At 60.3% G+C, this 56,325-nt stretch carries 55 protein-coding genes and 1 pseudogene (2 of these 56 only partly in view); 22 read left to right on the top strand and 34 right to left on the bottom strand.

Going from position 1 to position 56,325, the window contains the following annotated elements; all coding sequences use genetic code 11:
- Positions 1-646: the 3' end of an exopolyphosphatase gene (gene ppx / locus BLV61_RS16445; RefSeq protein ID WP_047539137.1), read on the top strand. 857 nt of this gene lie to the left of the window's left edge; 646 of the gene's 1,503 nt are visible here — the last part of the coding sequence; its start codon lies beyond the left edge, outside the window; its stop codon occupies positions 644-646.
- 136 nt (positions 647-782) lie between these two features.
- Here ppx and ppk1 read toward each other — a convergent pair whose 3' ends face one another.
- Positions 783-3,005: a polyphosphate kinase 1 gene (gene ppk1, locus BLV61_RS16440; RefSeq protein WP_047534872.1), complete on the bottom strand. Its 2,223-nt coding sequence runs from the start codon at positions 3,003-3,005 to the stop codon at positions 783-785.
- An 18-nt stretch (positions 3,006-3,023) separates the two neighbouring features.
- Positions 3,024-4,037, bottom strand: coding sequence for a porphobilinogen synthase (gene hemB, locus BLV61_RS16435; RefSeq protein ID WP_090466431.1), 1,014 nt, complete (start codon positions 4,035-4,037; stop codon positions 3,024-3,026).
- Positions 4,038-4,242: 205 nt separating this feature from the next.
- Between hemB and BLV61_RS16430 the strand changes: the two genes are divergently transcribed.
- Positions 4,243-4,875, top strand: coding sequence for a DedA family protein (locus tag BLV61_RS16430; RefSeq protein WP_047534876.1), 633 nt, complete (start codon positions 4,243-4,245; stop codon positions 4,873-4,875).
- On the opposite strand, the gene BLV61_RS16425 is transcribed toward BLV61_RS16430, so the two are convergent.
- Entirely contained in the window at positions 4,856-6,091 is a 1,236-nt protein-coding gene (locus BLV61_RS16425; RefSeq protein WP_090466429.1) for a sterol desaturase family protein, read from the bottom strand. The two genes, BLV61_RS16430 and BLV61_RS16425, sit on opposite strands and share 20 nt — an antisense overlap.
- 115 nt (positions 6,092-6,206) lie before the next feature.
- On the opposite strand from BLV61_RS16425, the gene elbB reads away from it, so the two are divergent.
- The gene (gene elbB, locus BLV61_RS16420) at positions 6,207-6,875 is read left to right on the top strand and encodes an isoprenoid biosynthesis glyoxalase ElbB (protein ID WP_090466427.1); all 669 of its coding nucleotides are present in this window, start codon (positions 6,207-6,209) and stop codon (positions 6,873-6,875) included.
- A 65-nt stretch (positions 6,876-6,940) separates the two neighbouring features.
- On the opposite strand, the gene BLV61_RS16415 is transcribed toward elbB, so the two are convergent.
- The 5 genes from BLV61_RS16415 to BLV61_RS16395 all read right to left on the bottom strand — a co-directional run bounded on the left by BLV61_RS16415 (position 6,941) and on the right by BLV61_RS16395 (position 12,870).
- Positions 6,941-7,396: a YaiI/YqxD family protein gene (locus tag BLV61_RS16415; RefSeq protein WP_047534885.1), complete on the bottom strand. Its 456-nt coding sequence runs from the start codon at positions 7,394-7,396 to the stop codon at positions 6,941-6,943.
- 106 nt (positions 7,397-7,502) lie between these two features.
- Positions 7,503-9,401, bottom strand: a complete 1,899-nt coding sequence (locus tag BLV61_RS16410) for an FTR1 family protein (protein ID WP_090466425.1) — start codon at positions 9,399-9,401, stop codon at positions 7,503-7,505.
- Positions 9,402-9,630: 229 nt separating this feature from the next.
- Entirely contained in the window at positions 9,631-10,263 is a 633-nt protein-coding gene (gene rhtB / locus BLV61_RS16405; protein ID WP_047534889.1) for a homoserine/homoserine lactone efflux protein, read from the bottom strand.
- A gap of 115 nt (positions 10,264-10,378) precedes the next feature.
- Entirely contained in the window at positions 10,379-10,960 is a 582-nt protein-coding gene (locus BLV61_RS16400; RefSeq protein WP_047534892.1) for a mechanosensitive ion channel family protein, read from the bottom strand.
- Complete coding sequence (locus BLV61_RS16395) at positions 10,960-12,870, bottom strand: ATP-binding cassette domain-containing protein (RefSeq protein ID WP_090466423.1); 1,911 nt, start codon at positions 12,868-12,870, stop codon at positions 10,960-10,962. Before BLV61_RS16395 ends, BLV61_RS16400 begins: the two co-directional genes overlap by 1 nt.
- A 50-nt stretch (positions 12,871-12,920) precedes the next feature.
- Here BLV61_RS16395 and BLV61_RS16390 point away from each other — a divergent pair, with 50 nt between their 5' ends.
- Positions 12,921-13,385, top strand: coding sequence for a TIGR02444 family protein (locus tag BLV61_RS16390; RefSeq protein ID WP_047534897.1), 465 nt, complete (start codon positions 12,921-12,923; stop codon positions 13,383-13,385).
- Here the strand turns inward: BLV61_RS16390 and BLV61_RS16385 are convergent.
- The gene (locus tag BLV61_RS16385) at positions 13,382-14,488 is read right to left on the bottom strand and encodes an AlgP family protein (RefSeq protein ID WP_090466421.1); all 1,107 of its coding nucleotides are present in this window, start codon (positions 14,486-14,488) and stop codon (positions 13,382-13,384) included. The two genes, BLV61_RS16390 and BLV61_RS16385, sit on opposite strands and share 4 nt — an antisense overlap.
- A 192-nt stretch (positions 14,489-14,680) precedes the next feature.
- On the opposite strand from BLV61_RS16385, the gene BLV61_RS16380 reads away from it, so the two are divergent.
- Complete coding sequence (locus tag BLV61_RS16380; RefSeq protein ID WP_047534901.1) at positions 14,681-15,346, top strand: FKBP-type peptidyl-prolyl cis-trans isomerase; 666 nt, start codon at positions 14,681-14,683, stop codon at positions 15,344-15,346.
- 60 nt (positions 15,347-15,406) lie between these two features.
- Here BLV61_RS16380 and BLV61_RS16375 read toward each other — a convergent pair whose 3' ends face one another.
- The 8 genes and pseudogenes from BLV61_RS16375 to BLV61_RS32140 form a co-directional block, all read right to left on the bottom strand.
- Entirely contained in the window at positions 15,407-15,865 is a 459-nt protein-coding gene (locus tag BLV61_RS16375) for an Rsd/AlgQ family anti-sigma factor (RefSeq protein WP_047534903.1), read from the bottom strand.
- Positions 15,866-16,042: 177 nt separating this feature from the next.
- Positions 16,043-16,594: a disulfide bond formation protein B gene (locus BLV61_RS16370; RefSeq protein ID WP_047534906.1), complete on the bottom strand. Its 552-nt coding sequence runs from the start codon at positions 16,592-16,594 to the stop codon at positions 16,043-16,045.
- A 227-nt stretch (positions 16,595-16,821) separates the two neighbouring features.
- A complete protein-coding gene (locus BLV61_RS16365) occupies positions 16,822-18,060 on the bottom strand; it encodes a heme biosynthesis protein HemY (protein WP_047534908.1) in 1,239 nt (412 codons plus the stop codon).
- Positions 18,057-19,199, bottom strand: a complete 1,143-nt coding sequence (locus BLV61_RS16360; protein WP_090466419.1) for a uroporphyrinogen-III C-methyltransferase — start codon at positions 19,197-19,199, stop codon at positions 18,057-18,059. The genes BLV61_RS16365 and BLV61_RS16360 overlap by 4 nt, the downstream gene beginning before the upstream one ends.
- Positions 19,200-19,215: 16 nt before the next feature.
- Positions 19,216-19,983, bottom strand: a complete 768-nt coding sequence (locus BLV61_RS16355; RefSeq protein ID WP_090466416.1) for a uroporphyrinogen-III synthase — start codon at positions 19,981-19,983, stop codon at positions 19,216-19,218.
- Complete coding sequence (gene hemC / locus BLV61_RS16350) at positions 19,980-20,921, bottom strand: hydroxymethylbilane synthase (RefSeq protein WP_047534915.1); 942 nt, start codon at positions 20,919-20,921, stop codon at positions 19,980-19,982. The genes BLV61_RS16355 and hemC overlap by 4 nt, the downstream gene beginning before the upstream one ends.
- Before the next feature lie 139 nt (positions 20,922-21,060).
- Positions 21,061-21,807 carry a LytR/AlgR family response regulator transcription factor gene (locus tag BLV61_RS16345; protein WP_047534918.1) on the bottom strand — a complete coding sequence of 249 codons (747 nt, stop codon included), beginning with the start codon at positions 21,805-21,807 and terminating at the stop codon, positions 21,061-21,063.
- Positions 21,804-21,920, bottom strand: a pseudogene (locus BLV61_RS32140) (sensor histidine kinase); the annotation flags it as partial. The pseudogene BLV61_RS32140 and the gene BLV61_RS16345, both read right to left, overlap by 4 nt.
- A gap of 343 nt (positions 21,921-22,263) precedes the next feature.
- Here BLV61_RS32140 and argH point away from each other — a divergent pair.
- Positions 22,264-23,658: an argininosuccinate lyase gene (gene argH / locus BLV61_RS16340; RefSeq protein ID WP_047534921.1), complete on the top strand. Its 1,395-nt coding sequence runs from the start codon at positions 22,264-22,266 to the stop codon at positions 23,656-23,658.
- A gap of 127 nt (positions 23,659-23,785) precedes the next feature.
- Here argH and BLV61_RS16335 read toward each other — a convergent pair whose 3' ends face one another.
- Positions 23,786-24,445 (bottom strand): glutathione S-transferase family protein, encoded by a 660-nt coding sequence (locus BLV61_RS16335; protein WP_090466413.1) that lies wholly within the window; start codon positions 24,443-24,445, stop codon positions 23,786-23,788.
- A 124-nt stretch (positions 24,446-24,569) separates the two neighbouring features.
- Between BLV61_RS16335 and BLV61_RS16330 the strand changes: the two genes are divergently transcribed.
- The 3 genes from BLV61_RS16330 (at position 24,570) to BLV61_RS16320 (ending at position 28,382) form a co-directional block, all read left to right on the top strand.
- On the top strand, positions 24,570-24,854 hold the full coding sequence (locus tag BLV61_RS16330) for a hypothetical protein (protein ID WP_047534926.1): 285 nt from the start codon (positions 24,570-24,572) through the stop codon (positions 24,852-24,854).
- A 244-nt stretch (positions 24,855-25,098) separates the two neighbouring features.
- The gene (locus tag BLV61_RS16325; RefSeq protein WP_090466410.1) at positions 25,099-25,344 is read left to right on the top strand and encodes a TIGR02647 family protein; all 246 of its coding nucleotides are present in this window, start codon (positions 25,099-25,101) and stop codon (positions 25,342-25,344) included.
- A gap of 191 nt (positions 25,345-25,535) precedes the next feature.
- Positions 25,536-28,382, top strand: coding sequence for a class I adenylate cyclase (locus BLV61_RS16320; protein WP_090466407.1), 2,847 nt, complete (start codon positions 25,536-25,538; stop codon positions 28,380-28,382).
- 7 nt (positions 28,383-28,389) lie between these two features.
- On the opposite strand, the gene rnk is transcribed toward BLV61_RS16320, so the two are convergent.
- The 3 genes from rnk to cyaY form a co-directional block, all read right to left on the bottom strand.
- Positions 28,390-28,800 carry a nucleoside diphosphate kinase regulator gene (gene rnk, locus BLV61_RS16315; RefSeq protein WP_047534936.1) on the bottom strand — a complete coding sequence of 137 codons (411 nt, stop codon included), beginning with the start codon at positions 28,798-28,800 and terminating at the stop codon, positions 28,390-28,392.
- Positions 28,801-29,016: 216 nt separating this feature from the next.
- Complete coding sequence (locus BLV61_RS16310) at positions 29,017-29,232, bottom strand: DUF1289 domain-containing protein (RefSeq protein WP_081997964.1); 216 nt, start codon at positions 29,230-29,232, stop codon at positions 29,017-29,019.
- A gap of 4 nt (positions 29,233-29,236) precedes the next feature.
- A complete protein-coding gene (cyaY, locus tag BLV61_RS16305; protein ID WP_090466405.1) occupies positions 29,237-29,569 on the bottom strand; it encodes an iron donor protein CyaY in 333 nt (110 codons plus the stop codon).
- A gap of 301 nt (positions 29,570-29,870) precedes the next feature.
- Here cyaY and lptM point away from each other — a divergent pair, with 301 nt between their 5' ends.
- Genes lptM through BLV61_RS16275 form a run of 6 tightly spaced genes read left to right on the top strand, consistent with a single transcriptional unit; the run spans position 29,871 to position 34,481 of the window.
- Positions 29,871-30,044, top strand: coding sequence for an LPS translocon maturation chaperone LptM (gene lptM / locus BLV61_RS16300; RefSeq protein WP_047534942.1), 174 nt, complete (start codon positions 29,871-29,873; stop codon positions 30,042-30,044).
- 9 nt (positions 30,045-30,053) lie between these two features.
- Entirely contained in the window at positions 30,054-31,301 is a 1,248-nt protein-coding gene (gene lysA, locus BLV61_RS16295) for a diaminopimelate decarboxylase (protein ID WP_090466403.1), read from the top strand.
- A gap of 4 nt (positions 31,302-31,305) precedes the next feature.
- On the top strand, positions 31,306-32,136 hold the full coding sequence (gene dapF / locus BLV61_RS16290) for a diaminopimelate epimerase (RefSeq protein WP_047534948.1): 831 nt from the start codon (positions 31,306-31,308) through the stop codon (positions 32,134-32,136).
- A gap of 13 nt (positions 32,137-32,149) precedes the next feature.
- Positions 32,150-32,875 (top strand): DUF484 family protein, encoded by a 726-nt coding sequence (locus BLV61_RS16285; protein ID WP_090466401.1) that lies wholly within the window; start codon positions 32,150-32,152, stop codon positions 32,873-32,875.
- Between the two features lie 2 nt (positions 32,876-32,877).
- Positions 32,878-33,777, top strand: coding sequence for a tyrosine recombinase XerC (gene xerC / locus BLV61_RS16280; protein ID WP_047534953.1), 900 nt, complete (start codon positions 32,878-32,880; stop codon positions 33,775-33,777).
- Positions 33,774-34,481 carry an HAD family hydrolase gene (locus BLV61_RS16275; RefSeq protein ID WP_090466398.1) on the top strand — a complete coding sequence of 236 codons (708 nt, stop codon included), beginning with the start codon at positions 33,774-33,776 and terminating at the stop codon, positions 34,479-34,481. The genes xerC and BLV61_RS16275 overlap by 4 nt, the downstream gene beginning before the upstream one ends.
- A gap of 179 nt (positions 34,482-34,660) precedes the next feature.
- On the opposite strand, the gene sutA is transcribed toward BLV61_RS16275, so the two are convergent.
- The 4 genes from sutA to glnK all read right to left on the bottom strand — a co-directional run bounded on the left by sutA (position 34,661) and on the right by glnK (position 37,438).
- The gene (gene sutA, locus BLV61_RS16270) at positions 34,661-34,984 is read right to left on the bottom strand and encodes a transcriptional regulator SutA (protein WP_007980816.1); all 324 of its coding nucleotides are present in this window, start codon (positions 34,982-34,984) and stop codon (positions 34,661-34,663) included.
- Positions 34,985-35,085: 101 nt separating this feature from the next.
- On the bottom strand, positions 35,086-35,511 hold the full coding sequence (locus BLV61_RS16265) for a secondary thiamine-phosphate synthase enzyme YjbQ (protein ID WP_047534955.1): 426 nt from the start codon (positions 35,509-35,511) through the stop codon (positions 35,086-35,088).
- Positions 35,512-35,726: 215 nt separating this feature from the next.
- Entirely contained in the window at positions 35,727-37,064 is a 1,338-nt protein-coding gene (locus BLV61_RS16260; protein ID WP_047534956.1) for an ammonium transporter, read from the bottom strand.
- A 35-nt stretch (positions 37,065-37,099) separates the two neighbouring features.
- A complete protein-coding gene (gene glnK, locus BLV61_RS16255) occupies positions 37,100-37,438 on the bottom strand; it encodes a P-II family nitrogen regulator (protein ID WP_002555808.1) in 339 nt (112 codons plus the stop codon).
- Between the two features lie 418 nt (positions 37,439-37,856).
- On the opposite strand from glnK, the gene BLV61_RS16250 reads away from it, so the two are divergent.
- The 4 genes from BLV61_RS16250 to BLV61_RS16235 all read left to right on the top strand — a co-directional run bounded on the left by BLV61_RS16250 (position 37,857) and on the right by BLV61_RS16235 (position 41,564).
- Positions 37,857-38,117 (top strand): accessory factor UbiK family protein, encoded by a 261-nt coding sequence (locus BLV61_RS16250; RefSeq protein ID WP_090466396.1) that lies wholly within the window; start codon positions 37,857-37,859, stop codon positions 38,115-38,117.
- Between the two features lie 314 nt (positions 38,118-38,431).
- Positions 38,432-38,878, top strand: coding sequence for a hypothetical protein (locus tag BLV61_RS16245; RefSeq protein ID WP_090466394.1), 447 nt, complete (start codon positions 38,432-38,434; stop codon positions 38,876-38,878).
- Positions 38,879-38,971: 93 nt separating this feature from the next.
- Entirely contained in the window at positions 38,972-39,784 is an 813-nt protein-coding gene (locus BLV61_RS16240) for a hypothetical protein (protein ID WP_244159890.1), read from the top strand.
- Between the two features lie 286 nt (positions 39,785-40,070).
- The gene (locus tag BLV61_RS16235; protein ID WP_090466391.1) at positions 40,071-41,564 is read left to right on the top strand and encodes a YifB family Mg chelatase-like AAA ATPase; all 1,494 of its coding nucleotides are present in this window, start codon (positions 40,071-40,073) and stop codon (positions 41,562-41,564) included.
- A 34-nt stretch (positions 41,565-41,598) separates the two neighbouring features.
- Here BLV61_RS16235 and BLV61_RS16230 read toward each other — a convergent pair whose 3' ends face one another.
- Both BLV61_RS16230 and BLV61_RS16220 read right to left on the bottom strand, forming a co-directional pair.
- Positions 41,599-43,575, bottom strand: a complete 1,977-nt coding sequence (locus BLV61_RS16230; protein WP_090466388.1) for a methyl-accepting chemotaxis protein — start codon at positions 43,573-43,575, stop codon at positions 41,599-41,601.
- A gap of 185 nt (positions 43,576-43,760) precedes the next feature.
- On the bottom strand, positions 43,761-44,681 hold the full coding sequence (locus BLV61_RS16220) for a LysR substrate-binding domain-containing protein (RefSeq protein WP_090466386.1): 921 nt from the start codon (positions 44,679-44,681) through the stop codon (positions 43,761-43,763).
- Positions 44,682-44,839: 158 nt separating this feature from the next.
- On the opposite strand from BLV61_RS16220, the gene BLV61_RS16215 reads away from it, so the two are divergent.
- Complete coding sequence (locus BLV61_RS16215; protein WP_090469908.1) at positions 44,840-46,237, top strand: NorM family multidrug efflux MATE transporter; 1,398 nt, start codon at positions 44,840-44,842, stop codon at positions 46,235-46,237.
- Positions 46,238-46,372: 135 nt separating this feature from the next.
- Here BLV61_RS16215 and BLV61_RS16210 read toward each other — a convergent pair whose 3' ends face one another.
- The gene (locus tag BLV61_RS16210; protein ID WP_047535048.1) at positions 46,373-48,046 is read right to left on the bottom strand and encodes a putative bifunctional diguanylate cyclase/phosphodiesterase; all 1,674 of its coding nucleotides are present in this window, start codon (positions 48,044-48,046) and stop codon (positions 46,373-46,375) included.
- Positions 48,047-48,324: 278 nt separating this feature from the next.
- Between BLV61_RS16210 and rep the strand changes: the two genes are divergently transcribed.
- The gene (gene rep, locus BLV61_RS16205) at positions 48,325-50,334 is read left to right on the top strand and encodes a DNA helicase Rep (protein WP_047535049.1); all 2,010 of its coding nucleotides are present in this window, start codon (positions 48,325-48,327) and stop codon (positions 50,332-50,334) included.
- Between the two features lie 56 nt (positions 50,335-50,390).
- Positions 50,391-50,963, top strand: coding sequence for a xanthine phosphoribosyltransferase (locus BLV61_RS16200; protein ID WP_090466384.1), 573 nt, complete (start codon positions 50,391-50,393; stop codon positions 50,961-50,963).
- A 128-nt stretch (positions 50,964-51,091) separates the two neighbouring features.
- Here the strand turns inward: BLV61_RS16200 and BLV61_RS16195 are convergent, their stop codons facing one another.
- The 6 genes from BLV61_RS16195 to dadA form a co-directional block, all read right to left on the bottom strand.
- On the bottom strand, positions 51,092-53,014 hold the full coding sequence (locus tag BLV61_RS16195) for an acetyl-CoA hydrolase/transferase C-terminal domain-containing protein (protein WP_090466382.1): 1,923 nt from the start codon (positions 53,012-53,014) through the stop codon (positions 51,092-51,094).
- A 162-nt stretch (positions 53,015-53,176) separates the two neighbouring features.
- On the bottom strand, positions 53,177-53,593 hold the full coding sequence (locus tag BLV61_RS16190; RefSeq protein WP_047535053.1) for a c-type cytochrome: 417 nt from the start codon (positions 53,591-53,593) through the stop codon (positions 53,177-53,179).
- 182 nt (positions 53,594-53,775) lie between these two features.
- Positions 53,776-54,324: a cupin domain-containing protein gene (locus BLV61_RS16185; RefSeq protein WP_090326586.1), complete on the bottom strand. Its 549-nt coding sequence runs from the start codon at positions 54,322-54,324 to the stop codon at positions 53,776-53,778.
- A gap of 128 nt (positions 54,325-54,452) precedes the next feature.
- Positions 54,453-55,526: an alanine racemase gene (gene alr, locus BLV61_RS16180; protein WP_047535055.1), complete on the bottom strand. Its 1,074-nt coding sequence runs from the start codon at positions 55,524-55,526 to the stop codon at positions 54,453-54,455.
- 97 nt (positions 55,527-55,623) lie between these two features.
- Positions 55,624-55,977 (bottom strand): RidA family protein, encoded by a 354-nt coding sequence (locus BLV61_RS16175; protein ID WP_047535056.1) that lies wholly within the window; start codon positions 55,975-55,977, stop codon positions 55,624-55,626.
- Positions 55,949-56,325: the 3' portion of a D-amino acid dehydrogenase gene (gene dadA / locus BLV61_RS16170; protein WP_047539144.1), read on the bottom strand. Its footprint extends 928 nt past the window's final position; only the last 377 of its 1,305 coding nucleotides appear in the window; the start codon falls outside the window, past its right edge; it ends in the stop codon at positions 55,949-55,951. The genes BLV61_RS16175 and dadA overlap by 29 nt, the downstream gene beginning before the upstream one ends.

Below are 56,325 nucleotides of genomic sequence, written 5' to 3'. Positions count from 1 at the left end.
ACTGCAACGCATGGACCATTGTGAAGGCGCGCTGCGTGAAGGCGTGCTCTACGACCTGCTGGGTCGCCATCATCACGAAGACGTGCGCGAGCGCACCCTTACCTCGCTGATGGAGCGCTACCACGTCGATCTGGAACAAGCGGTGCGGGTCGAGCGCAAGGCCCTGCATGCGTTCGATCAGGTGGCCAAGGATTGGGATCTGGAAGACGGTGTCTGGCGCGAACTCCTCGGCTGGGCCGCCAAGGTCCATGAAGTGGGTCTGGACATCGCCCACTACCAGTACCACAAGCATGGCGCCTACCTGATCGAACACTCGGACCTGGCCGGCTTCTCCCGCGAAGACCAATTGATGCTCGCGCTACTGGTGCGCGGCCACCGACGCAACATTCCCAAGGACAAGTTTGCCGATTTCGGCGATGACGGCATCAAGCTGATTCGCCTGTGCGTGCTGCTGCGCTTCGCGATCCTGTTCCATCACATCCGCGGCACCCAGCAAATGCCTCAGGTGGAACTGAATGCCAATGGCAACAGCCTGGAAGTGGTGTTCCCGGAAAACTGGCTGGACGAAAACCAACTGACCCAGGCCGATTTCGCCATCGAAGCGGAATGGCTGACCCGGGTCGACATCGTCCTCAGCGTCCGCTAGAGCCCTGTAGGAGCGAGCTTGCTCGCGAAAAACCTGAGGGCAACACGTTTATCCAGGCAGCACGCATAATCGTTCACAGTGCACATGAAAAAGGGCGATCCAGTTGGATCGCCCTTTTTTGTCCACCTGATCCGCGTTAACGGACGGCCAGGATCGGGCTGCCCAAACGCTCCAGCAACGTCGCCTGGGCGCTACGCGGGTTCTGGTTGCCGGTTGGCGTGTTACGGATGTAACGACCGTCCGACTGCAGGCTCCAGCTGTGGGTGTTATCGGTGAGATAAAGCTCCAGCTCTTTCTTGACCCGCATGATCAGCTTCTTGCCTTCTACCGGGAAGCAAGTCTCGACGCGCTTGTCGAGGTTGCGCTCCATCCAGTCGGCACTGGAGAGGAACATTTGCTCTTCACCGCCGTTGAGGAAATAGAAGACCCGCGTGTGTTCCAGGAAACGGCCGATGATCGAGCGCACGTGAATGTTGTGCGAAACCCCGGCGATGCCCGGCCGCAGGCAGCACATGCCACGCACCACCAGATCGATGCGCACGCCTGACTGACTGGCCTTGTACAACGCGCGGATGATCTTCGGATCGGTCAGCGAGTTGAACTTGGCGATGATGTGCGCCGGTTTGCCGTCGAGGGCGAACTGGGTTTCGCGGGCAATCATGTCGAGCATGCCCTTCTTCAGGGTGAACGGCGCATGCAGCAGCTTCTTCATGCGCAACGTCTTACCCATACCGATCAACTGGCTGAACAGCTTGCCGACGTCTTCACACAAGGCATCGTCGGAGGTCAGCAGGCTGTAGTCGGTGTACAGGCGGGCGTTACCGGCGTGGTAGTTACCCGTGCCCAAGTGCGCGTAACGCACGATTTCACCGGCCTCGCGACGCAGGATCAGCATCATCTTGGCGTGGGTCTTGAAGCCGACCACGCCGTAGATCACCACCGCGCCCGCCGCTTGCAGACGGCTGGCCAGCTGCAGGTTGGACTCTTCGTCGAACCGCGCGCGCAATTCGATGACGGCGGTGACTTCCTTGCCGTTACGCGCGGCATCCACCAGCGCGTCGACGATTTCCGAGTTGGCGCCAGAGCGGTACAGGGTCTGGCGTACGGCCAGAACGTGCGGGTCTTTTGCCGCCTGACGCAGCAGGTCGACCACCGGGGTGAACGACTCGAATGGGTGCAGTAACAGAATGTCCTGCTTGCTGATCACGCTGAAGATGTTTTCGCTGTTCTGCAGCAGTTTCGGGATCTGCGGCGTGAACGGCAGGTATTGCAGCTCGCGCTGGCTGTCCAGGCCGGTGATGCTGAACAGTCGCGTCAGGTTCACCGGGCCATTGACCTGGTACAGCTCGGTCTCGCTCAGGTTGAACTGCTTGAGCAGGTAGTCGGACAGGTGTTTCGGGCAGGTATCGGCCACTTCCAGACGCACCGCATCACCGTAGCGACGGGAGAACAGTTCGCCACGCAGGGCACGGGCCAAGTCCTCGACATCCTCGGAGTCCAGCGCCAGGTCGGCGTTACGGGTCAGGCGGAACTGATAGCAGCCCTTGACCTTCATGCCCTGGAACAGGTCATCGGCGTGAGCGTGGATCATCGACGACAGGAACACATAGTTGTCGCCGGAGCCGCCGACTTCTTCCGGCACCTTGATGATCCGTGGCAGCAGGCGCGGGGCCGGGATGATCGCCAGGCCGGAATCGCGACCGAAGGCGTCGACGCCTTCGAGCTCGACAATGAAGTTCAGGCTCTTGTTGACCAGTAACGGGAACGGGTGCGTCGGGTCGAGGCCGATCGGGGTGATGATCGGGGCGATCTCGTCGCGGAAATAGCGGCGAACCCAGGTCTTGAGCTTGGTCGTCCAGTGCCGGCGACGAATGAAGCGGACCTGATGCTTTTCCAGTTCCGGCAACAGAATGTCGTTGAGGATCGCGTACTGACGGTCAACGTGACCGTGCACCAACTCACTGATGCGGGCCAGGGCCTGATGCGGTTGCAGACCGTCGGCACCGGCCTGTTCACGGGCGAAGGTGATCTGCTTCTTCAGGCCGGCCACGCGAATTTCGAAGAACTCGTCCAGGTTGCTGGAGAAGATCAGCAGAAACTTCAACCGCTCCAGCAACGGGTAGGACTCATCCAGCGCCTGTTCCAGCACGCGGATGTTGAATTGCAGTTGCGACAGCTCGCGGTGGATGTACAGGCTGCTGTCATCCAGGCCTGGAATGACAATCGCTGGCGCTGCCACAACGGTTTCGGCGACCACCACAGGCGGAGCAGGCTCCAATTCCGGAGGGGTTTCGGCGATTTGCTCCACCACGGGTTGAGCGTCTTTTACGGCAACTTCAGTCAGTCCTTCGGTATTCATCACATGTTCCTGGGAGGGCTATTTTTGCTCTCGTAACAATTGAGCTGCGCGAACGGCAAAGTACGTCAGGATGCCATCAGCGCCGGCACGTTTAAAGGCGGTCAGGGATTCGAGGATCACCCCTTCGCTCAACCAGCCATTCTGGATCGCTGCCATGTGCATGGCGTACTCGCCGCTGACTTGATAAACAAAAGTCGGCACTTTGAATTCTTCCTTGACCCGGCAGAGGATGTCCAGATAGGGCATGCCAGGCTTGACCATGACCATGTCTGCGCCTTCTGACAAGTCAGCCGCCACTTCGTGCAGGGCTTCGTTGCTGTTGGCCGGGTCCATCTGATAGGAGGCTTTGTTGGCCTTGCCCAGGTTCAGCGCCGACCCGACGGCATCGCGGAACGGTCCGTAATAGGCACTGGCGTACTTCGCCGAGTAGGCCATGATCCGCACATTGACATGATCGGCCAGTTCCAGAGCCTCGCGAATGGCCTGGATGCGGCCGTCCATCATGTCCGACGGGGCCACCACCTGAGCGCCGGCTTCGGCATGGGACAGGGCTTGCTTGACCAGTGCGTCGACGGTGATGTCGTTCTGTACATATCCTTCTTCGTCGAGAATGCCGTCCTGGCCATGGGTGGTGAACGGGTCCAGTGCGACGTCGGTGATCACGCCCAGCTCAGGAAACTGCGCTCGCAAGGCGCGGGTGGCACGCTGGGCGATACCGTTGGGGTTCCAGGCTTCGGCGGCGTCCAGCGACTTGAGTTCCGGCGGCGTCACCGGGAACAGCGCCAGCGCCGGAATCCCCAGCTCGACCCATTTGGCCGCCTCTTCCAGCAACAGATCGATGGTCAGGCGTTCGACGCCCGGCATCGAGGCGACCGCTTCGCGACGGTTTTCACCGTCCAGCACAAATACCGGCAGAATCAGATCATCGACGGACAACACGTTTTCACGAACCAGACGACGCGAAAATTCATCACGGCGGTTGCGGCGCAGGCGGGTTGCAGGGAACAAACGGTTGGCGGGGGTAAAGCTCACGGCAGACTCCTGAGCCCGCTGGCGTGCGAGCGTGACAGTTATAAGCGGCCATTATGACGATCGCGTGACAGTTATGTGCACACTGCGACATGTAGCCGCATTCCATTGTCCTTGTAGGAAATGTTCACGTCGAGACACATTTCGACACTTTCCTGAATGTGTACGAAGGGTTAGGCTGCGCGTTCATTTCGCCAGCACCCAGACAATGCTCCAACAATTTCTGCATGACTTTGGCTATTTTGCCTTGTTTCTCGGCACGTTCTTCGAAGGCGAAACCATTCTGGTGCTCGCAGGCTTCCTCGCGTTCCGTGGATACATGGATATCAACCTGGTGGTGGTCGTGGCGTTCTTCGGCAGTTATGCCGGCGATCAGCTGTGGTACTTCATGGGGCGAAAGCATGGCCGCAAGTTGCTTGCGCGCAAACCTCGCTGGCAACTGATGGGTGACCGGGCGCTGGAACACATCCGCAAACACCCGGACATTTGGGTGCTGAGCTTCCGCTTCGTCTATGGGTTGCGCACGGTCATGCCCGTGGCCATCGGTCTTTCGGGCTATCCACCGGGGCGATACCTGCTGCTCAACGGCATAGGCGCGGCGGTCTGGGCGGCCGCACTGGCCGCTGCCGCGTATCACTTCGGCGCGGTGCTCGAAGGCATGCTCGGCAGCATCAAGAAGTACGAGCTATGGGTCCTCGGCGCCCTGCTGGTGCTGGGCCTGGTCTTGTGGCTGCGCCGACGCTTCAAGAATGCCCGCCTGGCCCGGCAGATTTATGCCGACGAGCAAGCCTTGAAGGCTGAGCAGGCCAAAATCGAAAACGCTAAGACGCCAACCGAGTGAAGCGGTTTCTGCAGCAGTAGAGAGCGATACCGCTGAGCAGGCTGTAACTGGCCAGGCCGACCCAGCCCACCGCGCTGGCCGGCCACAGCCCCACCAGTGGCGCCAGCCATACCAGCGGCACATTCGACGCCAGTCGCAACAACTCCAGCTTCAACGCCCACGGGCGATTCTCCAGGGCCACCCCCAGCACAAACAGCCCCAACGCCACTGCACTCCAGCCCAGGATCAGGGCAGCGGTCGGCAGGCTCGGCTCCAGATTCATCAAGTAGCTGCCCAACGCGATGTACACGCAGAACTGCAGCAAGACGTAGAGTTGCTGACGTCCGTCCAGCGGCACCTCGAATTTGCGGAACTGGCTCAGGTCCGGTTTGTTCATCGGGTATTTGGCCGCCACATCCGCCGGCCGCCAACCGGTGCGCATGAACCAGATCCGCAATTTGTCCCAGGTGCTTTCGGCGCGCCGCGCATCCGCCCACAACTGCGCATAGAACTGCACGTTCGCCCAGATCGGATTCCAGCTCGCCAGCGGCGTGGTCACGCCGAAAATCACCGGTTCGTTGTCGTCCTCCTCCTGGAACGAGCCGAACAGACGGTCCCAAATAATGAACACCCCGCCATAGTTGCGATCCATGTAGAGAGCGTTCTGTGCATGGTGAGCCCGATGATTGGACGGCGTGACAAAGAACCACTCGAACCAGCCGAGCTTGGGAATGTGCCGGGTATGCACCCAGAACTGGTACAGCAGGTTCAGCGCGGCGACGCTGACGAATACCAACAGCGGCACGCCAACCACCGCCATGGGCAGGTAGAAGATCCAGCTCAGCAGGAACCCGGTGCTGGTCTGACGCAGGGCGGTGGAGAGGTTGTAGTCCTCGCTCTGGTGATGCACCGAATGCGCGGCCCAGAGGATGTTGCGTTCATGGCCCATTCGATGCAGCCAGTAGTAGCAGAAGTCGTAAAGGACGAAGGCAAAAACCCAGACCCAAACGCTGTCGGCCGAAAGCTCGAACAGCGCCAGATGCTTGAGGGCAAACGCATAGGTGACCAGTCCCACGCCCTTGGTCAGCAGGCCGGTGGTGGTCGACAGCACGCCGGTGCTGATGCTGTTGATCGCGTCCGCCACCCGATAGTTGCTCACCCCGCGCCAACGGTCGGCCAACAGCTCGACGGCAATCAGCACAAAGAAAAATGGCACCGCATACAGAATGAAGTCCATGACGCGCCCTGATTGGAATCCTGGGGACAGATCCTATGTGTAGCCGCGATTTAACCCTATGGCAACGAGTGACAAATTAGTGGACATTTAACGCCATGAATCTGGAGAAAAGCTTATGAGCAAAAAAGTTGCAGTGATCCTTTCCGGTTGTGGCGTGTACGACGGCGCAGAGATCTACGAAAGCGTGATTACCTTGCTGCGCCTGGACCAGCGTGGCGCGCAAGTGCAGTGCTTTGCCCCGGACATCGCGCAGCTGCATGTGATCAACCACCTGACCGGCGAAGAAATGCCCGAGTCGCGCAACGTGCTGGTGGAGTCGGCGCGCATCGCCCGTGGCGAGGTCAAGGACATCCGCGAAGCCAACGCCGAAGACTTCGATGCCTTGATCGTTCCCGGCGGTTTCGGTTCGGCCAAGAATCTCTCCAACTTTGCCATCGAAGGCACCGGCTGCACCGTGCAACCGGACGTACTGGCCCTGACCGAAGCCTTTGCCGAGGCCGGCAAACCGGTCGGTCTGATCTGCATCTCGCCGGCCCTGGCGGCGAAAATCTACGGGCCGGGCGTGATATGCACCATCGGCAACGACGCCGACACCGCTGCCGCCCTGAACAAGATGGGCGCGACCCACAAAGACTGCGCGGTCAGCGAAATCGTCGAAGACAAGGCACGCAAACTGGTGACTACCCCGGCGTACATGCTGGCGCAATCGATCAGCGAAGCGGCCTCCGGCATCAACAAACTGGTCGACCGCGTACTTGAGCTGACCCACGAAAACGAGGCCTGACGCATCACGGCGACTGCCTCCTGTGGCGAGCGAGCTTGCTCCCTCGCCACAAGGACGGCATCGGCTCAGGCGTTGCGTGATAACCGGGTCAATATCCGATCCAGCGCATTGGCAAACGCCTGCTTTTCCCGCTCGCCAAACGGTGCCGGGCCGCCGCTCATCTGCCCCTGCTCTCGCAGATCGGTGAACAGGTTACGCACCGCCAGCCGGTCACCCATGTTCTGCGCATCGAACTCCTTGCCTCGCGGGTCCAGCGCCGAAACGCCTTTCTTCACCAGGCGGTCGGCCAGCGGCACATCGCTGCAGATCACCAGCTCCCCAGGCACGGCGTGTTCTACCAGGTAATCATCGGCCGCATCCGGACCGCTCGGCACCACGATCAGCTTTACCAGCGTCAGGCCCGGCTTGATCTGCGGCTGCCCGGCCACCAGCACCACTTCGAACCGGCGCTTCAGGGCGAACTTCACCACCAGGTCCTTGGCCGCCCGAGGGCAAGCGTCGGCATCGATCCAGACACGCATCAGTTTTTCCTCTTCCGAAAAGCATCGCGAGCAGGCTCGCTCCCACAAGGTTAGCGCTAATCCTGTGGGAGCGAGCCTGCTCGCGAATGTGAGCGAAGCGAATGCTTTAAGAAACAGTTACCCGGCGCTTCTCAGCCAGCCAGCTTCGACCATACAACACGGTGATCGCAACAATCGCCACCGCCTGAGCACTCAGCGAATACGCATCGGCATGAATCCCCAGCCAGTCGAATTCAAAGAACGGGACCGGCCGTGTACCGAAAATCCCGGCTTCCTGCAGCGCCTTAACGCCATGCCCGGCGAACACCACTGACAGCGCGCACAGCAGAGCGGCGTTGATGCTGAAGAACAGCGCCAGCGGCAGTTTCGCTGAACCACGCAGGATGACCCATGCCAGGCCGACCAACAGCACCAGCGCCGTCGCCCCACCGGCCAGCACGGCGTCGTGACCGGCCGGGCCAGCCTGCAGCCACAGGGTTTCGTAGAACAGGATCACTTCGAACAATTCGCGATACACCGAGAAAAACGCCAGGATCGCAAAGCCGAATCGCCCGCCACCGCCCACCAGGCTGCTCTTGATGTAATCCTGCCAGGCCGCGGCATGACGACGGTCGTGCATCCACACGCCGAGCCACAGCACCATGACACTGGCAAACAGCGCCGTCGCGCCTTCCAGCAGTTCGCGCTGGGAGCCGCTGACATCGATCACATACGCCGCCAGCGCCCATGTCCCCAGACCGGCCAGCAACGCCAGGCCCCAACCGACGTTGACGCTGCGCACCGCCGACTGCTGGCCGGTATTACGCAAGAAGGCGAGGATCGCCGCCAGTACCAGAATGGCTTCCAGACCTTCGCGCAGCAGAATCAACAGGCCGGAAATAAAGCTCAGGGACCAACTCAAACCATCGCCGCCCAACAAGCCGGCGGACACTTTCAACTTGGCCTTGGCGGCTTCCAGGCGCTGCTCGACCTGTTCGACCGGCAAGCCATCCTGCAACGACTGACGGTAAGCCATCAGCGATTTCTCAGTGTCTTTGCGCACGTTGGCGTCGACGTTATCCAGCGAGCTTTCGACCAGCTCGAAACCTTCCAGATACGCCGCCACCGACAAGTCATAGGCCTGATCGTGTTCGCCGGCGCGATAGGCCGCGATGCTCTTGTCCAGCGTGGCGGCGGTGTAATCAAGCAACTGCGCCGGGCCGCGCTTGACCTGCGGGGGTTGCGCCCGCTGGGCCCGGAAGGTAGCGGCCGCTTGCGGGCCGTCGGCAGCCTGTACTTCAGCCGGCGTCTGACGGGCCAGATCGGCAATGTTGTAAGTCTTGTCGCCGCTGGCGCTCGCCGGATCGGCGCTGAAGCCGGCGATATAAGTGGCCAGATCCCAACGCTGGCGATCGTCCAGTTGATCGGCGAAGGCCGGCATGTCGGTGCCTTCGACGCCGAGCCCCAGGGTGCTGTAGATCCCGTAGAGGCTCAGTTGATCCAGGCGCGCAGCATCGCGCAGATTGGCCGGTGGCGGGGTCAGGCCGACACCCGCAGGGCCATCGCCAGCGCCTGCATCACCGTGGCACACCGAACAATGCTGGGCGTACAGTGGCGCGCCGCGAGTCGGGTCGGGGGTAATGACCGGGGCCTGGCTGACCTCGTAGGCCACAGCCAGTTTCGCGCCCAGTTGCCGGGCCTGACGGGCGACCTCCGCGCCGTCCTGACGCGCCGTGATCGCCGCATGCAGCGCACTGATGCCCTGCTCCAGCCCGGCTTTTTCCGGCTTGCCCGGCATGGCGGCGACCAACCCTTGCAACACCCCGGTGAATTCGAGCTGTTCGCGGTATTCAGATTCGTCAATGACCTTGCCTGCCCGCACCGTTGCCGGGTAATCCGCGCCGATGTAGTCGAGCAGGTGCAGCGCTTGCGGCGCACCTTCCACCGTGTCGGCCAGCAGGTTGGAGCTGCATAAGGCCAGCAACGGTACGAAGAGCCAGGCCAGGAAACGGGACGGGGCAATCATGAATGAATCTCAATTGGAAACACGAAGTAATATATTGTTCACTCTCAATGACTTTCGCTCAAGCTTTGTCTGCTCTGCTGGCGTCAGAGCGAAACAAGGGGCCAGCGCCCGTATCGACCGCCTGCCACCCTCTCGGCAAGGGGCGCCAAGCCCATCGGATGTGCTGATCCCGCCCTTGCGACAATAAAAAAGGCGACCTGAAAAGGTCGCCTTTTTTGTCAGCGTGGGTTTAAACGGCGGCTTTGCGCAGAGTCGCCATGAAGGCAGCGGCACCAATGAACAGCCCGGCAAAGGTGCGGTTCATGCGTTTTTGCTGCTTGGGCGTGCGCAACAGGCGCAGCACCCTGGACGCCAACCCGGTGTAACCGGCCATGACGATCAGGTCGACGCAGATCATGGTCACACCAATGATCAGGTACTGAGCCAGCAGCGGCGCGTGGGGATCGATGAATTGTGGCAACACCGCCAGCATGAACACCAGCGCCTTGGGGTTGCTGATGTTGACCAGGAAACCACGGAATATCAGCACCAGCGGTTTGCCAATCGGGCGCACGGCGGCGTTATCGCTCATGTCGCTGGGCAACGCGCGCCATTGCTTGATGGCGAGATAAACCAGATAGGCCACACCGAACCATTTGATTGCGTAGAACGCGGTCGCCGATGCCGTAAGAATCGCACCCACACCGGCGCCGACAATCGCAATCTGCAGCGCCAGCCCCAATTGCAGGCCTAGCGCATTCCAGTACCCACGCCAGAAACCGTATTGCAGACCGCTGGACATCGACGCAATGGCGCCAGCCCCCGGAGAAAGACTGATCACCCAGCAGGCGGCAAAAAAAGCCAGCCATGTTTGAAGCTCCATCGCACACCTCGACTCAGACTCGTGACAGAGGTCTAAGCTAATGCGGCTTTGGGCCGATGACTACCGATTTTTTGTAGGACATGACGATCGCCGACCCGCGTGGCCGGCGTGCCGGCTACTTTTCGAAACCGCTTGAAGGAAAGACATCACTGCCGCGCCAGCGTCGAACCGAGCGCTGAAAGAACAAACTGTTCGGCACTTGCACCATGGCGCTACCGGTTCCGAGCTCTTCGGCTTCGACCAACGTGGTGTAAAGCAAATTGATCGCTACTACCCGACCTTTGACGCCGGGCTTGTCGGTGGTATCCACCAACTCGACCACATCGCCCAGCCGAAACGGGCCGACTGTGAAGATCAGAATCGCGCAGAGCAAGTTGGAGAGCACGCTCCACATGGCGAAAAACGCGACTGCGGCGACCGCGACAAAACCCGACAGCGCCGTCCAGAGCACCGTGGCCGAAACCCCGAGGCGCTCCAGCACGAAAATCAGGGCGCTGCCCATGATCAGCCAACGCAGGCCTCCGCGCAGGGGCATCAGCAACTGTGGCGGAAACGGGTAGCGTTCACCGAGACGGGTCAGGCCCTTGGCAACGAAGCGCTGGGCGAGGTAGCCGGCCAGCAGGATCAGCAGGATTTGCACGCCGAGCCAGATCGGCTCGACCCACACCGCTGGCAACGGCAGCTTGAAGGCGTCCATCAGGACAGCGCCTCCAGCTCCGCCTGCATGCTTTCCAACAGCTCCAACGCTTCCATCCAGGCCTCTTCCAGCTCCGCCTCACGGACCTTCAGCTTGGCCTGTTCGGCCAGCAGATCACGCAATTCGTTCTTGCGCGCCGGTTCGTAGATGTCGCTGTCGCCGAGGCTGGCATCGATCTTCGCCAGTTTCTCGTGGAGCTTGCCCAACTCGGCTTCGAGCTTGTCAGCCTCGCGCTTGTGCGGTGCCAGTTGCTGACGCAAGGCAGCTGCGGCCTGACGCTGGGCTTTCTTGTCGGTCTTGTCCGGGTTGACCGGCGTGGTGCTGACCGGGGCATTTCGCTGGCGGTACTCCACCAGCCAGCGGGTGTAGTCCTCCAGGTCGCCGTCGAATTCTTCGACCTTGCCATCGGCTACCAGATAGAAATTGTCGGTGGTGCTTTTGAGCAAATGACGATCGTGGGAGACCACCAGCACCGCGCCACTGAATTCCTGCAGGGCCATGGTCAACGCCAGGCGCATTTCCAGGTCCAGGTGGTTGGTCGGTTCGTCGAGCAGCAACAGGTTCGGCCGGTCCCAGGCGATCAGCGCCAACGCCAGACGCGCCTTCTCGCCACCGGAGAAATTCAGCACGGGCTCATCGATCCGAGCGCCCCGGAAGTCGAAGCCACCGAGGAAGTCACGCAGTGTCTGCTCGCGCTCGGTCGGTGCCAGGCGCTGCAAGTGCAACAGCGGGCTGGCCTTGGAGTCCAGGGAGTCAAGCTGATGCTGGGCGAAGTAGCCGACAACCGTGTTCTCGCCACGGGTCAAGCGACCGGCCAGCGGCGTGAGTTCACCCGCAAGGTTCTTGATCAGGGTCGACTTGCCCGCGCCGTTAGGACCAAGCAGGCCGATCCGCGCGCCGGGGGTCAATTGCAGCTTGACCTTCTCCAGCACGGTTTTCTCGCCGTAACCCAGACGGGCATCGGACAGGTCAATCAGTGGGCTGGAGATTTTCTGCGATTCGCGGAACACGAAGTCGAACGGTGAGTCGACGTGGGCCGCGGTCAACTCTTCCATCCGCTCCAATGCCTTGATCCGGCTCTGGGCCTGGCGGGCCTTGGTGGCCTGGGCCTTGAAGCGGGCGATGTAGCTTTCCATGTGCGCACGCTGCACCTGCTGCTTCTCGTAAGCCTGTTGTTGCTGGGCCAGGCGTTCGGCGCGGGCGCGTTCGAAGGCGCTGTAGCCACCGCGATAGAGCGTGATCTTGCGCTGATCGACGTGAGCCACGTGATCGACCACGGCATCGAGGAAATCCCGGTCGTGGGAGATCAGCATCAAGGTGCCGGGATAACTTTTGAGCCACTCTTCCAGCCAAATGATGGCGTCGAGGTCCAAGTGGTTGGTCGGTTCATCAAGCAGCAACAGGTCCGAGGGGCACATCAAGGCCTGCGCCAGGTTCAGACGCATCCGCCAGCCACCGGAGAAATCTCCGACCTGACGATCCATCTGGTCATTGGTGAACCCAAGGCCCGCCAGCAGCTTGCGGGCACGGGCATCGGCGGTGTAACCGTCGGCGCTGTCGAGTTCCGAGTGCAGACGGGCCTGAGCGGCACCGTCATGGGCCGCTTCGGCCGCCGCCAGGTCGCGTTGCACCTGGCGCAGGCGCAGGTCGCCATCGAGCACGTAGTCGACCGCCAGGCGTTCGAGGGTGTCGACCTCCTGGCGCATGTGGGCGATACGCCAGTCGGCCGGCAGGAAGCAGTCACCCGAATCCGGGTGCAGTTCACCCCGAAGCAAGGCGAACAGGCTCGATTTGCCGGCGCCGTTGGCACCGATAAGGCCGGCTTTCTGGCCGGCGTGCAGCGTCAACTCGGCGTCTTCTAGCAGACGTTGCGGGCCACGCTGTAAAGTCAGGTTCTGAAGTCGAATCATAATGGCGGCGGAGTCTACCAGCTTCGCTCGCAACTGGCGCGAGTAGCACTATGTCCTCTGACCTGTGGAGCTTTTCCCTGAGCACTTATGCCCGCCCGGGCGTTGAACAGGCGTGCCTGCAATTGCAGTCGGCGGGCGTCAACGTGTGCCTGCTGCTGTGTGCGGCATGGCTGGGACAGCGGGGAGTGGCCTGCAATGAGCAGCGCCTGCAGCAACTTCGCAGTGTGGCTGAGCCGTGGGACAACGATGTGGTGCAACCGTTGCGGGCATTACGCACGCAATGGAAAACCATCGCCATGCTGGACGCCGACCTGCATGGGCTGCGCGAACAGGTGAAGACCCTGGAACTGGAAGCCGAGCGACATCTGTTGCTACGACTGGAGCGATCGGCCCAAGGTTGGCCACAAGAGAAAGGGACCGATCTCTCGGCCTGGCTGGAAGGTGTAGCGGCAGGCGCCGCCCACCTGGACCGCGACGCGCTGCGTCAGCTGCGCGTCGCGGTATCCGGCACTTAGGAAGCGCTGGTTGGGTTGGTGGTAGCTGCGCTCGGAACAGCGGCCGGCGTTGGTGCAGACACGGCTGTCGAGGGGGTGGCGACCGGAGCAGGTGCTGCCGCCGCAGCCGGGACGGCTGGCTTGGCAACTGGCGCGGTGGCCGGCTTGGCGGCAACCGGTTTTTTCACGGCGGGTTTAGCCGCTGGTTTGGCCGCAGGTTTTGCAGCAGGCTTGGCTGCGACTGGCTTGGCAGCAGCGGCAGGTTTCGCCGCAGCAGGTTTGGCGGCTGGTTTAGCCGTCGTTTTTGCAGCAGGTTTAGCCGCTGGCTTGGCCGCGGTTTTAGCGGCGACAGGTTTGGCGGCCGGCTTGGCAGCAGGCTTGGCCGCTGCAGTTTTGGCGGCTGGTTTGGCCGCAGGTTTAGCGGTCGTTTTTGCTGCCGGTTTGGCCGCTGGTTTCGCAGCAGCAGTTTTCGCTACGGCCGGTTTGGCAGCGGCTGTTTTTGCAGCAACCGGTTTGGCAGCGGCCGGTTTCGCAGCCGTCGTTTTAGCCGCCGGTTTCGCAGCGCTGGCCGCGACAGGTTTTTTCGCCGCAGGTTTTGCAGCAGGCTTGGCTGCGGCTTTCACCGGTGCCTTGGCAACCGGTTTGGCGGCAGGCTTGGCCGGTGCTTTTGCAGCAACCGGTTTGGCAGCGGTTTTCTTCGCAGGGGCCGCAGCAGGCTTGGCCGCACGCAGGGACAATGCCTTGCCGACAGCCTCTTGAACGCGACCAACGCCCTGGGCCAGTTTCAGGCTTTCTTGAGCGTCGCGCTTGAGCTGCAGGATATAGCCGCGAGTGTCCGACTGACGATCCTTGAGGGCATCCAGCAGCTCCTCGAGTTCCTTCACTGCGTCCTTGGCTTTGGCTTGCGCCTTGGCCTTGCCGGCCGATGCAGCGTCCTGCAACTTGGTGCGGGATTTGTGCAATTTTTCCTGCGCTTTTCCGCGCTGCTTTTCCAGCTTGGCGAGCAGTTTTTCAGCATCAGCCAGCGCTTCGGAACAAGCGGTTTCTAAGTGCTCGAGCAAGCTGCCCGAGAGTTGTTGAAGTAAGTGCAACGGGGTATTTACAGGCTTCTTGGTGGCCGACATGGTTTACCTCCTGGCTGACGTGGGTGCGGCTCATACTAGACCTCTGCTGCTACCGCCGCTAGGGCATCTTGACAGTATCCAAAGCGTTGCGTTGCAACGAATCGAAAATGTTCTGCGCTTGTGTAAAAGCAGTTCACCGTTGAACGCATTCTCACTGGCATAATCGCCCGCATCTCAGGCTGGAGAGTGCCCATGTCGCGCTACTTTTTTTTATCGCTGTGCGTGATTTTTTCCGCGGCCCACGCTGCAGAAAAAACGCCGGAAAATGACGCTCACGACCTCGCTTACAGCCTGGGTGCGAGCCTCGGTGAACGCCTGCGCCAGGAGGTTCCCGATCTTCAACTTCAGGCGCTCGTCGAAGGTTTGCAGCAAGCCTATCAAGGCAAGCCACTGGCGTTGAAAGACGAGCAGATCGAACAGATCCTCAACGAGCACGAAGCCCGTGTCGCCATGCAAACACCTGAGCCGCAAAGCGAATTGGCGCTGCAAAAAGAACAGCGTTTTCTCGCCGATGAAAAAGCCAGGCCCGGTGTTCGTGAACTGGCGGATGGAATACTACTGACAGAACTGGCGCCAGGTACGGGTGCCAAGGCCGGGCCAAACGGCAAGGTCCAGGTGCTGTATGTCGGTCGCCTTCCCGACGGCACAGTGTTCGACCAGAACAGTCAGCCGCAATGGTTCAGTCTCGATAGCGTGATCAGCGGATGGCGCAGCGCACTGCAGCAAATGCCGGTCGGCGCGAAATGGCGCCTGGTGATTCCATCGGCGCAAGCCTATGGCGCCGATGGTGCCGGCGACTTGATCGCGCCGTTTACACCGCTGGTGTTCGAAGTCGAATTGCGCGGCGCCACTGGCTGAATGGCGGAAACGAAAAACGGTGCGCAAGGCGCACCGTTTTCAGTATTGCGAAGAGTGAATTCAGGCCTGAACCGAATCTTCTGCCTTGTGAGCGGTGTGCAGAACCTCGATCAGGCAATCCTCCAGCTCGAAGCGCTCGTGCAACAGACCACCCAGTTCCTTGAATTTCTCTGCCACGCACTTGCCTGCATCGCACAGGTCATTGAACGCGAGCAGTTTTTCGGTGATGACGTCGATGCGCGGGTAGAGGGTTTCTGCCAACTCCAGACCACGCTTGTCATTGAAAGCCTTGGCTTCACCGGTCAGCTGTTCGTAGATTTCGAAATGCCCGGCGGACACGTAATCAACCAGGACACCACAGAATTCCTGCAAAGGTTTGCGGTTTTCACCCAGAGCCTCTGGCTTGGCACCGAGAGTGTCATAGGCATGAACCAGTTCGTGACGTTCCTGCAACCAACGATCGATCAGCAGATGTACTCCACCCCAACGTTCTTGAGCATTCTGACAACTTTCGAGCATGGCGATCTCTCTTCCCTTGTGGGTCATGCTGCCCTACACCCGTCATACTCTTGAAGGTCAAGAATCGGCCAGGCAGAGCGTCATCGAGCAACATAATTCCAATGACACGTGCCGGCCAGATTATGCCCGCACGTCTGTGGCTTCAAGGTACGCAGCCGATAAAGTTCATACAAGTGTTTAATCACCCACAAGCGCCCGGTGCGACGACTCGCCGCTAAGTGGTCGCCGCAAGGCGACCCAGGCTTGACGCAACAGCTGATAAATCCCCAGGGTCATCATCGAGATAAAGAACAGCAGGCTCCACTCCGGGATGCTCAAGTCAAACAGGGTCCAGGAGATCTGAGCGCAGTCGATGGTGCCTTTGAACATCTGCCGCACGACGCACATCCAGGGCGAACCGGCGAACAGATCACTCAGATTGGGCGCGCAAGTCGACAACTGATTTGCCGGATCGCTTTGCAGCAACACCTGCCGCCACGCGATGACCGTTCCGGCCAGGCTGAAAAGCACACCGAACAGCCAATACAGGACAGTCCCGAAGCGACCGGGTCCCTGCACCGAAGCCATCAGACAGACACCCGTCAGCAGTGCCAGGCAACCTCGTTGCAACAGGCACAAACCACAAGGTTGGAGGCCGACTGCATACTCCAGATAGTACGACACACCCAGAACCAGGGCGCCCGCAATGAAAACCAGGAAAAACAGGGAGCGTGAGCAGGCCAGAGGCATGGCTTTTCCGTAACAGTAAGGACCGACAGCTACGGTAGAGGAAAGCGCAACGGCCTTTCAAGACAGGTCGGCAGGGACACTTCAGCGCAAGTGTAGGGAATTCCCGACAGAGGCCAGAGGATCAGGTGTAGCCCCTTGTAGGATTCTGCTGAAGACGCATCACGAAAGTAAAATTCCGACAAAGTTTTCGCCATCGGATCGCCCTTCGGGCGACCCTTCACTCACGGTCAAGCGTGAGCCGGCAACGGCAGCGGTGCTGCCAACAAGCGCTCATCCAGCAAGCCCAGACCTTCCTGGAACAGCTGATTACTGCGCTCGGTATCACCCATCTGCGCCAGCAGCCGAGCCAGTTCGGCGCAGGCTTCCGGGTTGCGCTGCACGCGCAGACTGCTTTCCAGATAATCCCGCGCCTTGCCCCACAGGCTGCTTTGCAGGCACAGGCGACCCAGGGTCAGCAATAGGCTCGGGTCGGCCGGTTGATCCTTGAGCAAGCCCTCGGCGAATTGCAGTTGACGCGCCGGATCACCACCGCGAACCAATCCGTAGAGCCGAGCCAGGTGACTGTCAAAGCTGCGCTTGAGTGCCGTGCGCAGCACCTCTTCAGCTTCGACCTGAGCACCCAGCTGGCGCAATTGCTCGGCATAGGCCAGCACCAGTTGCGGCTCTTGACGCTGGGCCGAATTCAACTGCTGCCAGGCGCGGTTGAGCGTTTGCAAGCCGACGGTTCCGTCTGCTTCCTGATGCGCCGCCAGAGACAGGTTCTTGCCCCAGGCGCGACGTTCAAGTTCGGCCAATTCAGCGGCTGGCAGGACCTTGTCCTTGCGCAACTCCGGCAGCAGACGAATCAGGGCCGACCAATCGCCTCGCTGCTGATACAAGCGCTGCAACTGGCGCAGGGTCTGCACGTTATGAGGGTGGCGCTCGTGCATCGCTTGCAGGGTCGCGAGGGCGCCTTCGGTGTCGCCGCGATCAGTCTGTAATTGTGCGTGGCTCAAGGCGATTGCCAGCTCGGCCTGTGGCTGACGCTCCAACGCACGCTCCAGCAGGTTGTCGCTTTCCTCGTAATGACCTTGTTCGTTCGCGGCTCGGGCAGCGCCGAGGTAGTACAGCAGCGGCTGGCGCTCGGCTTCCGCCGCCCGGGCCAGATGACGCTGCGCGCTGGCCCAGCGACCTTCCGCCAGATCCAGTTGACCATGCTCGATGGCGACCTGCACCCGACGACTGCGATTGCGCCGTGACCACGGGTTGACCACGCCACTGGAAGTCGTTACCAACTCGATCAATGCCTTGATGCCCCAGAACAGCAGCCAAAGGACGGCCACCAAAGCCAGCGTTGCCCAGAGGCTCGATTCGTATCTGAACGTCTTGTAAGCGATCAGCACGTAGCCCGAGTGCTCGGCAATCGCCAAGCCTAGCGCCGCCGTAGCAGCGATGACCAGAAACACGATCACATACAGGCGCTTCATGGTGTGGCCTCCTGCGCGGTGTTCGCGGCAGGTTTGGCCATTGGCTTGACCGAGTCTTCGGCGTTCACGTTACGTCGTTCCAGGTAAGCCTGAACCGCACTCAGTGTGCCGGTCAGGTCCGGGGTGACCACGGTGACGGGCTGCTTGCTCAACTCGGCCACCTGCTCAAGCATCACTTTGCTCTGCGGATTGTCCGGGTTGAAGTTGCCCTTGAGCACATCGCGCGCTTCGTCCAGTGCCTGGCTGTAAACCGCAGGCTGACCATTGAGTGCGGCCCATTGCGCTTGCTCGAGCGTCAGGCTCAGGGCCAGTCGCACCTGGCTCAGGCTCTGCCCGGCCAGTAACGGGCGGACGTTTTTATCGGCGTTGAAATCGATGCGGATGTAGCGAGAAATCTGATCCCACCACTGGGCCCAACGGCTGGCGCCGTCACCATCGGCGGTCAGGCCCAACAACGATTCGCCACGATCCTTGTACTCGGGCGCCAGTTCGGTCAGGCCGATCACCTGCTCACGCAAAGCCCCCAGCCGCAAGAACAACCCAGTGCGATCCGGTTGCTCGGTGCTGCGCAAAGCCACCAGGGTTTTGGCCACTTGCTCGCGGGCGGCGAAGGCTCCGGGATCATTTTGTTCGCGCAGAATTTCATCGGCGCCCTGCACCAGGGCCTGGGCGCTGCTGATGTCCTGCAAGGCAGACAATCGCAAACTGGCCAGACGCAGCAAGTGCTCGGCCTCGGCCAGGCGCCAATCCTTGCGGCTGGCACCGAGAACGGTTTCCAGTCGCTGGTTCAGGCGCTGCTGATCACCCTGCAGCTGAATCACCAGGCGACTGCGCTCCTCCAGCACATCGGCGCCCGGCATTTGTTCCAGGCGCGCGCTCAGGCGTTGTTCATTGAGCTTCAGGCTTTGCGCCTCATCACTCAACGCCTGCACCTGACTCAGCTGTTGTTGGTTAGTCGATTGCAGGTGACGCACCTGCCAGACTCCCCAACCACCCACTGCGATACCGGCAGCGCCCAACAACAGCGCGACAATCGCCAGCCCATTGCCTCGGCGCGGCTCTGCCGCAGGTGGTGGTGTTTCAACCGGTGCATCGAGCACTGGCCGGACGTCATCTTTAGGCAAGGCTGTTTCGCTCACGTATCCATCCTTTGCATTAGAGAACGGGCACGGGGTGCTCCCGTAACGCCGTCAGCAAAGCCGCGGCACTGGCGCCGCGACAATCCACAACTGCCAGGGCTCCGGCGGCATGTGCCAGCTCGGCAACCCTGGGGCTTGGTACAAACAACGGCAACCGCGCCAACCGTGGCCAGGCATCGCCAGCCAATTGATGCAGGTGCTCAAAACCCTGTCCACTGCTGACCACCAGCCCGTTCAGGCGTTCCGCTTCGATCTGCCGTGGCAACGTGGCCGGCAGGTAGTGCGGCAGTTCGCGACGGTACAGTTCCAGATACTCGACACTAGCACCTCGCTCGCGCAGGCGCTCTGCCAGTAACTCGCGACCACCCTCCCCGCGCATGATCAGCACGCGCGGTTCAGGCCCGGCGATGGCCTCGCGCAATGCCTCAAGTTCAAGCAAGGCTTCACTGTCATCGCCCTGCGCCGGGCAGCTCACATCCAGGCCACGATCGGCAAGAATCTGTGCCGTCGCCGCGCCGACGCTGAACCATTTCACGCGCGGCAAGGGCGAGCCAAACCGGTCGATCAACTCGATCCCGATTCGAGCAGCGGGCTTGCTGACCACGATCACAGCGCTGTAGCGATCCAGTTCCTGGATCACCTGGCGCATTGTGTCAGAGGCAGGGATCGGCGCTATGTCCAAAAGCGGCAAGCTGCTGCTGAAAATCCCCTGATCGGCCAGGAGACTGCTCAGCGCCGCCGACTCATCCGCCGGACGCGTCAACAGCAGGCGCCAGCCCGTCACTCGTGACCTGCCTCGCCATAGACCGCTTTGAGAATCTCGTTGGCGCCCTGACTCAACAGGTCTTCGGCCACTTGCACACCCAGGGCCTCGGCCTCGCCTCGTGGCGCGCGGGCTTCAGCACTGAGCAGCAGACCGCCATTCGGATCGCCCACCAGGCCACGCAACCAGATCTGCTCGCCTTCAAGCACGGCGTAGCAGGCAATCGGCACCTGGCAGCCACCATTGAGGTGTTTGTTGAGGGAACGTTCGGCGGTGACGCGGGTGGCGGTGTCCTGGTGATGCAGCGGCGCCAGCAATGCGTGAATTTCACTGTCTGCACTGCGGCATTCGATGCCCACGGCGCCCTGTCCGCCAGCAGGCAGACTGTCGTCGACACTGATGGCCGACGTAATGCGATCTTCAAAGCCCAAGCGAATCAAACCGGCGGATGCAAGGATGATGGCGTCGTATTCACCGGCATCAAGCTTGGCCAGGCGAGTGTTGACGTTGCCACGCAGGAAGCGGATTTCCAGATCAGGTCGACGGGTCAGCAATTGGGCCTGACGGCGCAGGCTCGACGTGCCGACGATACTGCCTTCAGGCAACTCGTCCAGGCTGGCATAGGTATTGGAGACGAATGCATCGCGCGGGTCTTCACGCTCGCAGATACAGAACAGGCCGAGACCTTCGGGGAAGTCCATCGGCACGTCTTTCATGGAGTGCACGGCGATGTCGGCTTCGTTTTCCAGCAACGCGGTTTCCAGCTCCTTGACGAACAGGCCCTTGCCGCCGATTTTCGACAGTGGCGAATCAAGCAGCTTGTCACCACGGCTGACCATGGGGACCAACGTCACGAGCAGACCGGGATGGGCCTCTTCCAGACGGGCTTTGACATATTCGGCCTGCCACAGGGCGAGAGCACTTTTGCGGGTGGCGATGCGGATCTGGCGAGAGGACATGGATCAATCCGTACTGAAAAGATACGGCGGATAATAACAGCTCAGCCAAATCCACTTTGACTTGTATCAGAAACTACTCGGCCTCCCTGGCCCCGGATGTCCGGCAATCGGGTGTGGAAATTCGCCTGCGACCAGCGAATTAAAGCTGTTGCATCATTTTCCGCACGCCCGCCACGTGGCGCCGACTGACGATCAAAGCGTCACCGTTCAGGCCTTTGAGGAACAGCTGGAAATGCCCGAGTGGCGTTCGTTGCAGCCGTTCGATGCGATCGCGAGCGACCAGTGCGTTACGGTGGATCCGCACAAAGCGGTCACCGAACTCGTCCTCGAGGGCCTTGAGCGGTTCATCCAGCAGCACTTCGCCGCTCTCGTGGCGCAAGGTCACGTACTTGTGATCGGCAATGAAGTAGACCACCTGATTCAGCGGGATCAGCTCGATCCCCTTTCGGGTTCGGGCGCTGATGTGGCTGCGTGGACCATTGCCACTTTCGGCGGCCGGGCGGGTCAGGGCCGCGAGTTGAACACGATTGGGTCGCTCGGCTTTCTTTAAGGCGTCATGTAAATGTTCGGTTCGCACAGGTTTCACCAGATAGCCTACGGCGCTGGCCTGTAAGGCTTCCACGGCAAATTCATCGGGCCCTGTGCAAAACACCACGGCGGGCGGGGTTTCGCGTTCGCACAATCGCGCGGCCACTTGCAGGCCATCAAGGCCTGGCATGCGGATATCGAGCAGCACGATATCCGGCTTGTGGCTGTCGATCAGTGCCAACGCCTCTTCGCCGTTCGTGGCGCTGGGCTCCAGGACACTGTATCCCTCGAGTTCGCCAACCATTCGGCTCAGGCGCTCGCGGGCTAGGGGGTCGTCATCAACGATCAGGACATTCATATTGCGCTGGATTCCTGCGTGAGTCTCGCACAAGGATAGCGTAGACAGGGTAAGTGACGTCCGTCACCGCGATCCACGCTAAGACTAGCGCGAGCGTCAAAAAGTGCCGCGAGACCGACGGCTAAATTTTCATCCGCCGGGCAATTGGCGGCCCAGGCTCGCATTGGCGACACAGCGCCACAGGGTTTGCCGATACGCAATCTGAACACCCCTTCTTCATATAGTCCACTTGCGCACCGAGAAGTGCACTAACCCTACTGTCCAACTGTAGACGGTTGCCGAGACGATAGAGCTCAAATGAAAAATATCGTTGAGTGAATCGCACAAGACTTGCCCCGGACAAGCGCGGGCCATGAAAAAAACCAGGCGACCAGTGTCAGCGACAGCAATGGCAACCCTGTTATTATCCGCGCCAGCTTTCAACGCCATCTTTCTTCAGCCGATACGAGCGAATTCATGAGCACTGACAAGACCAATCAGTCCTGGGGCGGCCGCTTCAGTGAACCCGTCGACGCCTTCGTCGCCCGCTTCACCGCCTCCGTCACCTTCGACCAGCGCCTGTATCGCCACGACATCATGGGCTCGATCGCCCACGCCACCATGCTGGCCAAGGTCGGCGTGCTCACCGATGCCGAGCGCGACAGCATCATCGATGGATTGAAGACCATCCAGGGTGAAATCGAGGCCGGCCAGTTCGACTGGCGCATCGACCTCGAAGACGTGCACATGAACATCGAGGCGCGCCTGACCGACCGCATCGGCGTGACCGGCAAAAAGCTGCACACCGGACGCAGCCGTAACGATCAGGTTGCCACCGACATCCGCCTGTGGCTGCGTGACGAAATCGACCTGATTCTGGGCGAAATCACCCGCCTGCAAAAAGGCTTGCTGGAACAGGCCGAGCGCGAAGCGGGCAGCATCATGCCCGGCTTCACCCACCTGCAGACCGCACAGCCCGTCACCTTCGGGCACCACATGCTGGCCTGGTTCGAAATGCTCAGCCGCGATTACGAGCGTCTGGTCGACTGCCGCAAGCGTACCAACCGCATGCCGTTGGGCAGCGCCGCGCTGGCCGGCACGACGTACCCGATCGACCGTGAATACACTGCCCAATTGCTGGGTTTCGACGCAGTGGGCGGCAACTCGCTGGACAACGTGTCCGATCGTGACTTCGCTATCGAATTCTGCTCGGCCGCCAGCATCGCGATGATGCACCTGTCGCGCTTCTCCGAAGAACTGGTGCTGTGGACCAGTGCGCAATTCCAGTTCATCGATCTGCCAGACCGTTTCTGCACCGGCAGTTCGATCATGCCGCAAAAGAAAAACCCGGACGTGCCGGAACTGGTGCGTGGCAAGAGCGGCCGCGTCTTCGGTGCATTGATGGGCCTGCTGACCTTGATGAAGGGCCAGCCCCTGGCCTACAACAAGGACAACCAGGAAGACAAGGAACCGCTGTTCGACGCCGCCGACACCCTGCGCGACTCGCTGCGGGCTTTCGCCGACATGATTCCGGCGATCAAACCCAAGCACGCGATGATGCGCGAAGCGGCATTGCGTGGTTTCTCCACCGCCACCGACCTGGCCGATTACCTGGTACGTCGTGGCCTGCCGTTCCGTGACTGCCATGAAATCGTTGGCCATGCGGTGAAATACGGCGTGGAAAGCGGCAAGGACCTGGCGGAAATGAGCCTGGAAGAACTGCGCAAGTTCAGCGACCAGATCGATCAGGACGTATTCGCCGTACTGACCCTGGAAGGCTCGGTCAACGCCCGTAATCACATCGGCGGCACAGCACCGGCGCAGGTGAAGGCAGCCGTGGTTCGCGGCCAGGCGTTGCTCGCCAGCCGCTAAATCGCCAAAAGCATCGCGAGCAGGCTCGCTCCCACATTGATCGGCGGCAGACACAAAATTTGTGTCTGCCGCATACCTCCTGTGGGAGCGAGCCTGCTCGCGATGCGATCGTAAGAGCGCTACAAAACTACTTCCTGGACGCGACCATCGCCATAAACGCTGGCATCGCCGCGTCCTTGTCCGCCGCGATCCGTTGCACATTCGGATTCTGCTCCAGACGCTCCAGCAGCGCCTTGGCCTGCGGCACTTCAGCCAACAGATCAATCCCGAACAGTTTGTGCGCCACGCCACACGCCAGCGGCACGCTGTACAGGAAATACAAATCCGCCACGCTCAAGCTGTCGCCCGCTACATAAGGGGCGAATTTGCCGTGCCGGCCCAGGGCCGCCATTCCCAGCAGCAACTCGGCTTTGGTCTTTTCCTTGATTGCGTCGGGCACGGTCATGCCGAAAAACGCTTCGGCAAAACAGGCGCGCGCCGGCAGTTCGATGTACAACTCGATTTCCTTGGCCAGCGCCAACACTTGCGCGCGCTCGAATGGACCGCTCGGCAGCAGGGGCCTGCCTTGCTGGCTCTGCTCGATGTATTCGAGAATCACGGCGGTTTCGTTAATGAAGCCCTGCTCGACTTGCAACACCGGCACCTTGCCGCGCGGACTGATGGCCAGCGCCTCGGGACTGGTACCGCCGTAGAACGGCACCTCCTCGAAGGGCAGGCCTTTTTCCAGCAGCGACAGTTTGACCATGTTGTAGTAGTTGCTGACGGAAAATCCATAAAGCTTGATCATCACAGAGCCTCCAGGCCATGCGGGGTGGGCAGTGCCTGTTTATAGATCGCTCGTGGCTTTCTCGCCAGCAGCATCACGCGGCTGAATGCGGGTAAACTGGCCGCCTTAACTTGAGGAGCCTGCTATGAGCGAGCCAACAGACATCGATAGCGACGAAGAAGAATTCACCGAAAACACCCTGATCGAAGCCATCGAAAACCAGATCGAAAGCGATAATCCGCCGGCAGCCAAGGCGACCTTCAACAAGCTGACGCTGGTGGGTTACGAGAAGGAAGAAATTCTCAATCTGATGGCTCATGTTTTGGCCGTGGAAATCGACGCAATCCTCGAAGAAGACCGCGCGTTCAACACCGAATGGTACGAAGCGGCACTGCGCGCGTTGCCCGAGTTGCCCCCGGAAAAGAAATAACCCCTTCCCCCTGCAGGAGCGAGCCCGCGAAAAACCCGAGAGCACCGCGGGCGTCAGGTTTCCAGCGTCATCGTTGACGACCATCGTCGGAACGCCGCCCGGAGCAAGCCCGCTCCTGCAAGCCACTGAAAACGGGGAATGCTCACCATCATGAAAAAACCCTGTCGCGAGGGCTGGACATGCCGCACGAGTGGGATCACCTTAGGGGCGCTGTCGTCTAATTCCTAGAAAGTCTGGAGTCCTTATGTCGCTTACCCCTGAGCTGGTTGCCGAACTGGAAATCCTCGCACTCTTCAACCTGGACAGTTCCCAGGAAGGTTTGAAAATTCATCAAACCGCTGCCCCCAAAGCCATTGCCGCTGCCCGACGCCTGTTTGAAAAAGAACTGATCGACCAACCCGATGGCGGTTACCTGACCAGCCTGGGTCGTGATGCCGCGCAAAACATACAAACCGTTCTGACCATCCTGCGCGTCCAGGAAACAGCCTGAATTACACCGTATCGCCCACGGAAACCTCCACCACGGGATTTCCGCGGGCAAACGCTTGCGGCCGTCGCCACGCGATAAAAATCTGACGCCAGAAATACAAAATCAGCTTAAACGCCCTGTGGCCGAGGCGCTAAACTGCCCCTCATCCCGAGAGCCCCACATCCGAGCCCTGTGAGCCGGTTTGAGCTGACATGACCCGTACCCATGAAATCCGCCCCGATCTGGACGAGGGAATCGACCGCAAGGTTCTCAGCCAACTGCGCGCGCGGTTTCTGAAGCTCAATGAGGGCCGCATGGCTCGCGCCATGGAGGGGTTGTCGACCCGCCAGCAAGGGGTGCTCAACCTTCTTCCGCTGTTTTTTCACGTCAATCATCCGCTGTTGCCGGGTTACGTTTCCGGCAGCACACCGGCCGGGCTGTCGAATTTCGAGCCGGATGCCAATGCCCTGGCCGAAGCTCAACGCCTGACCCGCTCGTTTTCCTATAAGCCGCGCCACAGTAGCAATCCGCCGCGCCCGATTCACGGCCTGTTCCTGATGGGCAGCCTCGGCACGCTGGCTCAGGCCGATCAGAGCGATATGGACGTGTGGGTCTGTCACAGTCCGGATTTGAACGAGCAAGAACTCGCCGAGCTGCGCAAGAAATGCCAATTGCTGGAAGCCTGGGCCGACAGCCAGGGGGCCGAAGCACACTTTTTCCTGATCGACCCGGTTCGCTTCGTACGCGGCGAGCGCGATACCCAATTGAGTTCGGAAGACTGTGGCACCACCCAACACTACTTGCTGCTGGACGAGTTCTACCGCACCGCGATCTGGCTGGCCGGACGCACACCGATCTGGTGGCTGGTACCGGTCTATGAAGAGGCGGGTTACGACCGCTATACCCACACGCTGATTTCCAAACGCTTCATCCGCGCAGACGAAACCCTCGACCTGGGGCACCTGGCCTATATTCCGCCCGGCGAATTTATCGGTGCCGGGCTCTGGCAACTGTTCAAGGGCATCGAGTCGCCCTACAAATCGGTGCTCAAGCTGCTGCTGACCGAGGTTTACGCCAGCGAACACCCCAGGGTCCAGTGCCTGAGCCTGCGCTTCAAGCAGGCCGTGTTCGCCAATCGGCTCGACCTCGATGAGCTGGACCCGTACGTCGTGGTTTATCGGCGCATCGAGGAATACCTTATCGCCCGCAACGAGCCCGAGCGCCTGGAAGTGGTGCGTCGCGCGCTGTACCTGAAGGTCAATCGCAAACTCACCGGCAGCAGCGGTCGAACCCAGAGCTGGCAACGTTCGCTGCTGGAACGGCTGGCCCACGAATGGCAATGGGACCCACGGCAATTGGCGCTGCTCGACAGCCGCAGTCAGTGGAAAGTCCGCCAGGTCGACTCGGAGCGCCGGGCACTGATCAACGAGCTGAACTACAGCTACCGCTTCCTGACCCAATTTGCCCGTAACGACCAAACCGCGAGCCTGATCAACAAACGCGATCTCAGCGTGCTGGGCCGACGTCTGTATGCCGCCTTCGAGCGCAAGGCAGGCAAGGTCGAATTCATCAACCCGGGCATCGCGCCTGACCTGGCTGAAGACACCCTGACGCTGGTATACGCATCGAGCAAAAAGGGGTCGGAGCCAAGCCAGTGGGGTTTGTATAACGGCAGCCTGGCCGCCCTTGAGTGGGAACACTTCGCCCCGATCAAGCGCAGCCGTCAATTGCTTGAACTGCTGACCTGGTGCCACCGCAACGGCGTGATCGACAGCAGCACCCGTCTGGCCCTGCATCCCGGAAGCAGCGACCTGAGCGAGTTCGAACTGTTCAACCTGCTGGGCAGTCTGCAACAGAGCATTCGCCTGCCGCTACAGACCGTCGCCGAAGAACCGTTGCTGCGCGTCAGCGTGCCCAGCGAGGTGCTGATCCTGGTGAACGTCGGCGTCGACCCGCTCAAGCACCATCGCGACCTGAACATCCTGATGACCACCGAGCGCACCGACTCCCTGAGCTATGCCGGCGTCAGGGAAAACCTGGTGCTGACCCTGGATCAAGTCACGCTCAATAGCTGGAACGAAGTCCTGGTCAATCGCTTCGACGGACCTCACGCCCTGCTCGACTGCCTGCGCGACTACCTCAACAATCTGCCCAACGGACCGCAGCAGCCCCGGTTGCGAGTACAGTGCTTCTGCCACAACCGCGCGCAATTCATCGCCCAGCGCGTCGAAGAAATCCTCGACACGGCGCAGAACCTGCTGCTTAGCAACCTCAATTACCGCTACATGATTCAGGTCCAGCAGCAATACCACGTACTTGAGCTGATACCCGGCCAAGTCAATCACGTCGCCCTGGCCTCATTGCCTGCGCTGTTCGATTACCTGAGCGAAGACCTGGCCAGCTACAGCCCGCTGCACCTCGATCACAAGGCCCTGGAAGACCACAACCTGGCGCTGCTCTTGCCCATGGGGCAGCCCGACTGCATCCAGGTGTTCTACCGGGTCAACGAAGACCAGGCCGATCTGTATGTACTCGATGAATTCAATGCCTTGTGGCACCAGCGCTTGCCGTGGCACGACGAGCAAAGCCTCCTGATGCCGCTGCAACGGTTCCTCCAGTCGATCCTGTACCGGCGCGACACCTTGCTGCCGATGGACGCGGCCCACCCCCCGAGCCTGGACACCCTGTATTACCGGCTGCTGCCTTCCGGTGCGGGGCGGGCGCGCAGGGTCGAACCCCGACCGGCACCGCAAACCGCCGCCAACAAACCGTTCTATGACGTACAGGCGATCGTCGGCAAAGCGGTACCGGGCAAGGTACAGGTCACGTTGTATTGCAATCAGCGGGAGTTTTCAGAGCTGGAGCATGGCGACCAACTGTTCAGCGTGGTCGCCCGGGAAATCATCGAACAGCGCAGCGAAACCGAGCGCTATCGCTGCTACATCACCGACCTTGACCTGACAGGCCTGCTCGGTGATGGGCAGAGTTCAAGCAATATGTATCTACGTTACAAGGCCGACCTGGAGCACGCACTGAACGAGGCGCTCGAACAGGCCTGACAGGTTGTCACTCAGGGAAGGCGCCGCCATTGGCTGGCTGCGATTCGACTTCCAGCAGGGTCAGTTTCAGGGTCTTGCCACCCGGCGCAGGCCAATCGATGTGCTGGCCTACCTTCAGGCCGAGCAGCGCACTGCCCACGGGCGCCAGGATGGAAATCCGGCCTTCGTCGGCGTTGGCATCCTTCGGATAAACCAGGGTCAGGTGATAATCCTTGCCACTGCTCTCTTCACGGCAGTGCACGCGGGAATTCATGGTCACGACATCGGCCGGCACTTCTTCGTGACTGACCAATGTATCGGCGCGATCCAGCTCGGTTTGCAGCGCGATAACGCCCGGCAGCGTGTCATCCAGGCTGTCGATCAGACGCTCCAGACGCTGTACGTCCAGACGGGTAAGGGTGATGGAAGGTGCGGTCATGATCAGGGCAGACTCCTTTCTTCTGCACGAAAAAAGCAAAACCCCGCCAGAAAAAGGCGGGGTTTTCACAAGCCTCGATGAGTTGAGGCGTACCCGGACACTAACACAGCTCAAAAAATATACAAGCCAGAACCGGACAGCGCGCAACCCTGCAAGCGCCGGCTTGCCGGCGATAGATCTGAAGGGGCACGACCGCCATCGCTGTCAGGCCAACGCCTACAGAGACCGGCGTTTCAGAGCCTGTTCGCAAATCACCCGGCGCCGCTCGTCATCCGCCGAGCGCCATTCGCGGATGTCTTCGACGTGGCGGAAACAGCCGAGGCAGACTTTTTGCTCATCCAGCCGGCACACGCCACTGCACGGCGATGGCACCGCCGGGCTGATATTGCTGTAGAGCGGCTTGGGCGGACGTACCGGCGCAGACTGTGTCACGGTATTACAGACCTTCGAAATCGAGTTCGACATCAGCCTGGGCCTTGACGATGCGCTCGAGCATCTCGCCCAGTTGCTCTTCGCTCTTGTCGCACATCCAGCGATCGCTCTCTTCGTCGTAATCGAAGTGGAAGCCACCGGACACCGCTGCGAGCCACAACTGCCGCAACGGTTCTTGTCGACTGAAGATCAACTGAGTTCCGTTCTCGAACTTGACGGTGAGCACACCGGCCGAGCTTTCCAGATCGATATCCAGGTCGCTGTCGTCAAAGATGTCCTCCAACGTTTGTTGGGTGGCATCGACCAGGTCATGGAAACGCGCTTCGGACAAACTCATTACGGCAACCTCAAAAAGTGTCTGATCAGGCTCAAGCGCCGCAAGATACGACCGAGGCCTCTCGATTGCAAAGAATAACACCCGGCAACCCCAATCTATGGGAGCGAGCCTGCTCGCGATGACGCTGCCACATTATGGTCAACAGAAACACCGCTATCGCCAGCAGGCTCACTCCCGCAAGGATTGCATGATACCGACGGCATCGAGCCGAGGCCCGCCGGACGGGAGCCCCGTCGCATAGGCAAGCCGCCGGGCGGCCGGTATACTCCGGCGCAATTAATGCATTTTCAAGGATTTCGCCATGAAGCGCCTGATCTCTTCCCTTGCTGCGCTCCTCGCGGTTGCCTGCCTTGTGTCGGCCTGCGGTCAAAAAGGCCCGCTGTACCTGCCCGACGAAGACCAGGACCCTGCAGCACAGGCCCAGTCCTCGCAAAAGCCTGCCTCCAAGGCGCACAAGCACGACGTCTACCAATAAGGGAACCTCATGGACGCTTTTAACTACCGTGACGGTGAACTGTTCGCGGAAGGTGTTGCCCTGTCTGCTATCGCCGAACGCTTTGGTACACCGACTTACGTTTACTCCCGTGCCCACATCGAAGCCCAATACCTGGCCTACGCCGATGCACTGGCGGGCATGCCACACCTGGTCTGCTTCGCGGTCAAGGCCAACTCCAACCTGGGTGTACTGAATGTCCTGGCGCGTCTGGGCGCCGGTTTCGACATCGTTTCCCGTGGCGAGCTGGAACGCGTACTGGCTGCCGGCGGCAGCGCCGACAAGATCGTGTTCTCCGGTGTCGGCAAGACCCGTGACGACATGCGTCGTGCCCTGGAAGTCGGCGTGCACTGCTTCAACGTCGAGTCCACCGACGAGCTGGAACGCCTGCAAGTGGTGGCCGCCGAACTGGGTGTTCGTGCGCCGATCTCGCTGCGCGTGAATCCGGATGTCGATGCCGGCACTCACCCGTACATTTCCACCGGTCTCAAAGAGAACAAGTTCGGCATCGCCATTGCCGACGCCGAAGACGTGTATGTGCGCGCCGCGCAGCTGCCAAACCTGGAAGTGGTCGGCGTCGACTGCCATATCGGCTCGCAACTGACCACCCTGCCGCCCTTCATCGACGCCCTTGACCGCCTGCTGGGCCTGGTCGACCGCCTCGGCGATTGCGGCATTTACCTGCGCCACATCGATCTCGGAGGCGGCCTGGGCGTGCGTTATCGCGACGAAGAGCCGCCATTGGCTGCCGACTACATCAAGGCCGTGCGTGAACGCCTTGACGGTCGCGACCTGGCGCTGGTGTTCGAACCGGGCCGTTTCATCGTGGCCAATGCCGGCGTGCTGCTGACGCAGGTCGAGTACCTCAAGCACACCGAACACAAGGATTTCGCCATCGTCGATGCGGCCATGAACGACCTGATCCGCCCGGCGCTGTATCAGGCCTGGATGGACGTGACGGCCGTGCGCCCGCGCAACACGGCCGGTCGCGCCTACGACATCGTCGGCCCGATCTGCGAGACCGGTGATTTCCTGGCCAAGGATCGTGAACTGGCTCTGGAAGAAGGCGATCTGCTGGCCGTGCATTCGGCTGGCGCCTACGGGTTTGTCATGAGCTCCAACTACAACACCCGTGGCCGTGCCGCTGAAGTGTTGGTGGACGGTGATCAGGCGTTTGAAGTGCGTCGCCGTGAAACGGTAGCCGAGTTGTTTGCTGGCGAAAGCCTGCTGCCGGAGTAAAACCATGCTGCTGCGTTTTACCAAAATGCACGGCCTGGGCAACGACTTCATGGTCCTCGACCTGGTCAGCCAGCACGCGCATATTCTGCCCAAGCACGCCAAGCTTTGGGGTGACCGACACACCGGTATCGGTTTCGACCAGCTGCTGATCGTCGAAGCGCCAAGCAACCCGGACGTGGACTTCCGTTATCGGATCTTCAACTCCGACGGCTCTGAAGTGGAACAGTGCGGCAATGGTGCGCGCTGTTTCGCCCGCTTCGTGCTCGACAAGCGCCTGACCGCAAAACGGCAGATCCGTGTCGAAACCAAAAGTGGCATCATCGAGCTGGACGTGCGCAGCGACGGACAGATCGGCGTGAACATGGGCGCCCCGCGCCTGGTGCCCGCCGACATCCCGTTCCAGGCACCCGAGCAGGCCCTGAGCTATCAGGTCGACGTCGATGGCACCCCGGTAGAACTGGCCGCCGTGTCCATGGGCAATCCCCATGCGGTTCTGCGGGTCAGCGATATCAACAACGCACCGGTCCATGAATTGGGGCCGAAAATTGAACATCACCCGCGCTTTCCGGCACGGGTCAATGTCGGTTTTCTCCAGGTCATCGACCGGGGCCGTGCGCAGCTGCGTGTCTGGGAGCGTGGCGCCGGGGAAACCCAGGCCTGCGGTACCGGCGCCTGCGCCGCCGCAGTGGCCGCGATCAGCCAGGGGTGGATGGATTCGCCGCTATTGATCGACCTGCCTGGCGGGCGCCTGTCCATAGAATGGGCAGGCCCTGGCCACCCGGTCTTGATGACCGGCCCGGCAGTACGTGTATATGAAGGACAAGTGCGTCTTTGAGTGAGCCAAAGCCATGACCGATAAGCCTCAGGTACCCGCCCGACAGTCCGACGAATCCCCGTCCGAGAGCCTGGAGGCGGCGGCAATTGCCGCGTACCTGGAGGCTCATCCGGACTTCTTCGTCCAGCATGAAGAACTGCTGCCGGCCTTGCGCATTCCCCACCGACGCGGCGACACCGTTTCGCTGGTCGAGCGCCAGATGACCCTCCTGCGTGACCGCAACATCGAGTTGCGGCACCGTCTCTCGCACTTGATGGACGTGGCCCGCGACAACGACCGGTTGTTCGACAAGACCCGCCGCCTGATCCTCGCGCTGATGGATGCCGCCAGCCTCGAAGACGTGGTGATGTCTGTCGAAGACAGCCTGCGCCAGGACTTCCAGGTGCCCTTTGTCAGCCTCATCCTGCTTGGCGACAACGCCATGCCGGTCGGCCGCTGGGTGACTCATGCCGAGGCACAAGTGGCCATTGGCGGCTTGTTGCAGGAAGACAAAAGCGTCAGCGGCAGCCTGCGCGAGCACGAGCTGGACTTCCTGTTCGGCGAAGAGCAACGCAAGCAGATCGGTTCCACCGCCGTCGTCGCCATCAGCCATCAGGGCATCCACGGCATCCTGGCCATCGCCAGCCGTGATCCGCAGCATTACAAAAGCTCGGTGGGCACCCTGTTCCTGAGTTACATCGCCGAAGTCATGGGCCGCGTGCTGCCACGGGTCAACAACTCCCTGCGCTCGGTACGCTGAACATGGAACGGCAACTGGACGCTTACTGCGAACACCTGCGCAGTGAGCGACAGGTGTCGCCGCACACGCTTTCGGCCTATCGTCGCGACCTCGACAAGGTGCTGGGCTGGTGCGTCAAACAGAACATTGGCAGCTGGGCGGCGCTGGACATCCAGCGTCTGCGTAGCCTGATCGCTCGCCTGCATGCCCAGGGCCAGTCTTCCCGCAGCCTGGCGCGACTCTTGTCGGCGGTACGTGGCCTCTATCACTACCTGAACCGCGAAGGCCTGTGCGACCACGACCCGGCCAACGGCCTGGCGCCGCCCAAGGGCGAACGCCGCCTGCCGAAAACCCTCGACACTGACCGCGCGCTGCAATTGCTTGAAGGCGGTGTGGAGGATGATTTTCTGGCACGCCGCGATCAGGCGATACTTGAGCTGTTCTACTCTTCCGGATTGCGCCTGTCGGAGCTGACCGGACTGAATCTCGATCAGCTTGATTTGGCGGATGGCATGATCCAGGTGCTCGGCAAGGGCAGCAAAACCCGCCTGTTGCCGGTGGGCAAAATGGCGCGCGAGGCATTGGAGCTCTGGTTGCCGTTACGGGCATTGGCCAATCCGGTGGACGACGCGGTGTTTGTCAGCCAGCAAGGCCGGCGACTGGGCCCACGGGCGATTCAGCTACGGGTAAAAGCCGCTGGCGAACGGGAGCTCGGGCAAAACCTGCACCCGCACATGTTGCGCCACTCCTTCGCCAGCCACTTGCTGGAGTCCTCCCAGGACCTGCGGGCGGTGCAGGAACTGCTCGGCCATTCGGACATCAAGACCACGCAGATTTATACCCACCTGGACTTCCAGCACCTGGCCACGGTCTACGACAGTGCTCATCCACGGGCCAAACGCATTAAAGGCGATGATTCATGACTCTCCAACTGATCACCTTCGACCTCGACGACACCCTCTGGGACACCGCTCCGGTGATCGTCAGCGCCGAAGCCATATTGCGTGAATGGCTGGCTGAACACGCACCGAATCTGGGCGCGGTACCGGTGGAACACTTGTGGGCCATTCGCGAACGCATCCTGAGCATCGAACCTAACCTCAAGCACCGCATCAGCGCCCTGCGCCGCCGGGTGCTGTTCCAGGCGCTGGAAGAAGCCGGCTATGCCCACGCTGAAGCGTCCGACCTGGCCGATCAGAGTTTCGAGGTGTTTCTGCACGCCCGGCATCAGCTGGAAATCTTCCCCGAGGTGCAACCGACCCTGGAAGTGCTGGCCAACCATTACACCCTTGGCGTGGTGACCAACGGCAATGCCGATGTGCGGCGCCTGGGGCTGGCGGATTATTTCAAGTTCGCGTTATGCGCCGAAGACATCGGCATCGCCAAACCTGACTCTCGATTGTTCCATGAGGCGCTGCAGCGTGGTGGCGCCACTGCCGAGACCGCGGTGCATATCGGTGACCACCCAGGCGATGACATTGCCGGTGCCCAGCAAGCGGGGCTGCGGGCGATCTGGTTCAACCCGGCCGGCAAGGACTGGGAAGCCGACCGGTTGCCGGATGCCGAGATTCGCAGCCTGACCGAGTTGCCGGCGTTGCTGGCGAGTTGGAACAAGACCTCGAACTGACAAGAAAACCTGTGCGAGCTTGCGATGAGGGCGCAACATTCAAAATAAGGTTGCCTGACACTCCGCCATCGCGAGCAAGCTCGCGCCCACAGGGATCACCACCGTTTTCATCTTTTTTGTTTCAGGCATGAAAAAGCCCGCAGCGACGGCGGGCTTTTTCAGCAAGCAAGGAATCAGGCTTAGATAGGCCGGCTGCCGTACTTGTTATCAGGCTTCTTGGGAGGATCGGCGACCACATTGGCCTCCACTTCCTGCACCTTGCCGCCACGAGCCAGGAACTCTTCCATGGCCTTGGCCAGGGCGTCGCGTTCCTTGTTCTTGGCTTCGACACTTGGCAACTCATCGACCGATACCGCTGCCTTGGCTTTGCCTTTGGCGGTCGGAACCGGCGCATCACCGCCGTCATCTTCAGCGACATCTTCCGCCGCCGCTTCCAGACCTTCTTCGGTTTCGTCGTCGTCGCCTACTTCGAGGTCGTCGTTTTCCAGATCATCGTCGCTCATGTTCTACCTCATGACTTGCGAAAAGCAGATTAGTTATAGCCCAGCTTTGCCCTCTGTCGAAGGCTGCCGGAAAAAAATCAACAGCCGCTGGTGACCAGCGGTTATGCCCCTTCACCGTGCACGGTGGCGAGGACTTTACGAGCACCGCCGTGATCACGGTGCTCGCCCAGATAAACGCCTTGCCAGGTCCCTAACGCCAATCGGCCTGCCGATATCGGCAGACTGAGCTGACAGCCAAGCACACTGGCCTTGAAGTGCGCCGGGAGGTCGTCCAGGCCTTCGTCGTTATGCTCATAGCCGTCTGCTCCTTGTGGGATCAGACGATTGAAAAACCGTTCGAAGTCGCGACGTACCGCCGGATCGGCGTTCTCGTTGATGGTCAACGACGCCGAGGTATGCTGTAGCCACAAATGCAGCAGACCAACCCGGCACGCCCTGAGTTCAGGCAAGCCGGCGAGTAACTCGTCCGTTACCAGATGAAAGCCCCGGGGCCTCGCCCGCAGAGTAATCAGAGTCTGTTGCCACATACAGTTCTCCGCACGTTCGGGGCGCATTCTAGCGCGCTCTGGGAAAAAACAAAGGCCCTAATATTCCTTCAATCCTGTAAGCCATCGGCGGCACAAAAACCCGCGTCGCAAACAGTGCAAAAGCTGTCAGAAAAAACCTTTCAGCGCTTCCCTTAACGACAAAATCCGGACAAAAAAATGCCCGGCAAGCCGGGCAAGTTTTCTCATGCGCGTGCTTACAAGTTGTAGCCGCGTTCGTTGTGAAGCGCCAGATCGATACCGACGGCTTCTTCTTCCTCGGTGACACGCAGACCCATGACGGCATCCAGTACCTTGAGAATGATGAAGGTGACAATCGCGGTGTAGATCACCGTGAAGCCCACGCCTTTGCATTGAATCCAGACTTGTGCGGCGATGTCGGTGACGGTACCGAAGCCACCCAGGGACGGCGCAGCGAAAACACCGGTCAGGATTGCACCGAGGATACCGCCGATACCGTGCACGCCGAAGGCGTCCAGGGAATCGTCATAGCCGAGTTTGCGTTTCAGGGTCGTGGCGCAGAAGAAGCACACCACGCCTGCTGCCAGGCCGATCACCAGAGCGCCCATAGGGCCTACGGTGCCGGCCGCCGGAGTAATGGCCACCAGGCCTGCAACCACACCCGAAGCGATGCCCAGTGCGCTTGGTTTGCCGTGGGTGATCCACTCGGCGAACATCCAGCCCAATGCAGCAGCGGCGGTTGCGATCTGGGTCACCAGCATCGCCATGCCGGCAGTGCCGTTGGCCGCCGCGGCGGAACCGGCGTTGAAACCGAACCAGCCGACCCACAGCATCGCCGCACCCATCAGGGTATAGCCAAGGTTGTGCGGCGCCATTGGGGTGGTCGGGAAGCCTTTACGCTTGCCCAGCACCAGGCAGGCAATCAGACCGGCCACACCGGCGTTGATGTGCACCACGGTGCCACCAGCGAAGTCCAGCACGCCCCAGTCCCACAGCAGGCCGCCGTTGCCGGACCAAACCATGTGCGCGATCGGCGCGTAGACCAGCGTGAACCAGACGCCCATGAAAACCAGCATCGCGGAGAATTTCATCCGCTCGGCGAAGGCACCGACGATCAGCGCCGGGGTGATGATGGCGAAGGTCATCTGGAAGGTGACGAACACCGCCTCAGGGAACAGAGCCGCAGGGCCGGTCAGGCTGGCAGGGGTGATGCCGGCGAGGAACGCCTTGCCCATGCCGCCAAAGAACGAGTTGAAGTTGATGACGCCTTGTTCCATGCCGGTGGTGTCGAACGCGATGCTGTAGCCATAAATGACCCACAGGACGCTGATCAGACCTGTAATGGCGAAGCACTGCATCATCACGGAAAGAATGTTTTTCGACCGAACCATGCCGCCGTAGAACAGCGCGAGGCCGGGAATGGTCATGAACAGCACGAGGGCTGTCGAGGTCAACATCCAGGCGGTATCGCCGGAGTTGAGGACTGGAGTCGCCACCGGATCTGCCGCCATGGCCAGGCCGGGCATTACGATGGACAACAGGGCTCCTAGCCCTGCGAATTTACGCAGAGTCATATTGTTTTCTCCTGGGGCGTTGGGTTTGTGGCGGCTTAGATTGCGTCGGTATCGGTTTCGCCGGTACGGATGCGAATCGCCTGTTCCAGATTGACCACGAAGATCTTGCCGTCACCGATCTTGCCGGTGTTGGCGGCCTTGGTTATCGCCTCGATAACCCGGTCGAGATCCTTGTCGTCAATGGCGACATCAATCTTCACCTTTGGCAGGAAATCGACCACATACTCCGCGCCACGATACAGCTCGGTGTGACCCTTCTGCCGACCGAAGCCTTTGACTTCAGTGACGGTAATGCCCTGCACGCCGATCTCGGACAACGACTCGCGCACATCGTCCAACTTGAACGGCTTGATGATGGCAGTGACTAGCTTCATGAAAACTCTCTCCCGAATTGGTGGACTTGCCCCAGGAAAACAAACCCGTCTCAAGTCTAAGCGCAGTGCCTGGCTTTGTAACGCATCGTCGACCTTACTTGCCCGTCCGACGCCAGCTACCCGCTCCTCACGAAACACTTCCCGTGCTCCGCTTGGCGCACTGCATTCGTCACAGCGACTGCATCAGTGCATGGGTCACTACGGTCTAAGCAGAAAGCTTGCCATCTCCACAAAACGTACTGTTTTCAAGCCTTTACCAGCAGATGGCAGCGACTTCGCAACAACACCGCACGCGTTACGCACAACAACGGTGCGATGCCGTCCGTCCCCATGCGCGAAAAGCGTGCATCCTTTGCCCGCGAAATGACTATAGACACTGCGTGATACACTGCCGGCCATTGTTATCAGGACCTTTCCCATGCTCGCGCCCAAAGACTTCCTCGACGCCCTGACGGGCACCGCCTCCCGTCTCTTCAGCGGCGACACCCCATTGCCGAAAAGCGAAATCGAAAGCCAGTTCAAGGCCCTGCTGCAAAGCGGCTTCAGCAAACTGGATCTGGTGAGCCGGGAAGAGTTTGATAGCCAGATGGTCGTGCTGGCGCGGACGCGGGCACGGTTGGAGGCACTTGAGACGAAGGTCGCGGAACTGGAAGCGAAACTGAATCCACCCTCCGAATAACGCCCCACCCCCCAATGGTTAACCCCATTCCACCGTGTAGGCGAGCCTGCTCGCCACAAGGTCGTAACGACCGTCAGATTTATCTGTAGGAATTGCCGAGACTGCGGTCTTCAAGCCCGCAAGAGTCCCGGCAACATCCTACGAACCTCTCATCCGCCGTCTGATTGCGCCGCTAATCCACCCTTTCTAAGCTCACCTCTCAAATGATTCATTTGAACGCGAGCGCTGCATCCGCGTGAAAAAAATCTAGCCCGCAGTGTGTATTAGTTATTGATACCAATGGAATGTTCATAACACCACAAGGAGCAACACCTATGAAAATATACACTTCTTTAATTGCTTTTTTTGCATTGACGGCACTTCACATAAACCCAGCTGTCGCCGGACCACCCGTTACAGTTACATTCAAAAACCTTGGAACACAGACCGCTACGTATACACCCACAACCAGTAATGAATTTATTACAAAAACAAACGCAGAACCCACTCCAAAAACCACCATAAATGCAAATAGCTCGGAGACTTACACGGTACAAAGCCAGACATCCCCTGACTACAACCATGCTAATTTACGATATAAAATCGGCGCAAAAAGCTGTGTATATCTATCTACATTTGTGACGATCCCTGGCCCAGGCGGAAGCAAAATTCCAAAGTGGAATAATACAGCCACTCCCAGCGGCGGTGCTACTTGCACCATAAGAGCAACCAGAACAAACCCGTCCACCTTTGCCTGGTCAGTAGAAATCACGATGAAGTAAAGAACGTCGCGGGTCTTGATAGACCTTCCGCCCTTGCCAACAGGTGATTTTTTCAGCAGATCATATCTGTCTTATAAAAACAAAGGAGTAGCAATGATGATTAACTCAACAAGCAATCCTGTCGTTGAAAGCGGTCTAGCTCTGACTGGATCAAAAGCGATGACAACCAATCCTGATGGAAATACAGGCATCAACCAGAGAACCTCCCAAGCCCCAGCTGATGCAACTCGCAGCACTACTGTTTCCACGATGGCGAATCAATTAAGCGAGGCCTCATTACGTGCTCAGGCCCGAGATGCACGCCTGACCAGAGTGGAGCTGGAGTCGCTGGCTAGAAACACCGTCAATGAGCTCCTAAGCCCATACTATACTGCAAACAAATTGAAACACGACACCGAAGTTCCTGACACAGACGATCCCACGCTATTAGCACGCGCCGAAAAAGCAACTTTATATACAAGAGGATTGGCCAGCAATCCATTTTCGGGAATGCCGGCGGATCAATTGGCCTTAATTACATACGATGACAGCGGCACATTTACCGTCAATGAAAGACGGGCAGCGTTGGAAGAGTCAGACAAACAAGAATTCGCATGGAGGCAAAAAGTTGTTGCCGAGGCAGAGCATGAGTACAACACCACCGGAAAACTGACCAAGTTCTTCCAAAGCGTCCTTGACCATTACAAAGGCTTACCTCAAATAGAACAAGCAGAGTACCCGAGCGACTACGAATCCAGACTTAATGGATTGATAGCTTTAGACTTTAACTATTTGACGCATGTCGCAGAAGGCAAAAATAATATCGACATAGAAAGCTTTATACTAAAAATTCTAAATGGTGATAGCAACCTACCTGATGACGAACATTCTTCCTCTAAGCAGCCTCAGTCGAGCGAGCAATTCTGAGCCAACCAAGGAGGCCACCTCTATTTTCCCACACGCAGTAATGCAATAACTGACCACTTTCGACCAACACTAGCGCATCGCACATCAATGTCTCTTCAAAGAAATTAAACGATGGAATGCTTATGGCGAGGGAGCGCTCCCCTCGCCACAGAATCAATACGCTGCCCGTGGAACGGCGCAACATCTTGCGAAAATTCCTCCTCTTCCATGCACTGCGGAAACAGCGCTGCCGTCTACCCTTCAAAAACCCGCAGGAAGCGGCCCCCGTACAACTCAAGGAACGACCATGTCCCTCTCCATCGTCCACAGCCGCGCCCAGATTGGCGTGGATGCCCCCGCCGTCACCGTCGAAGTCCATCTGGCCAATGGTTTGCCATCGCTGACTATGGTCGGCCTGCCTGAGGCGGCGGTGAAGGAGAGCAAGGATCGGGTGCGCAGTGCGATCATCAATTCGGGGCTGCAGTTTCCGGCGCGGCGCATCACCTTGAATCTGGCACCGGCGGATTTGCCCAAGGATGGCGGACGGTTCGATCTGGCGATTGCCCTGGGGATTCTTTCGGCCAGCGTGCAGGTGCCGACGTTGACGCTCGATGACGTGGAATGTCTGGGTGAACTGGCCCTGTCAGGCGCAGTGCGTGCGGTGCGGGGCGTGTTGCCGGCGGCACTGGCCGCGCGCAAGGCCGGGCGTTCGTTGATGGTGCCGAGCGCGAATGCCGAGGAGGCGTGCCTGGCGTCGGGGTTGAAGGTGATTGCGGTGGATCATCTGCTGCAGGCCGTGGCGCATTTCAATGGACACACGCCGGTAGAACCCTATGTCTCCGATGGATTGATCCACGCCAGCAAACCCTACCCCGACCTGAACGAAGTACAGGGTCAGCAAGCCGCCAAACGGGCGTTGCTGATTGCTGCAGCCGGCGCGCATAACTTGCTGTTCAGCGGACCTCCGGGAACGGGCAAGACGCTTCTGGCGAGTCGCCTGCCAGGGCTGTTGCCGCCCCTGGCCGAGAGCGAAGCACTGGAAGTGGCGGCGATTCAGTCAGTCACCAGTTGCGTCCCGTTGAGTCATTGGCCGCAGCGCCCCTTCCGACAACCGCACCACTCGGCTTCAGGCCCGGCACTCGTGGGTGGCGGCTCGAAACCGCAGCCCGGTGAAATCACCCTCGCCCACCACGGTGTTTTATTTCTCGATGAGCTTCCAGAGTTCGACCGCAAAGTACTGGAGGTTTTGAGGGAGCCTCTGGAGTCGGGCCATATCGTGATTTCCCGAGCGAAGGATCGCGTGCGATTCCCGGCACGTTTTCAGCTGGTGGCGGCAATGAATCCGTGCCCCTGTGGATATCTTGGCGAACCCACTGGCCGCTGCTCCTGCACGCCGGACATGGTTCAGCGCTATCGCAACAAACTGTCCGGGCCCTTGCTGGATCGGATCGATTTGCACCTGACGGTTGCGCGGGAGGCCACGGCGCTGAATCCAACGGTGAAACCCGGAGAGGACAGCGCCAGCGCGGCGGAGCTGGTCGCTGAAGCCCGTGAACGACAGCAAAAGCGTCAAGGGTGCGCCAACGCCTTTCTCGATTTGCCGGGGCTGCGCCGGCACTGCACGTTATCCACAGTCGATGAGACCTGGCTGGAAACGGCCTGTGAAAGGCTGACCCTGTCGCTGCGCTCGGCGCATCGGCTGCTGAAGGTGGCGCGAACCTTGGCGGATCTGGAGCAGGTCGACGGGATCAGGCGTGAGCATCTGGCGGAAGCATTGCAGTATCGGCCGGCGACGCAATAAGTGCCGACGCCGCATCGACTATTTCAAAAGCACCTCAACGAAACCGGTCAACCTCGGCACGCAAGTCTGCCGCCAGCTTTTCCAGCTCTTTGGCAGTGACCGCCAGGTTCGACACCACTTCACGCTGCTCGCTATTCGCCAGGGCAATGCTTTGCAAGTTACTGCTGAGCAAGGTCGCGGTGCTGCTCTGCTCCTGGGTCGCCGTGGTGATCGCGGCGAATTGCTGGCCAGCCGAACGGCTTTGCTCGTCGATACGCGCCAGTGCGGAGGCGACATTGGCATTGCGCGACAAGCCTTCCTGCATCAGCACGTTACCCTGCTCCATGGTGCTGATGGCGTTGCCTGTTTCCTGCTGGATGCTCTGGATCATCACGGAAATCTCGTCCGTGGCCTGACGGGTGCGCGAAGCCAGGTTGCGCACCTCATCGGCCACCACGGCAAAGCCACGCCCCTGCTCACCGGCACGCGCCGCTTCGATCGCAGCATTAAGCGCCAACAAGTTGGTTTGTTCGGCGATCGAGGTGATGACGCCAACGATGCCGCCGATTTCCTGGGAGCGCTGGCCCAAAGTGTTGATCACCGTCGCGGTGCTGTTCAGTGCACCGGCGATGTGCTCCAGGGACGAGGACGCTTCGTCCATCGACGTGCGACCGATCCGGGTTTGCTGGGCGTTTTCCTGGGCCAGGCGCTGGGTGTTGCCCATGTTGTCGGCAATGTTCAGGGAGGTGGCGCTGAACTCTTCCACGGCCCCGGCCATGCTAGTGATCTCGCCCGATTGCTGCTCCATCCCTTCATAGGCACCGCCAGACAAACCGGATAAGGCCTGGGCGCGGCTGTTGACCTCCATCGAGGCGTTGCGAATGTGCTCGACCATGGTCGACAACGCTTGACTCATTTGGTTAAACGCACGAGCCAACTGGCCGATTTCATCGTTGCTCGACACGCTTAGACGCACGCTCAAATCACCGGCGCCCAAGGCTTCGGCCTGGCGCACCAGATCCCCCAGCGGCGCCAGTTTGCTGCGCAACAGCCACACCGCCGCGCCAACCGCCAGCAACATCGCCAACAGACTGCCAATAGCCAACTGGATACCGACGCTCCAGGTCACGGCGCTGATTTCGGTTTTCGGCATGCTCGCCACCACCGACCACGGCCCGCCTTCAAACGGCACGGCGATGCTGTAGAAGTCTTCGGACTTGTCGCTCCAGAACCGGCCTTTGCCCGGCGTCTTGACCAGCGCCACGACGGCCGGCACGGCCTGATCCAGCGCTTGCACACCGGCAATCGGTACCAGCCATTTGTTCTGCTCGTCCAACAGTGCCAGTGAACCGGTCTGGCCGATGCGGAAACGCTTGAGGTTTTCAAACTGCGCGTTCTGCGCGTCGGTGTAATCGAAGCCCACGAACAGCACGGCAATCACCTTGCCGCTGCTGTCCCGTACCGGGGTGTATTGCGTCATGTAGGAGCGATCGAACAGCAAGGCACGCCCGACATAGCCCTGCCCCGCGATCAGGCGTGCGTAGGCCGGGTGAGCATGATCAAGCAGGGTGCCGATGGCCCGGCTGCCGTCCTGTTTGCTCAGGGATGTACTGACCCGGATAAAGTCTTCGCCGCTGCGCACGAACACTGTCGCCACGCCAGCGGTCATCTGCTTGAACTCATCCACTTCCTTGAAGTTGTTGTTCAGCACTTCGCTGCCCAGATGCAGCCCTGGGGTCTGCGTGCCCGCAACCGTTACCGGCTCATCAGGGTGCACGCTCAGGCCAGCACTGAAACGCTTTTCGAACAGGCCCGCCAGGCGCTGGGTGCTTTCACGCAACGTACCGTGGAAGGTGCTCAGCTGATCGGCCAATAACCGGGCTTCGCTCGCCAGATGCTCTTCGCGGGTGGCCAGGTTGGCGGTGTTCAGCGAACGCAGGGCGAACAAGGTACTTGCGCTGATGACAGTCACCAGAATCACAGCGAGCGCAAGACCCAACTGCGAGGCGATCCGGGCACGAGGTTGAGGCATGACGGCTCCTGGCCGAGCGCCCGGATCATCCTGATCGCAACGCACACTCAGCAAAATTTCTGATAATGGGGAAAGCGTCGAACCTGCACGAAGGTCCCACTTGCAGATTTTCGGCGGAGGGAGGGAATACTTGAGTAAAAAACCGGGATATTGCTTAAGGCCGCCATTGCGGCGGCTCTATCGTTTCAGCTCAAGTGCTCGACTTCCGGCAATTCCATGGCCCGGACTTCACTTTGCAGGAAATCGCTGAGCCGACGCATGCGCTCGCCACCGGGACGGGTTTTCGGCCAGACCAGGTAATAACGCTCGCCGCTGGCGACCGCCGTCGGCCATGGCAGGCTCAAACGTCCCTGCGCCACATCCTCTGCCACCATCAGCAGGTCCCCCATGGACACGCCGTAGCCGCGGGCGGCTGCGATCATGCCCAGCTCCAGCGTATCGAACACCTGCCCCCCCTTGAGTGACACTTGATCGGCCAGGCCCATGCGCTCCAGCCAGTTACGCCAGTCGCGCCGGTCCGGTGTCGGGTGCAGCAACTCGGTGTTCGCCAGGCGCACCGCGTCCCAGGGCTGATCGCTCGGCAGGTTGGGCGCACCCACCGGGATCAGTTCCTCGGAAAACAGGTCACTCGCCTCCCAATCCGGCGGGAAGTGCCCATTGCTCAGCAACACGGCACAGTCGAATGGCTCGTCGTTGAAATCCACCGAATCGATATCCATCCAGGCGCTGGTCAATTGCACCTCGTTGCCCGGTTGCAAATGGCGGAAGCGACTCAGGCGCGCCAGCAACCAGCGCATGGTCAGGGTCGACGGGGCTTTCATGCGCAGGATGTCGTCCTCGGCGCGCAGGGTGTTACAGGCACGCTCCAGTGCGGTGAACCCCTCGCGGATGCCCGGCAACAGCAAGCGAGCCGATTCGGTCAGTTGCAGATGGCGACCACTGCGATGAAACAGGCGGCAGGCAAAGTGCTCTTCGAGCGTACGAATGTGCCGGCTGACCGCACTCTGGGTGATCGACAGTTCTTCAGCCGCTCGCGTGAACGAACTGTGCCGCGCCGCAGCTTCGAATGCGCGCAAGGCATACAAGGGAGGAAGGCGACGTGACATTGGGAAAGCTCCTACAGCGGGATTAGACCACCCTAGCAGAAACTCTCCAGCATGAGTTTTAATCATGCCACCCATCCTTTTTATCCCTTTGTGCAATCCGTGCAGAGCGTCGAGAATCGACGCTTTCCTGTCCTCTTTGATAAACGAGCGTGATGACCATGCAGCATCCAGCGCGTATTGAACTCTGGGCCATCCTGCGGCTGGCGGGGCCGTTGATTGCCTCGCAGTTGGCGCACATGTTGATGGTCCTCACCGACACCTTGATGATGGCGCGCCTGAGTCCCGAGGCATTGGCCGGTGGTGGACTCGGCGCGGCGACCTATTCGTTCGTGTCGATTTTTTGCATCGGCGTCATTGCTGCGGTCGGCACCCTGGTGGCGATCCGTCAGGGTGCCGGCGATATCCTCGGCGCGACCCGGTTGACCCAGGCCGGATTGTGGCTGGCGTGGCTGATGGCGCTGGTCGCCGGTTTGCTGCTGTGGAATCTGAAACCGGTGCTGCTGCTGTTCGGCCAGGCTGAGGTCAACGTCCAGTCGGCGGGTCAGTTTCTGATCTTTCTGCCGTTCGCCCTGCCCGGCTACCTAAGCTTCATGGCCCTGCGTGGTTTCACCAGCGCCATCGGCCGGGCCACGCCAGTGATGGTGATCAGCCTGGGCGGTACGGTGGCGAACTTCCTGCTCAACTACGCCCTGATTACCGGCATGTTCGGCCTGCCGAAACTGGGGCTGATGGGTATTGGCCTGGTCACGGCGATTGTCGCCAACCTCATGGCCCTGGCATTGGCGCTGCACATTCGTCGGCATCCGGCTTACGACGCCTATCCGCTACGTCATGGCCTGCTGCGGCTCAACCGGCCGTACCTGAAAGAGCTGTGGCGTCTGGGCCTGCCGATTGGCGGCACCTACGCAGTGGAGGTCGGGTTGTTTGCGTTCGCGGCGCTGTGCATGGGCACCATGGGCAGCACGCCATTGGCAGCACACCAGATCGCCCTGCAGATCGTTTCGGTGGCGTTCATGGTGCCGGCGGGGATTTCCTACGCGATCACCATGCGCATCGGCCAGCACTACGGCGCCGGGCAACTGCCCGATGCACGACTGGCTGGCCGGGTCGGCCTCGCTTTCGGTGCCGCGGCGATGCTGTGTTTTGCAATGGTGTTCTGGCTGTTGCCGAACCAGTTGGTGGGGCTGTTTCTTGACCACAACGACCCGGCGTTTCGCGACGTCATCCACCTGGCGGTGAGCCTGTTGGCGGTGGCGGCGTGGTTCGAGCTGTTCGACGGTACGCAAACCATCGCCATGGGCTGCATTCGTGGCCTCAAGGACGCCAAGACCACGTTCCTGGTTGGTCTGGCTTGCTATTGGCTGATCGGCGCGCCAGCCGCCTGGTGGATGGCGTTCGACTTGCAATGGGGGCCGACGGGCGTCTGGTGGGGCCTGGCGCTGGGCCTGGCGTGCTCGGCGGTGAGTCTGACACTGGCGTTCGAGTGGAAGATGAAGCGCATGATTCGGCGGGACACAACATCAGAGCAGCGCTTCGGGGTTGCTCAGACCGACTGAGATCCCTTGTAGGAGCGAGCTCGCTCGCGATAAACCTGAGAACGCCGCGGTGCACCTGCGAACCAGCGTTATCGTTGTCGATCATCGCGAGCAAGCTCGCTCCTACAGGGCTCCGTGGCAGCCAATTATTCGCGGTCAGCTGACGATTTCCAGCGGCGCCTTCTGACTGGAGTCAAACGTCAGGTACTCCACCAGATCCGCCAAGGCCAAGGGCTTGCTGATCAGATAACCCTGTACCTGATCGCACTCAAACCCGCGCAACAAGTCCAGTTGCTCCGACGTCTCCACCCCTTCGGCGACGACTTCGAGGTTGAGGTTGTGCGCCAGGTTGATCATCGCGTGGACCAGTTTGCGATTCTCTTCCCGTTGCTCCATGCCGCCGACAAAACTCTTGTCGATCTTCAGCAAGGTGATCGGCAGGCTATTGAGGTGTACGAACGAGGAAAACCCGGTGCCGAAATCGTCGAGGGAGAAACGCACCCCAAGGCGACCGAGGGCATCCATGGTCTGCTTCACCAGATCGCTGCGGCGCATGACCGCGGTTTCGGTCAATTCGAACTCCAGCCATTGCGCCTCGACGCCACGTTCGGCAATCAGCCGGCTCAGGGTCGAGAGCAACTGACTGTCTTGAAACTGTCGGAATGACAGGTTGATCGCCATGTGTAATGGCGGTATCCCGAGCTCGAGCAATGCCTGCATGTCGCGCAAGGCCCGGGAAATCACCCAGTAACCCAGCGGCACGATCAGACCGCTTTGCTCGGCCAGCGGCACGAACTCGCTCGGTGGCAGCAAGCCACGCTCGCCGTGGCGCCAGCGCACCAACGCCTCGAGTCCGACGATTTGCCCGTCCTCAAGGTTCAGGCGTGGCTGGTAATGCAGTTCCAGCTCATCGCGGCGCAATGCCCGGCGCAGTTCGCTTTCGAGGTCGGCGATGCTGCGGGCATTGCGGTTGATGCGTTCGTTGAAGATATGGAAGGTACAGCCCTGAGTGCTCTTGGCCTGTTGCATGGCGATGTGCGCATGCCACATCAACGGATCGGCACCGGCCTGGGCCCGGGCGTGGGCAATGCCCAGGCTGGAACCGATCAGCAGGCTCTCACCGTCGACCCAATACGGCTCGGCCAGCGCTTCGGTGATGCGCTCGGCCATCCATTCCGCGCGTTGAGGCGCGCGGCGGGTGTCGATCAGCAACGCGAATTCATCGCTGCCCAGCCGTGCCAGTTGATCGCCGGCCTCAAGCTGGCTTTTGAGCCGCGCGACCACTTGCAGGATCAACCGGTCACCGGCCTGATGGCCGAGGGCGTCGTTGGCATGACGGAAGTTATCGAGGTCCAGGTGACCCAGCGCCAGGCCTCGCCCTTCGTTTTCGGCCAATCGCGCCGTCAGCAAGGTCTGGAAGCCCTGGCGATTGGCAATGCCGGTGAGCGGGTCTTGCTCGGCGAGTCGTTGCAGGGTGGTTTCCAGCACGCCACGCTCACGCACATGCCGCAGGCACCGGCGCAGCATGCTCGGGTCGAGATGCTCGCGTACCAGCCAGTCACTCACACCGTCGGGTGGAGTCAGCGGTTCATGTTCAAGCAGCAACACCGTCGGCAGACAGCAACGGCCAGGCGCCGGCTGAAGAGCCGGGACGGTCAACAACACCGCACTGCGGTTGTCATCGAACAGACTGCTGACCGACTCCCAACTCGGCGCGCTGATGAGCACGGCCGAGCTCCCCATCGGAGCCAGACACTCGCGCAACAACGCTGCCCACGCTGGCTCTTCGGCCAGTAGCAGCAAACGCAAGGGTTCGACAGGCGTAGACAAGCTAGCTCCCTAGACTCTGCAAATATGTAGGCGGTGGGCATTATGCCGTGCCGATAACCAATGACCAATGACCAATGACCAATGACATCAGTTATCAAAACGAAGCCTTTGTATCCGGAATTACGAACAGTAGACGCAATTTGGTCGCGCATCCTGCGTGAAAGTAACAAAACCGGCAAATAGAGATCGCGTTGTACGTCACAAGTCGGACAGAGCAGCACAAATCGCTGAGCCTGTTAAAATGCCGGCCCATTTCGTACTGACTCCTGAATTTACGTATGTCCCGACTCAATCCCCGGCAGCAAGAAGCCGTGAGCTACGTCGGCGGCCCTCTTTTGGTGCTCGCCGGCGCTGGCTCCGGCAAGACCAGCGTGATCACGCGCAAGATCGCACATTTGATCCAGAACTGTGGCATCCGCGCCCAGTACATCGTCGCCATGACCTTTACCAACAAGGCGGCGCGCGAGATGAAGGAACGGGTCGGCACGCTGCTGCGCGCCGGTGAAGGCCGCGGCTTGACGGTCTGTACCTTCCACAACCTGGGCCTGAACATCATCCGCAAGGAGCACGCGCGGCTGGGCTATAAGCCGGGCTTCTCGATTTTCGACGAGGCCGACGTCAAGGCCCTGATGACCGACATCATGCAGAAGGAATACTCGGGCGACGACGGCGTCGACGAGATCAAGAACATGATCGGCGCCTGGAAGAACGACCTGATCCTGCCGCCCCAGGCCCTGGAAAACGCACGCAACCCCAAGGAACAGACGGCTGCCATCGTCTACACCCACTACCAGCGCACGCTCAAGGCGTTCAACGCGGTGGACTTCGACGACTTGATCCTGCTGCCGGTGAAGCTGTTCGAAGAACACGCCGACATCCTGGAAAAGTGGCAGAACAAGGTGCGCTACCTGCTGGTGGACGAATACCAGGACACCAACGCCAGCCAGTACCTGCTGGTGAAAATGCTCATCGGCAAGCGTAACCAGTTCACCGTGGTGGGCGACGACGACCAGTCGATCTATGCCTGGCGCGGCGCGCGCCCGGAAAACCTGATGCTGCTCAAGGACGACTACCCGTCGTTGAAAGTGGTGATGCTGGAGCAGAACTATCGCTCCACCAGCCGCATCCTGCGCTGCGCCAACGTGCTGATTTCGAACAACCCCCACGAATTCGAAAAGCAGCTGTGGAGTGAAATGGGCCACGGCGACGAGATCCGCGTGATCCGCTGCCGCAACGAAGACGCCGAAGCCGAGCGCGTGGCCGTGGAAATCCTCAGCCTGCACTTGCGCACCGATCGCCCTTACAGCGATTTCGCCATCCTGTATCGCGGTAACTACCAGGCCAAGCTGATCGAGCTGAAGTTGCAGCACCACCAGGTGCCGTATCGCCTGTCCGGCGGTAACAGCTTTTTCGGACGCCAGGAAGTGAAAGACCTGATGGCCTACTTCCGCCTGATCGTGAACCCGGACGACGACAACGCCTTCCTGCGGGTGATCAACGTCCCACGCCGGGAAATCGGCTCGACCACCCTGGAGAAGCTGGGCAACTACGCCACCGAGCGAAAAATCTCGATGTACGCCGCCACCGACGAAATCGGCCTGGGCGAGCACCTGGATTCACGCTTCACCGATCGCCTGTCGCGCTTCAAGCGCTTCATGGACAAGGTGCGCGAGCAATGCGCCGGCGAAGACCCGATCTCGGCCCTGCGCAGCATGGTCATGGACATCGACTACGAGAACTGGCTGCGTACCAACAGCTCCAGCGACAAGGCCGCCGACTACCGCATGGGTAACGTCTGGTTCCTCATCGAGGCGCTGAAGAACACCCTGGAAAAAGACGAAGACGGCGAAATGACCGTCGAAGACGCCATCGGCAAACTGGTGCTGCGCGACATGCTGGAGCGTCAACAGGAAGAGGAAGACGGCGCCGAAGGTGTGCAGATGATGACCCTGCACGCCTCCAAGGGCCTGGAATTCCCTTACGTGTTCATCATGGGCATGGAAGAGGAAATCCTCCCCCACCGCTCCAGCATCGAAGCCGACACCATCGAAGAAGAACGCCGACTGGCCTACGTCGGGATCACCCGCGCGCGTCAGACCCTGGCCTTCACCTTTGCCGCCAAGCGCAAGCAATACGGCGAGATCATCGACTGCGCACCGAGTCGCTTCCTCGATGAACTGCCGCCGGACGACTTGGCCTGGGAAGGCAACGACGACACCCCGACCGAAGTCAAAGCCGTTCGCGGCAATAGCGCATTGGCGGATATACGCGCGATGTTAAAGCGCTAGAATTGACCACTTTTACTAGACCTTCGGCGCAAAAGACGCCAAAAGAGGACAGCTTCATGGAAGCACTGCACCAGAAAATTCGCGAACAAGGCATCGTGCTTTCCGACCAGGTCCTGAAGGTCGATGCCTTTCTGAACCACCAGATCGACCCTGCCCTGATGAAGCTGATCGGCGACGAGTTCGCCTCGCTGTTCAAGGACTCGGGCATCACCAAGATCGTCACCATCGAAGCCTCGGGCATCGCCCCGGCGATCATGACGGGCCTGAACCTTGGCGTACCGGTGATTTTCGCCCGCAAGCACCAGTCCCTGACCCTGACCGAAAACCTGCTGTCGGCTTCCGTCTACTCGTTCACCAAGCAGACCGAGAGCACCGTCGCGATCTCCCCGCGCCACCTGACCAGCAGCGACCGCGTACTGATCATCGACGACTTCCTGGCCAACGGTAAGGCGTCCCAGGCACTGATTTCGATCATCAAGCAGGCCGGCGCCACCGTGGCTGGTTTGGGGATCGTGATCGAGAAGTCGTTCCAGGGCGGTCGTGCGGAGCTGGATGCCCAGGGCTATCGCGTCGAGTCCCTGGCGCGCGTGCAGTCGCTGGCCGGCGGCGTCGTGACCTTCATCGAGTAACGCCCGAACACTGCAATACCTGGGGGAGCCAGCCTGCTGGCGATGGCGCCGTGTGAGTCGAAACCTTCATGACTGACAGATAGCAATCGCCAGCAGGCTGGCTCCCACAGTCGGTTTTGCGGTGGGCGTTATTGCGCGGTGGCCTTCAGGCCCGTGAGCAGCAGGCGCTGGAACAGGTCTTCTTTCAGGCCTTCCGGGTTGGTCAGCTGCATGCGTTCCAAGTGTTCAGGAAACGCATCGGGCTCCGGCGCATCCAGCGCAGCCTTGCCCAACTCCAGAATCTCGCTCAGCTTGAATTTGCTCTTGAGCCAATTCAGCGCCCGCAACAAGTCCCGCTCCACTTCCGTGAAATCGCAGCCCAACGGATACTCTGGAAACAAGTGCGGGTGCCGCGCCTGAATCGCCTGCAGACGTTGCGGGCTGTTGTTGGTGAAACGCGGATCGAGACGGAAATCCTTCGGCAATTTGCCGACCTTCTGCGCCTGCTCGATCAGCCCCGGCTGGAAACGTGAGTCGCTGATATTCAACAACGCCTCAATCACTGCCGCATCGGTCTTGCCCCGCAGATCGGCGATGCCGTACTCGGTGACCACGATGTCGCGCAAATGCCGCGGTATCGTGCAGTGACCATACTCCCAAACCATATTGGAACTGACGTCGCCGCCCGACTCGCGCCAGCTGCGCAGCAGTAGCACCGAGCGCGCGCCCTGCAACGCATGGCCCTGGGCAACGAAGTTGTACTGCCCGCCCACCCCGCTGAGCACGCGTCCGTCCTCAAGCTGATCCGCCACGCCCGCGCCGAGCAAGGTCATGGTGAATGCGGTGTTGATGAACCGTGCATCGAGGCGCTGCAAGCGCTTCAACTCTTCCTGGCCATAGAGTTCGTTGATGTAGCTGATACGGGTCATGTTGAATTCGAGCCGCTTGCCTTGCGGCAGTTCGCGCAAGCGCTCATAGAAACTGCGCGGCCCGAGGAAGAAGCCGCCATGCACCGAAATGCCGTCAGTCTGCGCCGCTTCGTCCAGGGAGCCGGCATTCGCCTGTTGCTGGGTCGGCACATCCGGGTAGACCTTGCGCCGTACGATCCCGGCATCCGCCAGCACCAGCAGACCGTTGACGAACATTTCGCTGCAACCGTAAAGACCTTTGGCGAACGGCTCGGTGCCGCCTTCGCGGTCGATCAATTGAGCCCACTGGCTCAGATTCAGATCCGCCAACAAGGTCTTGTAGCCGCTGTTATCGGCCTGCCGTGCCAGCAACGCGGCAGTCAGCGCATCGCCCATGGCGCCGATACCGATCTGCAAGGTGCCGCCATCGCGCACCAGCGTGCTGGCGTGCAATCCGATGAAGTGATCCTGGAACCCCACCGGCATGTTCGGCGTGGAGAACAGCGTGGTGTTGTCCTTTTCGTCGATCAGCAGATCAAACGTATCGATGCCGACCTCGGCATCACCGGGCATGTAGGGCAAATCGTTGTGCACCTGGCCAAGCATCAGGATCGTCTCCCCGGCGGCCCGGCGCCTGGCGATCATTGGCAACAGGTCGAGGGTGATATCCGGGTTGCAGCTCAGGCTCAAGCGGTCTGGATGCTCGGCATGACTGGCCACCAACTGCGCAACCAGGTTCAACCCGGCGGCGTTGATATCCCGCGCGGCATGGCTGTAGTTGCTGCTGATGTAATCCTGCTGGGCCGATTCACTGTGCAGCAGACTGCCGGGCTGCATGAAAAACTGCTGGATATGGATGTTGCGCGGCAAGCTGTCGCGACGCAGGTCAGCAAGGAAATCCAGTTCCGGGTAATCGCCGAAAACCCGTTCGGTGAAGGGTTCGAGGAAACGCTTTTGCAACCCGTCACCCAGCGCGGGGCGCCCCAGGCACAGCGCGGTGTAGATCGTCAGCCGTCGCTGCGGCAATTGCGCGATACGTTGATACAACGCGTTGACGAAGTGATTGGGCTTGCCCAGGCCCAAAGGCAGGCCCATGTGGATATGCGCCGGCAACCGTGCCAACACATCGTCAACCGCTTGCTCGATAGAACACAGCTGAACCATCCAAACCTCCTGACATTCCATGATGCGGGGTTGGACTGAGCTTGCCGGGTCTTGGTTGCAATGAACAGCCTGCAAGCAACACAAAACCCTGTAGGAGCGAGCGGCGATCCGCGGGGACAAAAAAACCGTCCGGAGACGGTTTTTTGCGAAAGATGCAGCGCCTTACTTCAGGCCGGACATCTTCTGGATCGCGCCTTTGAGCTCGGCGTCGGAGCAATCGGCGCAAGTGCCTTTAGGCGGCATCGAGTTGATACCGGTAATGGCTTTGGCCAGGATGCCGTCCAGGCCGCCCTGGTGATCGGCACGATCTTTCCAGGCAGCGGCATCACCGATTTTCGGTGCGCCCAGCAGGCCGGAGCCGTGGCAAGCGTTGCAATGTTTTGCAATCACTTCGTCAGGCGTCTTGGCACCGCCACCGCCGCCGGCAGAGGCGGCGACTTCCATGCCTTTGCACTCTTTACCCTGAACACACACTTGGCCGACTGGCTCAAGGCGCTTGGCAATATCGTCGTTGGTCGCAGCTTGAGCGCTGACAGCCCAGAGGGCCAATACGGTTGCTGGTGCAGCCAGCATTTTCATAATTAGATTCACGCGTTCACCCTCAATGGTGGCTAGTCACGCCTACGGCCACGGTTCGCAGGCGGGCGCAAGTATAGCGGTAAGCCCGCGACACTGAAACAACCCCAAAGTCGAAGGGGTCTTGTTACGTAACGGTAAAACCGCCCGGGGGCCTCGGCCATGCTGGCAGGGCGCCTCTTTCCTTAAAAGTTCGCCGGTGTAGCTGCGCTGATTAGTCGCGCCGGCGCATCGAACGGATTACGGAAACGATGCGGCTTGGTACTTTCAAAGTAGTAGCTATCGCCCGCCTCGAGCACAAATGTTTCGAGTCCCACCACCAGTTCCAGCCGTCCCTCGACCAAAATGCCGGTTTCCTCGCCCTCATGGGTGAGCATCTCTTCACCGGTATCGGCGCCTGGCGGGTAGATTTCAGTGAGGAACGTGATCGCCCGACTCGGGTGTGCCCGGCCAACCAGTTTCATGGTCACTGCACCATCGGAAATATCGATCAGCTCGTTGGCTTTGTAGACGATCTGAGCCGGTTTTTCCTGCAGGATTTCTTCCGAGAAGAACTCGACCATGGACATGGGAATCCCGCCCAACACTTTGCGCAGCGAGCTGATCGAGGGGCTGACGCTGTTCTTCTCGATCATCGAAATGGTGCTGTTGGTGACGCCCGCGCGCTTGGCGAGCTCACGCTGGGAAAGACCTTTGAGCTTACGGATTGATTGCAGTCGCTCACCGACGTCCAATGCTGGAGCCTCCAGGAATTCAGGTTGTTGGAATAATGAGCGTTATCATGGCGACAGCGTTCAGTATTTACAACACTTTGACCTGAATCCTGTTCGGCGAGACAACTTCCGGTCCGGCCTGTCTGGCCTCAGGCCCCGGAATAGAGCAGTGGCACCCGGCGCAGGTTGCAGAAGATCTGGTAAGGAATTGTCCCGGCCGCAATGGCCACGTCGCTGGCCAGAATGTTCTTGCCCCACAGCTCCACGGTAGAACCCAGGCCCGCTTGCGGCACATCGGTCAGGTCGATGCACAGCATGTCCATCGACACGCGACCGATCAACTGGCTACGTTGCCCGGCAACCAACACTGGCGTGCCGGTCGGCGCCTGGCGCGGGTAGCCATCGGCGTAACCCATGGCCACCACGCCAACGCGCATCGGTTTCTGGGTGATGAATTTGGCGCCATAACCAATCGGCTCGCCGGCCGGCAGTTCACGCACGCAGATCACTTTCGATTCGAGGGTCATCACCGGTTGCAGGCGTGCAGCCAGGGCATTGGCTTCTTCGAATGGCGTGGCGCCGTAGAGCATGATGCCCGGGCGCACCCAATCGCTCGGGACCTGCGGCCAACCGAGCACCGCCGGCGAGTTGCGCAGGCTGACCTCGGCCGACAACCCCTGACGCGCCGCTTCAAACACCGCGACCTGCTCGGCGCTCGCTTGACTGTGCAACTCATCTGCACGGGCGAAGTGGCTCATCAGCACGATCTTCGCGACCTTGCCACTGGCCAGCAGACGTTGATAGGCCGCCTGGTAATCCTTCGGATGCAGGCCCACCCGGTGCATGCCCGAATCGAGTTTGAGCCAGACCACAATCGGTTTGCTCAGTGCGGCCTTCTCGATCGCTTCGAGCTGCCACAGCGAATGCACCACGCACCAGAAGTCATGCTCGACGATCAGCGACAGTTCATCGGCTTCGAAAAAACCTTCCAGCAACAGCACCGGCGCACGAATGCCCGCGGCACGCAGTTCCAGGGCTTCTTCGATGCAGGCCACGGCAAAACCGTCGGCCTCGGCTTCCAGCGCCTGGGCGCAACGCACCGCGCCATGGCCATAAGCGTCGGCCTTGATGACCGCGAGGGCCTTGGCACCCGAAACTTCACGGGCGATTTGGTAGTTATGACGCAGGGCTTGAAGGTCGATCAGGGCACGGGCAGGACGCATGGCGGCAGACTTCTGGTCGGTCGTTTGGAAGAAAAACCGGCGCTGGCTGATGACATTAGCCGCCAGCAGCGCCGGGAGAGGGATCTTTCAGACTTGCTTATGGCAGAGCGGCTACAACCGACAGCTCCACCAGGATTTCCGGTTCGCACAGTTTCGCTTCGACGGTAGCACGGGCCGGTGTGGCGCCTTTGGGCAACCACTGGTCCCAGACCGAGTTCATGCCTTCGAAGTGTGCATCAATGTCTTTCAGGTAAATCGTCACCGACAGCAGACGGTTTTTGTCGGTCCCGGCCAGATCGAGCAAACGCTCGATGTTGGCGAGGGCTTCACGAGTCTGCTGTTCAATCCCGGCGTTCATGTCGTCGCCAACCTGCCCGGCCAGATAAACCGTGCCGTTGTGGGTGACGATCTGACTCATGCGCTCATTGGTGAGCTGGCGCTGGATTGACATGCTTTGCGGACTCCTGGGTTTTGTTGCCATAACGGGAAATATCGAGGCCTTCGGCGCTGATCTGCGGTTTCTTCTTGGCCATCAGATCAGCCAGCAAGCGGCCGGAACCACAAGCCATGGTCCAGCCCAAGGTGCCGTGACCGGTGTTCAGGAACAGATTCTTGAACGGTGTGGCGCCAACGATCGGCGTGCCGTCCGGAGTGGTCGGACGCAGGCCGGTCCAGAAGCTGGCCTCGGCCAGATTACCGCCCTGAGGATAAAGGTCGTTGACGATCATCTCCAGGGTTTCGCGCCGACGCGGGTTCAGCGACAGGTCAAAACCGGCGATTTCAGCCATGCCGCCGACGC

Origin of the sequence: Pseudomonas mohnii (assembly GCF_900105115.1) — a bacterium.
GTDB classification, from domain to species: Bacteria; Pseudomonadota; Gammaproteobacteria; order Pseudomonadales; family Pseudomonadaceae; genus Aquipseudomonas; species Aquipseudomonas mohnii.
This window is presented reverse-complemented; position numbering and strand designations above follow the sequence as displayed.

Bases quoted from the DNA above. Each gene is read 5' to 3' on its own strand.
- ppk1 (WP_047534872.1), bottom strand. From the start codon at position 3,005: ATGAATACCGAAGGACTGACTGAAGTTGCCGTAAAAGACGCTCAACCC.
- BLV61_RS16430 (WP_047534876.1), top strand. From the start codon at position 4,243: ATGCTCCAACAATTTCTGCATGACTTTGGCTATTTTGCCTTGTTTCTC.
- BLV61_RS16425 (WP_090466429.1), bottom strand. From the start codon at position 6,091: ATGGACTTCATTCTGTATGCGGTGCCATTTTTCTTTGTGCTGATTGCC.
- elbB (WP_090466427.1), top strand. From the start codon at position 6,207: ATGAGCAAAAAAGTTGCAGTGATCCTTTCCGGTTGTGGCGTGTACGAC.
- BLV61_RS16415 (WP_047534885.1), bottom strand. From the start codon at position 7,396: ATGCGTGTCTGGATCGATGCCGACGCTTGCCCTCGGGCGGCCAAGGAC.
- BLV61_RS16410 (WP_090466425.1), bottom strand. From the start codon at position 9,401: ATGATTGCCCCGTCCCGTTTCCTGGCCTGGCTCTTCGTACCGTTGCTG.
- rhtB (WP_047534889.1), bottom strand. From the start codon at position 10,263: ATGGAGCTTCAAACATGGCTGGCTTTTTTTGCCGCCTGCTGGGTGATC.
- BLV61_RS16400 (WP_047534892.1), bottom strand. From the start codon at position 10,960: ATGGACGCCTTCAAGCTGCCGTTGCCAGCGGTGTGGGTCGAGCCGATC.
- BLV61_RS16395 (WP_090466423.1), bottom strand. From the start codon at position 12,870: ATGATTCGACTTCAGAACCTGACTTTACAGCGTGGCCCGCAACGTCTG.
- BLV61_RS16390 (WP_047534897.1), top strand. From the start codon at position 12,921: ATGTCCTCTGACCTGTGGAGCTTTTCCCTGAGCACTTATGCCCGCCCG.
- BLV61_RS16385 (WP_090466421.1), bottom strand. From the start codon at position 14,488: ATGTCGGCCACCAAGAAGCCTGTAAATACCCCGTTGCACTTACTTCAA.
- BLV61_RS16380 (WP_047534901.1), top strand. From the start codon at position 14,681: ATGTCGCGCTACTTTTTTTTATCGCTGTGCGTGATTTTTTCCGCGGCC.
- BLV61_RS16375 (WP_047534903.1), bottom strand. From the start codon at position 15,865: ATGCTCGAAAGTTGTCAGAATGCTCAAGAACGTTGGGGTGGAGTACAT.
- BLV61_RS16370 (WP_047534906.1), bottom strand. From the start codon at position 16,594: ATGCCTCTGGCCTGCTCACGCTCCCTGTTTTTCCTGGTTTTCATTGCG.
- BLV61_RS16365 (WP_047534908.1), bottom strand. From the start codon at position 18,060: ATGAAGCGCCTGTATGTGATCGTGTTTCTGGTCATCGCTGCTACGGCG.
- hemC (WP_047534915.1), bottom strand. From the start codon at position 20,921: ATGTCCTCTCGCCAGATCCGCATCGCCACCCGCAAAAGTGCTCTCGCC.
- BLV61_RS16345 (WP_047534918.1), bottom strand. From the start codon at position 21,807: ATGAATGTCCTGATCGTTGATGACGACCCCCTAGCCCGCGAGCGCCTG.
- argH (WP_047534921.1), top strand. From the start codon at position 22,264: ATGAGCACTGACAAGACCAATCAGTCCTGGGGCGGCCGCTTCAGTGAA.
- BLV61_RS16335 (WP_090466413.1), bottom strand. From the start codon at position 24,445: ATGATCAAGCTTTATGGATTTTCCGTCAGCAACTACTACAACATGGTC.
- BLV61_RS16330 (WP_047534926.1), top strand. From the start codon at position 24,570: ATGAGCGAGCCAACAGACATCGATAGCGACGAAGAAGAATTCACCGAA.
- BLV61_RS16325 (WP_090466410.1), top strand. From the start codon at position 25,099: ATGTCGCTTACCCCTGAGCTGGTTGCCGAACTGGAAATCCTCGCACTC.
- BLV61_RS16320 (WP_090466407.1), top strand. From the start codon at position 25,536: ATGACCCGTACCCATGAAATCCGCCCCGATCTGGACGAGGGAATCGAC.
- rnk (WP_047534936.1), bottom strand. From the start codon at position 28,800: ATGACCGCACCTTCCATCACCCTTACCCGTCTGGACGTACAGCGTCTG.
- cyaY (WP_090466405.1), bottom strand. From the start codon at position 29,569: ATGAGTTTGTCCGAAGCGCGTTTCCATGACCTGGTCGATGCCACCCAA.
- lptM (WP_047534942.1), top strand. From the start codon at position 29,871: ATGAAGCGCCTGATCTCTTCCCTTGCTGCGCTCCTCGCGGTTGCCTGC.
- lysA (WP_090466403.1), top strand. From the start codon at position 30,054: ATGGACGCTTTTAACTACCGTGACGGTGAACTGTTCGCGGAAGGTGTT.
- dapF (WP_047534948.1), top strand. From the start codon at position 31,306: ATGCTGCTGCGTTTTACCAAAATGCACGGCCTGGGCAACGACTTCATG.
- BLV61_RS16285 (WP_090466401.1), top strand. From the start codon at position 32,150: ATGACCGATAAGCCTCAGGTACCCGCCCGACAGTCCGACGAATCCCCG.
- xerC (WP_047534953.1), top strand. From the start codon at position 32,878: ATGGAACGGCAACTGGACGCTTACTGCGAACACCTGCGCAGTGAGCGA.
- BLV61_RS16275 (WP_090466398.1), top strand. From the start codon at position 33,774: ATGACTCTCCAACTGATCACCTTCGACCTCGACGACACCCTCTGGGAC.
- sutA (WP_007980816.1), bottom strand. From the start codon at position 34,984: ATGAGCGACGATGATCTGGAAAACGACGACCTCGAAGTAGGCGACGAC.
- BLV61_RS16265 (WP_047534955.1), bottom strand. From the start codon at position 35,511: ATGTGGCAACAGACTCTGATTACTCTGCGGGCGAGGCCCCGGGGCTTT.
- BLV61_RS16260 (WP_047534956.1), bottom strand. From the start codon at position 37,064: ATGACTCTGCGTAAATTCGCAGGGCTAGGAGCCCTGTTGTCCATCGTA.
- glnK (WP_002555808.1), bottom strand. From the start codon at position 37,438: ATGAAGCTAGTCACTGCCATCATCAAGCCGTTCAAGTTGGACGATGTG.
- BLV61_RS16250 (WP_090466396.1), top strand. From the start codon at position 37,857: ATGCTCGCGCCCAAAGACTTCCTCGACGCCCTGACGGGCACCGCCTCC.
- BLV61_RS16245 (WP_090466394.1), top strand. From the start codon at position 38,432: ATGAAAATATACACTTCTTTAATTGCTTTTTTTGCATTGACGGCACTT.
- BLV61_RS16240 (WP_244159890.1), top strand. From the start codon at position 38,972: ATGATGATTAACTCAACAAGCAATCCTGTCGTTGAAAGCGGTCTAGCT.
- BLV61_RS16235 (WP_090466391.1), top strand. From the start codon at position 40,071: ATGTCCCTCTCCATCGTCCACAGCCGCGCCCAGATTGGCGTGGATGCC.
- BLV61_RS16230 (WP_090466388.1), bottom strand. From the start codon at position 43,575: ATGCCTCAACCTCGTGCCCGGATCGCCTCGCAGTTGGGTCTTGCGCTC.
- BLV61_RS16220 (WP_090466386.1), bottom strand. From the start codon at position 44,681: ATGTCACGTCGCCTTCCTCCCTTGTATGCCTTGCGCGCATTCGAAGCT.
- BLV61_RS16215 (WP_090469908.1), top strand. From the start codon at position 44,840: ATGCAGCATCCAGCGCGTATTGAACTCTGGGCCATCCTGCGGCTGGCG.
- rep (WP_047535049.1), top strand. From the start codon at position 48,325: ATGTCCCGACTCAATCCCCGGCAGCAAGAAGCCGTGAGCTACGTCGGC.
- BLV61_RS16200 (WP_090466384.1), top strand. From the start codon at position 50,391: ATGGAAGCACTGCACCAGAAAATTCGCGAACAAGGCATCGTGCTTTCC.
- BLV61_RS16195 (WP_090466382.1), bottom strand. From the start codon at position 53,014: ATGGTTCAGCTGTGTTCTATCGAGCAAGCGGTTGACGATGTGTTGGCA.
- BLV61_RS16190 (WP_047535053.1), bottom strand. From the start codon at position 53,593: ATGAAAATGCTGGCTGCACCAGCAACCGTATTGGCCCTCTGGGCTGTC.
- alr (WP_047535055.1), bottom strand. From the start codon at position 55,526: ATGCGTCCTGCCCGTGCCCTGATCGACCTTCAAGCCCTGCGTCATAAC.
- BLV61_RS16175 (WP_047535056.1), bottom strand. From the start codon at position 55,977: ATGTCAATCCAGCGCCAGCTCACCAATGAGCGCATGAGTCAGATCGTC.